Genomic DNA, 56425 nt, shown 5'->3' with positions numbered 1-56425 from the left:
GCTGGCGCAGAAGGCGGTCGGGGACGAGCCCCACCCGGACCAGCCGGTCCCACGCCTGGTCGCGGACCAGCCTGGTCCGCCGGTCGGCTGAGCCGACGGACCGCATGACTGGCCGCGCCCACGGCCTCTGGGGTCACATGCCCGGGATCTCCATGAACTTCTGCGTCGAGATCGTCCCGCCCGCCGCCGTGTGCGGGTGCCCGGCCAGGAACCCGGCCAGCTGCTCGGCCGAGTCCGCGTCGATCACGGAGTAGCCGGACACCTGCACGTCCGCCTCACCCTCGTTCTCCAGAGGCGAGCCCATGTCGACGAGGTTGCCGCCGACTCGCTCGCCCCAGGTCATCCACTCCTGCATGCCCGCGCCTGCCTGCTCCGGCGGGATCTGGCTCATCTGCTCACGCATCGCGGCGGTCGTGTTGTAAAAGACCATGTACTTGGACATGACATCTCCTCGTTCTGGGTCCGCACCGGACGGTGCGCGGCCAACTCGATGATGGTGCTGAGGTCGTGCTGACTGAAGGGAATTCCTCTGAGAGTTCCCCGGGAGATCCGAGAGATCGGCCCGAAGCGGACATCTCGCTGGTTGAGGCGCCCGAGACGGCCCCACGCCGATGGCGCTCCCTCTCATGAAGACGGTCTCGGGCCGGCTTCGTGACACGGTTCCGGGCCATCAAAATGACCACTCGACACCACTCGGACGGACGGGCCTCGGCTGGGCTGCGCCCCGCGGGCCAAGCCGGCACCCGGTCCAGGTGAATCTGTGAAGAGTCAGCGCATCCGTACCGGATTCGCGGCCGGAAACGTAGAGTCGAAAAGGTGGCACGGGTCACCGCTCCCCCCGAGGTGCACGCCGCAGCCGCCACCGGCGCCGCGGCAGCCACGTCTGCGCCCGACGACCCCGCCCCGCCCAGCCGCTCCGAGCGGCTGCGGAGCCGCCTCGCGGCCGTGCCCCGGCGAGTGTGGGTCGCCGCCGTCGTCGTCGTCCTGGTCGCCGCTGCGGCGCTGGCGTACGCCTTGACCCGGCCACCCGGCATACCCCCGATCACCCAGCGCGACGTGGACGCCAGTGTCCAGAAAGGGATCGAGAAGCGCGCCGAGGCCGAGGCCGCGGCGCCCGCCGACGCCACACGCGCGTATGCCGCCATCTCGCCGTCGCTGGTCCTCATCACCACCACGGGTGGCGTGGAAGGCGCGGACCGGCAGGGCACCGGTGCCGGCGTCGTCGTCAACGCGGACGGAACGATCCTGACGGCCCTGCACGTCGTCGACGGCGCGGGCCGGATCACCGTCAACTTCGCCGACGGCACGGTCTCGCCCGCGAAGATCGCGACCACGCGGCCGGACAGCGACATCGCCACCCTGACGCCCTCGAAGCTCCCCGAGACCGTCGTGCCAGCAGTCCTCGGTGGCGGCGTGGTCGTCGGGGCGCCCGTCTTCGCGGTCGGCCACCCGCTCGGCCTGACGAACTCCCTCAGCGCCGGCGTCGTCTCCGCTCTTGACCGGACCGTCCAGGTCGAAGGGAAGAAGCCACTGCACCACCTCATCCAGATCGACGCGGCCGTCAACCCGGGCAACTCGGGAGGGCCGCTGCTCAACAAGGCCGGCCAGGTCGTCGGGATCGTCACGGGCCTGGCCAACCCGACCGACCAGAGCCTCTTCGTCGGCATCGGCTTCGCCGTGCCGATCGCGACCGCCGGAGGTGCGGCGGGCAGCCCACCCCACTAGCGACAGGAGCCACGGATGGACCCCGACGCGACGACCCAACCCACCCCACCGACCGCACCGACCCAACCGAGCCTTCCGAGCCCACCGAGCCCACCGACGACCACCCAGCCGGGAGCGCCGGGAGGGCACGCGCTCGAGCAGGCGCTCTACGAGGTGAAGCGGACCATCGTCGGTCAGGACCAGCTGCTCGAGCGGATGATCGTGGCCCTGCTCGCGCGGGGTCACCTGCTCGTCGAGGGTGTCCCCGGGCTCGCCAAGACGATGGCCATCAAGACGCTCGCCCAGGCGATCGGCGGCGACTTCCAGCGCATCCAGTTCACTCCCGACCTCGTCCCCGCCGACCTGGTCGGGACCCGCATCTACAACCAGCGTGAGGGTGAGTTCCAGGTCTCGCTCGGCCCGGTGTTCGCCAACCTCGTGCTCGCCGACGAGGTCAACCGGGCGCCCGCGAAGGTGCAGAGCGCGCTGCTCGAGGTGATGCAGGAGCGGCAGGTGACGATCGGCCGGCAGACGTTCCCGGCGCCGGACCCCTTCCTGGTGATGGCCACGCAGAACCCGATCGAGTCGGAGGGGACCTACGCGCTGCCCGAGGCCCAGGTGGACCGCTTCATGCTCAAGGTCCTCATCGGATACCCCTCAGCTGCAGAGGAGTTCGTCGTCGTCGAGCGCCAGATCGCCGCCGCGGCCAAGACCGTGCAGGTGCTCGACCCCGAGACGCTGCGCGACTACCAACGGCAGGCCGACGCCGTCTACGTGGACCCGGCAGTCATCGAGTATGCCGTCCAGCTGGCCACCGCGACCCGCGAGCCGGCGAGCTTCGGGCTGGCCGACCTCGCGCGGCTGATCACCTACGGGGCGAGCCCTCGGGCCTCGATCAACCTGGTCCTCGCCGCCCGCGCGCTCGCCTTCCTCCGTGGTCGTGACTACGTCCTGCCCACCGACGTGCGCGACCTCACGCGGGACGTCCTGCGCCACCGCATCGTGCTGTCCTACGAGGCGCTCGCGGAGGACCTGAGCGCCGACGACCTGCTCGGTCCGATCATCGACTCGGTGCCGGTCCCGACCGCCCCGCTGCGCGACCGCGCCGCGTCGGGCGAGGCCCCGGCCTTCGGCGGTACAGCATGGACGCGACCACCACGCTGAGCGCCGAGCGCCTGCTCCGCCGGCTGGAGTGGCGGGTGGTCCGCCGTCTCGACGGGCGGCTCCAGGGCGACTACCGCAGCCTCTTCCGGGGGTCGGGGCTCGACTTCACCGACCTGCGCGAGTATGAGCCGGGCGATGACCTGCGGCACATCGAGTGGAACGTGACGGCCCGCCTCGACACCCCCTACGTCCGCGAGTACATCGAGGAGCGCGAGCTGACCGCCTGGCTCCTGCTCGACCACTCGGCCTCGATGGGCTTCGGCCCGGTCGACCGGCAGAAGGACATCGTCCTCGCCGAGGTCGCAACTGCTCTCGCGCACGTGCTGACGCGGGGTGGCAGCCGGGTCGGGGCCGTGATCCTCGACCGGACCGTGGAGAAGGTGGTCCCGCCCGCCTCGGGTCGCAGCCAGGTCCTCCGGATCGCCAAGACGCTGCTCGACCGCCGAGCCCTGGCACTTCATGACGCCTCGCTTCGCTCCGGCGCGGACCCCGCGGACCGCGCGGACCGCTCGGCCAAGCGGCGCGCGGGCGGGCGGCGGCGGTCCAAGGAAGCGGGGCCGGGCCGGGTCACCGACCTGTCCGTCATGCTCACCGCTCTGGGCGGGATGGCGCGCCGCCGGTCCTTGGTCGTCGTCATCTCCGACTTCATCAGCGCGCCCGGCTGGGAGGTCCCGCTCGGTCGGCTCGCCCGCAAGCACGAGGTCGTGGCACTGCAGATCACCGACCCACGCGAGTTCGAGCTCCCGGATGCCGGGCTGGTCTACGTCGAGGACGCCGAGACCGGCGAGCAGATCTTCGTGGACACCAGCGACCCGAAGTTCCGGACGCGCCTGCGCGCCGCCGCGGGCCAGCGCCAGGCCGAGCTCGCAGCTCTGACCCGGCGAGCCGGAGTCGACCTCTACACACTGAGCACGGACGAGGACCTCGTGCGGTCCCTCGTGCGCGTGACCGAGCTGCGGCGAAGGCGGCGCCGGTGACGCTGACCTGGCCGTGGGCGCTCGCCGGGCTCCTCGTGATCCCGGTGATCGTCGTTGCCCGCGGGCGGCTCCTCGCCCATCAGGAGCAGCGCCGAGCCGCCCTCGCGGCCGAGGGTCTCGTCCTCGCTCCGGCACGACGAGACCGGCTCCGGAACCTCGCACCCGCACTGCTCCTCGGGGCGCTGGCCGTGCTCATCATCGCGATGACCCGGCCCGTCGCCGCGGTGGCCGAGCCGCACCGGGAGGGCACCGTCGTGCTCGCCTTCGACGTGTCGAACAGCATGGCCGCCGACGACGTCAAACCGACCCGACTGGCCGCCGCCCAGGCCGCCGCCCGCGCCTTCATCGCCAAGCAGCCGGCGGGCGTGCGCATCGCCGTCGTCGCCTTCGGTGGCACGGGGGTCGTCACGCAGCGACCGACGACCGACAAGCAGGCGGTCCTGGCGGCGGTGGCCCGCCTGAAGCCACAGGGCGAGACCTCGATCAGCAACGGCATACTCGGTGGGCTGTCGGCCATCGCCGGCAAGCCGATCCGCGCACCGGGCGACTCGGAGTCGGGCAACCCGGACGAGACCCCGATCGGCTACTACGCCGGCACCGCGATCGTGCTCCTCACCGACGGAGAGAACACCAGCGGCCCCGACCCCGCCGACCTCGCCGACCTCGCGTCGGCCGCGGGGGTCAAGATCGAGCCGATCGGCCTCGGCACACCACAGGGTGCGGTGATCGAGGTCGACGGCTTCAGCATCGCGACCGCCCTCGACGAGCCGCTGCTGCAACAGATAGCGCAGACCACCGGAGGCACCTACCGACGGGCCACGGACGCCCAGTCGCTGGCCCAGGTCTACGACTCGATCCAGCTGCAGTGGACGACCCGGTCCGTCCCTCATGAGATCACCTCGATCATCGCTGCGTTCGGAGCGCTGCTCCTGCTGGCGGGCGCGGCGATCTCCGTACTGCGTCAAGGGCGGGTGGTCTGAGTGTCGTTCGAACAGCCGCTCCTGCTGGTGATCCTGCTCGCTGTCCCTGCGCTGCTCGCGGCATACGTGTGGCAGCTGCGGCGCCGCCGCCGACAGGCGGTGCGCTACTCCAACGTCGCGCTCGTCAAGGCCGCCGCCGGTCCGGTCCGCCACTGGCGCCGACACGTGCCGGTCGCGCTCGTGCTTGCCAGCCTCGCCCTTCTCGGGCTCGCGAGCGCCAGACCGACCGTCCGGGCCGACGTCCCCGTGTCGAGCTCGACGATCATCCTCGCGCTCGACGTCTCCGGCTCGATGTGTGCCACGGACGTGGTCCCGAACCGCCTTGCAGCAGCACAGGCCGCGGTGCGCGAGTTCGTCGAGAACCAGGACGACGAGACCAAGCTCGGGCTCGTCATCTTCTCCGGCTTCGCGCAGCTGGCGGTGGCGCCGACGACCGACCGCGACGACCTGCTGTCGACGCTGGACGACGTCACGACCGGCCGTGGCACCACGATCGGCGCCGCGATCCTGCGCTCGATCGACGCGATTGCCGAGCTCGACCCCGGCGTCGCACCGAGTGACCCCGTCGCGGTGCCCAGCACTGACGGGCCTGGCATCGGTGACCCAGGGGCCGCACCGACTCCGACCGGCCCGGGCACGGGCGACGGCACCGGCCCGAACGCCGAGCGCGGCACGGCGCCCGAGATCATCGTCCTGCTCACCGACGGTGCGAACACCCGCGGCGTGACCCCCGCACAGGCCGCCCGACAAGCCGCCGCCCGAGGCGTGCGGGTCTACCCGATCGGCTTCGGCACGACCAACCCGACGCAGATGGCGTGCACCCGAGACCAGTACGGCGGGTTCGCCGCTCCGCCGATGCGCGACTTCACCGGCGGCGGCCGCGACATGGGCGGACGCAGCTTCCTCGTCGTGGACGAGGCGGCGCTGCGGGACGTCGCGGAGACGACCGGTGGGACGTACTTCGCCGCGACGGACGCCGAGGCACTGACCAAGGTGCTGCACGACCTGCCCAAGCACGTGACCGTGCAGCAGCAGGACGTCGACCTGAGCGCCGCGTTCGCCGCCTTCGCGGCGATCGTGCTGCTCACCGGGCTGGGCCTCTCGATCCGCTGGAACACCCTGACGTAGCTCCCCCAGCGCCAGGCCCCCGAACTGTCGCCGCCCACGGCTAGCCTCGCCTGGGTGACCGTGCACCGGCTCGACCGAGACGAAGCTCGCAGGATCGCGATCCATGCCCAGCTTCTCGATGCCCCACGCCCGACCGACCTGCTCGAGGTCGTCGAACGGCTGACGTTCCTGCAGATCGACCCGACCGCCGCGGTCGCGCCGAGCGCGGACCTCGTGCTGTGGAGCCGGCTCGGCTCGTCGTACGACCCCGGCGACCTGACCGTGGCCGTCGAGCACGACCGCGCGCTGCACGAGACGGTCGCCTACATCCGGCCCGCGGCCGACGTGCCCTCGGTCATCGCCGAGTGGGTCGGCCGCGAGTTCCATCCCACGATCGTCGAGTGGCTCGCGACCAACGAGGGCTTCCGCCGCGATATTCTCGTCCGGCTCGAGGCCGAGGGTCCGCTGCTCTCGCGCGACATCCCCGACACGAGCGCCGCGCCCTGGCCGTCCTCGGGCTGGACCAACAACCGCAACGTCACCAAGATGCTGGAGTCGATGGCCCGCCGCGGGCAGATCGCGATCTCGGGTCGAAAGGGACGGCAACGCTACTGGGACCTCGCCGAGCGTGTGTACGGCCAGGCTCCGGCATCCATGGCGCCGGATGACGCCGTCCGAGTCCGCAACGAGCGACGCCTCGCCGCTCTCGGGATCGCCCGCGCCTCAGGGCCTGAGCTTCCCGGTGAGCAGGCCTACGTCGGCGACGCCGGTCAGGAGGCCGTCGTCGACGGCACCGACGGCACCTGGCGGGTCCACCCGGCATACGTCGGTCTGGCCTTCTCGGGGCGCACGGCCCTGCTGTCGCCGTTCGACCAGCTCATCCACAACCGGGTCCGCGCCGAGCAGCTGTTCGGCTTCGAGTACTACCTGGAGATGTACAAGCCGAAGGACCAGCGACGCTGGGGGTACTTCGCCCTCCCGGTCCTCCACGACGACCGCCTCGTCGGCAAGCTCGATGCGACCGCGGACCGAAAGGCCGGCGTGCTCACCGTCAACGCCCTGCACGAGGACGTGCGCTTCACGAGGCCGATGGCCGGGGCCGTGCGCAACGAGGTCGACGACCTCGCCGCCTGGCTCGGTCTCAGTGTCTCGTGGACCTGAGCATGCCGTTATTGCGGTAGGCGCGCACCGCCCGTCGCGACTGGGCCGAGAGCACCGAGATGTCGCTCTGGTGCGACAGCAGCGAGGCCCGGGACATGTTGGACAGCAGCGAGAACATGCTCATCGACGAGCCGACCGAGAAGAACGACGCGAACGACCCGATGCTGCCGATGGACAGCACGGACCCGACGCTCCCGATCGACAGCACCGAGCCGGTGGACCCGATCGACAGGATGGAGTCGCGTGAGGCGATCGACCACCTGCCGCGCCGGGCGGGCACGCCGCCGTCGGAGTCGGTGGTGGTGGGGGCCGGCGCCGCAGGTGTTGTGCTCGACATGACCAAAGCCTAGGCACGCGTGACTGTTTCGCGCGCGGTCGTCGCGGCGACAGCACCGGACAGGCATCACCGGCACCCTCGGATCGAGGCGCTCAGTCGTCGAGGTCGAGCACGCAGGCTGTCCCGAGGTCGACGAAGCCGACCCGGCGATAGATCTCGGCGGCAGCGTCGGACCCGGCAGTGAGGAAGACAAGGCCGACCCCGGCCTCGCGACAGGCGGCGACGAGCGAGCGGGTGATCGCGGTGCCATGCCCGCGGTGACGATGACCAGGTGGGACCGCGATGCCCATCAGCTCGGCGACCTCACCGCGAGGGGCGGCCGACCCGGCTCCGCAGAGCCTGTCGTTCTCGTACGACGCGACGACGACAAGGTCGCCGCGCTCGATGAGCTGCGGACGCTTGCCGGTCTCGATCGGCTCGACGACGTCGCGATCGTGGAAGCCGGCCGACACCGCCCCCACGGCGAGGGCAAGGTGCGGCTCAGCCGGTCGCAGGGGCCGGGCGCGCGGGTCCGCCTCCACGACGGCGTCGTCCGGGAGCACGAGCAGCGGGTAGCGGTGGGGCTCGTGCCCGAGCCCGCGCACGGCGGGAAGCAGGGTGCGGGTGACGTCGTCGACCCACTCGATGGCGCGCGGCACCCCGAGCTCCTCCTGACGGTCCAGGACGCGCGTCACATCGGCCTCGGTGATGACCCCAGTGCTCCCCAGGCGGGGTCGCGCGTAGAACTGCCACCCCGTCCCTTCCTCTGCCACGAAGAGGGTGAAGGGCCCGATCTCCTCGGTCGTCGCCACGGCCCGGGGCACGCGGTCGTAGTACGCCTCGATCCGGTCGAGCCGCGGGTCACGAAGGGTCCTCATGCGGTCACCATGACAGTGCGCGACGGTTCAGTTCCATCGAGATTCTCAGCGCCGGCCCCGGCGTGACCTGAGGTAGTCGGCGACGACGTACTCCCCCAGCCGCGAGATGTCCGGGGTGAAGACCCGTCCCCCGGCACGTCGGGCCACGGCGTCGACGAAGCGAGCCAGGCCAGGGTCGTCGCCGAGCATGAACACGTGCAGCGTCGCGCCGGACCGCCTCAGCTCGTCGACCTGCCGGACGCTCGCGCGCACCGTCTCCTGGGTCGTGGGCCAGTGGAAGACCGGCAAACCGTCGGCGCCGACGTGCGCGGTCGGCTCGCCGTCGGTGACGACGAGGACGACGGGCTCCGCCTCGGGGTGCCGGCGCAGGTGCTGGCCCGCCAGCATGAGCGCGTGCTGGAGGTTCGTTCCCTGGACCCACTCGGGCTCCGCCTCGGCCAGCTCGACGGGGGTGAGCCGGCGCGCAGCGATGGTGAAGCCGATGATCTGCAGCGCGTCGTGCCGGAACCGGGTCTGGACCAGGTGCGACAGCGCAAGCGCGGTCTGCTTCATCGGCCCCCACCGCCCCTCCTGCATCATCGAGAACGACATGTCGACGCAGAGCGCGACCGCCGCGCGCGCGCGTCGCTCGGTCTCGGTGACCTCGAAGTCGTCGACGAGCAGGTCGACGGCTCCGTCGGGAGCGGGCCCTCGGGGTCCGTATGCCGTGTGGCCGGCTGTCGCAAGCGGCGTGCTGTCTCGGTGGTCGCGACGAGATGCACTGCGGCGCAAGGCATTCGAGACGGTGCGGACGGTGTCTATGGGCAGCTCGTCCCCGAACCTCCATTCGCGGGTGAGGCCGGTCGGCTCGTCCGCCTGGCCGGCAGCCCGGTCGTCGTGGTCACCCCGCCCGGACGCCTCGACCTGCTCGAAGACCTTCCGCAGCGCGGTCTCGCCGAGGCGGCGGACGGCACGGGGAGTGAGCCGCAGTCCGTCGTCCCCGCGCGCGACGAACCCCTGCCGCTCCAGCTCGCGCTCGAGCTGTCGCAGCGCTCGCAGGTCGCGTGCGGCGTCGGCACCGAGGTACTGCTCGACGCGCTCGACGTCGACGTCGTCGAGAGTGGCGCCGAAGTAGCTCTGGCTCAGCTGCTCGTCCAGCTGCTCGAGGTCGGCGAGCTCGGCCACCGCCTCGACGGCCTGGCCCCATCCCAGGGACTCGGCTCCCTCGCCCGGCTGCCCGAACCGGACCGGTGTCCCGCGGTCGAGGCCCGGCCGCAGCGCTCGCAGGTTGTCGGACAGCTGGGCCATCTGCGAAGCCAGGTCGGGGTCGCCGAGCGCGTCCGCCATCAGCTGGCGCAGCTGCTCGCGCTGGTCGGGGCTGAGCGATGCCAGGAGCCGCTCGGCGGCCGCCTGACGCCGCGCGAGTGCGTCGATCAGCTCGTCGACGTTCTCCGGGTTCTCCGGGAAGAGGTCACCGTGCTTGTCCATGAAGTCACGGAACTGGTCCTCGGTGTCCTCGCCTCTCGCATGCGCCGCGAGCAGGTTGTTCAGGTCGGCGAGCATGTCCTTGACGCGCTGCATCGCCTCCGGGTCGTTGCCCGACAGGGCCTGTCGCAGTCCCTCGAACTGCGCGCCGACGACCTCGCGCTGGAGCATCTGGGCGATCTGCTCGTAGGTCGCGCGGGCCTCGTCGGAGTGCCACTCATAGCTCGCCAGGGCTCGCACGGCCCCGGCCACGTCGTCGGGGATCGTCGCCAGGTCCATCTCGGCGAGCCGCGCCTCGGCAGTGTCCTCGCCCGCCAGGGTGTCGCGCTCGGTGGCCAGCGCCTGGTCGAGCATCGCTCGCACCTGGTCGAGCGTGCCGCCCAGGTCGCCGCGCCGTCGGGCTGCCTCTCGAAGCCGGCGGACCCGGTCGGCCAGGTCGTCGAGGCCACGGCGCCCGTCGAGGCCGCGTCGCATGAGCTCCCGCAGGGACTCGCGGAGGCTGCCGCCGGCAAGGACGTCGTTGCCGACCTCGTCGAGCGCTGCCCGCACGTCGAACGGCGGTGCGAGCGGGTCGGGACCACCGGTCCACGGGGAGTACCGGAACCGGCCGTGCACCTCGCCCGGATCACGCGGCGTCACGACGTCCCCTCCATCCCGCGAGCCCCGCCAGCCCCGCCAGCCCCGCAACACACCCGGAAGTCGCATGCTCCGCATAGTTGTAGCTAGCAGGTGTTTGCGGTTTCCGGGTGTGTTGCGGAATGCGGCGCGGGGTGAGGGGTTGGGGTGTGGCCGGCAGGGGCAGGGTGGTCGACATGGGCTAGGCCCCGTAGATGGTTCGGCCGGCGACGGTGTCCTTGTCGATCCGGCGGGTCAGGTGAAGTCCTTCGAGGACGAACTCGATGGCGGCGGCGACCTGGCCCGGCGTCGCGTCGTCGCCGTGACCGAGCCGGTCGAGGACCTTGGAGAGACCCGACACGGGGCCGACCTGGGCGAGCAGGTCTGCGCCGGGGACGAGGTCGCCGGTCTCGACCACGGCACCGTCGGCGAACAGGTTGGTGAACCCGGTGAGGTCGAGGCCGGCGAGCCGCGAGCGGTACGTCTCCGCCACCGCGAGCCGCAGCAGGTGCGTCAGCACGTCGCGCTCTCGGCCCTCCTCCCCCATCTCGAACTCGACCTTGCCGAGCAGCGTGGGCACGACGGTCGGCACGTCGCACACCCGCGCCACGGCATACGGCTCGCCCACGCGTGCCGCCCGGCGCAGGGCTGAGCCTGACACGCCCTCGGCCCCGGCGATCGCGAAGCGCGCCGAGACGCCCGAGCGCTGGTCGACCGACGCCGACTCGCGCAGGCCTCGGGTGAACCGCGCGAGCACCTCGATCAGGTGCTCCGGGACGTCGGCGACCAGCCGCGCTTCCTGGCTGATGAGGGCGACCTCGTCGCTGACCTCGCTGGGGTAGTGGGTGCGGATCTCGGCTCCGAACCGGTCCTTGAGCGGGGTGATGATGCGGCCGCGGTTGGTGTAGTCCTCGGGGTTGGCGGTCGCGACGAGCAGCAGGTCGAGGGGCAGGCGCAGCGAGTAGCCGCGGATCTGGATGTCGCGCTCCTCCAGGACGTTGAAGAGCGCCACCTGGATCCGCTCAGCGAGGTCGGGCAGCTCGTTGAGGCCGAAGATGCCCCGGTTCGACCGCGGCACCAGACCGTAGTGGACCGTCTCCGGGTCGCCGAGCGTCCGGCCCTGTGCGACCTTGACCGGGTCGACGTCACCGACGAGGTCCCCGACGCTCGTGTCCGGAGTCGCCAGCTTCTCCGTGTAGCGCTCGCTGCGGTGCCGCCACGCGATGGGTAGGTCGTCGCCGAGCTCGGCCGCGAGCCGCCGACACCGGGTGCACGAGGGCCGGTGTGGGTCGTCGCCGATCTCGCAGCCCTCGACGACCGGGCTCCACTCGTCGAGCAGACCCGCGATGGTGCGCATCAGCCGCGTCTTGCCCTGGCCGCGTTCCCCGAGCAGCACGAGGTCGTGACCGGCGAGCAGCGCGGTCTCGAGCTCGGGCAGCACGGTCTCCTCGAAGCCGACCATGCCTGGGAAAGCGTCCTCCCCGGCGCGGAGGCGGTCGAGGAGGTTGTCGCGGATCTCGGTCTTGACGCTGCGGTGGACATGCCCGGTGGCGCGCAGCTCGCCGAGGGTCCGCGGTCGGGTGCCGGCGTCCGGGGTGTGGTTCACGGGGTGGCTCACCTTTTCACGCTACGTCTGGTGTCCCGCAAGTGTCGAAGGGGATGTCACGAGCCGACACCTGGTGATGACGACCCGGCCGAGCGGCATACCTCGACGTACCTCGACGCGGGAGGCTGGGATGACCTCGACGCTAGGCGTTCGAGCGCGCTCCAAGGCAAGGGCCGTGCGCCGACGAGCGCGGACGCGGGCGCGTGTCGAGCTGAGCCGAAACGTGGATTTCACACGAGTCTCACCTCGGCGAAACCGAGGCGCGGCATGGTTGCTCCAACGGCTCTCCGGCTCAACTCGAGACGCGACCGGCGGGCCGTGCAGAAGTGCTTTCCCTCCAACCACCGCTGGGTAGGGCGTGCCGCCGGGAGATCCTCGGCGGCACGTCTGCGTGGTCGGTCGTCCGGTCGCGCCCAAGGGGGCCGATGCCTGTCAGAGCCGCTCTGCTCGACGACGAAGGTGGTCCTGCTCGGGGATGCTCGTCGTCAGCCGGGACGCGAGCAGGTAGCTCTCCCGGGCTCCCTCGGTGTCGCCGGTCATCTCGAGCAGGTGGGCGCGCACGGCGTGGAGCCGGTGGTGCCGGGCGAGCCGCCGGTCCTGCTCGAGATCGGAGAGGACCGCGAGCGCTGAGTCCGGGCCGTCGACCATCGCGAGGGCGACGGCCCTGTTCAGCGAGACGACGGGGCCGGGCGCGAGCTGCTCGAGAATGCCGTAGAGGGCAAGGATCTGCGGCCAGTCCGTCTCGGCGGCCGTCGCCGCCTCGTCGTGGACGGCCGCGATCGCCGCCTGCACCTGATAGGGACCGAGCTGCGTCCGCGAGAGCGCGTCGGTCACCAGGGCCACGCCCTCGCCGATGTATGCCGCATTCCAGAGCGAGCGGTCCTGCTCGGCGAGCGGCACGAGGTCGCCGGAGTCCGTGGTGCGGGCGGCGCGGCGAGCCTCGGTCAGGAGCATCAATGCGAGCAGGCCGGACACCTCGCCGTCGTCGGGAAGCAGCGCGTGCACCTGACGGGTCAGACGGATCGCCTCCTCGGTGAGATCTATCCGGTGGAGACGGTCACCGCTCGTCGTCGTGTGCCCCTCGGTGAACACGAGGTAGAGGACATGCAGAAGGTCGCGAAGCCGGTCAGCGACCTCCGCGGCGGGCGGCAGCTGGAACCGGGCTCCGGACTCGCGGATGCGCTGCTTGGCGCGGACGATCCGCTGCGCCATGGTCGCTTCGGGGACGAGGAAGGCGTGAGCGATCTGGTCGGTAGAGAGACCGCCGACCGCCCTGAGTGTCAAGGCGATTCGCGCTGGTGGCGTCAGCGTCGGGTGGCAGCACAGCAGGAGGAGCGTCAGGGTGTCGTCGGCGTCCGATGCTGCCTCGACGTCCGCCGGCGGCGCGAACAGGATGTCGGCCGACGCGGAGGTCGCGTCCTGCCGCTCGCGGCGGGCCCGGGCCTCGTCGCTCCGGAACCTGTCGATGAGCCGGCGCGAGGCGACCCGGATCAGCCACGCCTTGGGATCGTCGGGCACGCCCTGCTCGGGCCACTGCTGTGCAGCGGCGGCCAGCGCTTCCTGCGCGGCGTCCTCGGCGCGGTCGAAGTCGCCGTACCGCCGCACCAGGGCGCCGATGACCTGTGGCGTCACCTGACGCCACAGGTCATCGGTCACGATCGGCTGGGACATCGCTGACGTCACAGGTCCTCGGCCGTGCCGTCCATGAGGGGTCGCACCTCGACCCCGGCGAAGCGCGCGTCGGGGAAGCGCGACGCGATCTGCTCGGCCCGCTCGGGTGTTGCACAGTCGACGATGAAGTAGCCGGCCATGTGCTCCTTCGCCTCCACGAACGGCCCGTCCGTGACGAGCATGCCCCCGTCCCGGACGCGGACGCTTCTCGAGGTGATCGGGTCGGCCAGGGCCTGCGCCCCGACGAGCTCGCCCGACTCGCTGATCTCGGTGAGCAGCGTCTCGAACTCCCGCGTCAGGCCGGCTCGCTCGTCGTCGGTCAGCTCCAGGAACTCGGCGGTGCGCAGGAAGGTCGGATGTCCCCACGATGCCGGGTTGCTGTAGATCATGAGCAGGTACTTCATGTGTGACTCCTCGGTCGGGCGCCCTGCGGCGCGTCGTCTGTGCCGGAGACGTCGGAGCCGACGGGTCCCATTCGACACCCGGTTCCGAGAATTCCACATCGCCGGGCGGAAGCGCCGGACCACCAGACCACCAAACCCCCGTCGAGTGGCCGCTTCGTCACTCGTGCCATGTGAGCCCCGGGACGACGGGGCCACTCGACGAGAAGCGGGCGGGACGACGGGGCCACTCGAGGAGAGGCCGGCGGAAGCGCCGGACCACCAGACCACCAAACCCCGTCGAGTGGCCGCTTCGTCACTCGTGCCACGTGACCCCGGGGACAACGGGGCCACTCGAGGAGAGGCGGGCGGGACGACGGGGCCACTCGATGGGGGGACGGATCGGCGGCGGGTAGCGTCGCAGCGTGTCCGTCGACCCTGGTTCGCTCCGCCTCGACGTCCGCGCGGCTGCCGCGGAGCGCTCGGTGACGACACTCTTCGGCTCGTCTCTGCTCCGTATGCCGTTCACCCACCTCGGGCGCATCGCCTCCCCCGCGCCACGGTCCTTCGGCGGGACCTACGGCCCGTGGAACTACTGGTGGCAGGCGCACTACCTCGACGTGATCGTCGACGCCGGCCTGCGCGCGTTGCGTCACGGTGACGAGCCCGGAGCCGCGCGCCGCGTCCGTTCTGGTGACCGGCTGACCCGGACAGTCCGGCTGCGCAACGGTCTCCGGTGGACCAACGCCTTCTACGACGACATGGCGTGGATGGTGCTCGCTACCGGTCGGCTCGCGCAGCTGCACGCAACGCTCGATGTCGCGTCGGGTGGGGGGCAGCGACCTCGGCGGCTCGTGACCGCCGAGCGGGACCTCACGAGGGCGCTCCGCTCGGCGATCACGGACGACCTCGCAGGTGGCCTCTTCTGGAGCACTGACCGCGACTTCAAGAACGTGCCCGCCACCGGGCCCACCGCGCTGCACCTGGCGAGGATGGGCGAGACCGCCCTCGCACGAGAGCTCGTGGACTGGATCTACGCCCGGCTCTGGAGTGCCGACAGCGGGTTGTTCCTCGACGGCATCCGGATCGTCGGGTCGACCGAGCAGGTCGTGCCGGACGTCTGGACCTATAACCAGGGGACCGTGCTCGGAGCCCTCGTCACTCTCGGCGACCCAGAAAGCCTCGGTCGTGCATCGGATCTCGTTGCAGCAGTGGACGATCGGCTCACGACTCAGGTCGACGGCATACGCCTCCTCCGGACGCACGGCGGCGGTGACGGGGGCCTCTTCACCGGGATCCTCGCGCGCTACCTCGCCCTGGCCGCTTCGGTGTCGTCGCTCGATGCCACAGCGCGGGACACCGCGGCACGGCTCGTCCGCGACACGGCCGATGCGTTCTGGCAGGGCCGGGAGGAGCGGGACAGCCCGTCGGGCCGGCAGGGCACTCTGGCGGTGTTCTCGACCGACCCGGCGCGCCCCGCCCGGGAAATCGCGCGGCCCGGGGAGCCGGTCGAGCTGTCGACCCAGCTCCAGGCCTGGACGACCCTCGAGGCCGCCGCCTCGCTCGGGTAGCTGGGTTTCCGGGCGGCAGCCCCCACCAGCGGCACCACGTCGACCGAGCGCCCCGTCCCACCAGCCCCACGTCGACTGGGCGCTTGGCCCCACACGCCCCACCAGCCCCGCTATCCCCACGTCGACTGAGCGCTCGGCCCCACACGCCCCACCAGCCCCACGGGCCGGTGTGACCAGAGTGACGGGGCGCTCACTTGACCAGAGCCGCCGCTTGACACCTGGCGCGACTATACGTATACATATGCGTATGGACACACGAGCGGTTAGGATGAACCCGTGCCGAACAAGACGATCTACGTTTCCGAGGCCGACCTGCCGCTGTTCGAGCGGGCGCAGGAGCTCGTCGGAGGCAATCTCTCCCAAGCGATCACCAAGGGCCTGCGCCGACTCGTCGAGCTCGAGGAGGGCAAGCTCCAGGGCTTCGAAGAGATCACCGTCCAGGTGGGCACCGGCAAGGGACGCCGCCAGCGGTTCCTCGGGATCCTGCTCGTCGAGTGGGGCCGCACCCGCAAGGGCGGCGTCTACGAGCAGTTCCGGGTCTACCGGACGCGCACGGGCAAGATCGCGCTGCACCACCAGAAGTCCGAGGAGTTCATCCACCAAGGCGGTGCGGACGGCCAGGCCACGGGGTGGCGCAAGCACTTCAGCTCTGACCAGGTGTGGGGGACGACCCCCGCCACCGCGACCCTCGAAGTCTTCGACACGATCGCCCAGCTCAAGGGTGAGATCCCGACCGAGCTGTTCGACCTCGTCGCAGCCGCCGCCGAGCAGCCGCTCGTCGAGGACCTCGATATCTGACCTGTTCCACCCGCCCGCGGCCCGCTGACCGGACCGCCGGCCGGCCGGGTCTGCTCCTAACTCACCAGGCAACGCCAGCCGTAGGCGTGAGCCTGCCCAGAAACGCTCTCCCAGAAGGGAACTCCCATGTCTGTTCAGCACCAAGCAGCCATCGAGGTCATCGGGCTGCAGAAGTCCTACGGTGACCACGTCGTTCTCGACCGCATCGATCTCACCGTCCCGCAGGGCGCGATCCTGGCCTTGCTCGGCCCCAACGGCGCCGGCAAGACGACGACGGTCAACATCCTGTCGACCCTGATCGCCGCCGACGGCGGCACCGCCCGCGTCTGCGGGTCCGACGTCGCGACGGAGGGGGCCGCGGTCCGTTCGGTCATCGGCGTCACCGGCCAGTTCTCTGCGGTCGACAGCCTGCTCACCGGGCACGAGAACCTGCTGCTCATGGGCGATCTGCACCACCTCGTCCGCTCCGAGAGCGCGCGCCGCGCCGCCGACCTGCTCGAGCGGTTCGACCTCGCCGAGGTCGCTCGTAAGCCGGTCGCCACCTACTCGGGCGGCATGCGGCGCAAGCTCGACCTCGCCATGACCCTCGTCGGGGACCCCCGAGTCGTGTTCCTCGACGAGCCGACCACCGGCCTCGACCCGCGCAGCCGGCGCGGCCTGTGGGACCTCGTGCGCGGCCTTGTCGCCGACGGCGTGACCATCCTGCTCACCACGCAGTACCTCGACGAGGCGGACCAGCTCGCGGACCGGATCGCCCTTCTCGACGGCGGCCGGATCGTCGCCGAGGGCACCCCGGCCGAGCTCAAGCGACAGGTGCCCGGTGGCGCGATCCGCTTCCAGGTGCCGGATCTTGCCGCGCTGGCCGCCGCCGCGGCGCTGTTCCCGGACGGCACCCGCCACGACGAGACGCTCAGCTTGAGCGTCCCCGGCTCGGACGGCATACCCGGGCTCCGCTCGGTCCTCGACCGGCTCGAGCACTCCGGCATCGAGGCCGAGCACCTCGAGGTGACGGCGCCCGACCTCGACGACGTCTTCCTCTCCCTCACCACGGACTCACGAAAGGTCGCACGATGAGCACGGTCACCTTGGCCTTCAAGGACCACCGCACGATGCTCCGCCGGCAGCTGCTGCACATGCTGCGCTACCCGAGCATGACGTTCCTGCTGATCGGCATGCCGATCCTCTTCCTGCTGCTGTTCGTCTACGTCTTCGGCGGCACGCTCGGCGCGGGCCTGCCGGGCGGCCAGCCCGGGCTGTCGGGCGCAGACGGCCGTTCGGCATACCTCGCCTATGTCACCCCGGCGATCGTCGTCATGGCCGCGGCAGCAGCAGCCCAGGGCACGGCGATCAGCGTCGCCATGGACATGACCGAGGGGATCGTCGCCCGCTTCCGCACCATGGCGATCTCGCCGAGCTCCGTGCTCACCGGTCACGTGCTCGGCAGCATCATCCAGTCGATGATCGCCATGGGCGTCCTGCTGCTCGTGTCGCTCGGCCTCGGGTTCCGGCCCACGGCCCGGCCGTCGGACTGGCTGCTGCTGGTCGGCATGCTCGTCTTCACCGCTTTCGCGCTGACCTGGCTCTGCATCGCCCTTGGCCTGGTGAGCAAGAGCGTCGAGACTGCGAGCAACCTGCCGATGTTCCTCGTGTTCCTGCCGTTCCTCGGCAGCGGCTTCGTGCCCGTCGACTCGATGCCGGCTGGGCTGGCGTGGTTCGCCGAGCACCAGCCGTTCACGCCGATCATCGAGACGGTGCGCGGGCTGCTCAACGGCGGCACCGCCCCGGTCGACGGCGGCACCGCACTGGTGGCGCTCGCATGGTGCGCCGGCATCTCGCTCGTCGGCTACCTCTGGTCGATGCGCCTCTACCGGTCCCGCGTCGTCACCACCGGCGTCAGCTGAGCTGAGCGCCCTTCACCCCAAAAGAGTGGTCGTCTCGATACGCCTTGGATCGAGACGACCACTCGGCTTTGGACTGTGGCCGGGACCTGGCCAGGGACAGGCACCCGCCCTGGTGAGTACGTCGCAGGTTGCAGTCTGGTCACGGCGCTAGGTGTCACCTGCCCGCGGGGTGAGACTCGATGGGTGAACGACTGTCGCCGGGCCGTTCGACCGCTCGTGGCCACCCTGGCCGCGCTGGCGGTGCTGTTGCCCGCGACCGCGTGCACCCCGAGCCGCCAGGCCCCGCCGCCAACGTCGTCGGCTGGGTCTGGTGACACTGACGGCAGCCCGGGCGACGGGCCGGCGTCGTCCGCCCCCGGCACACCCGTCCCGACCGCCCCCGGCACACCCGTCCCGACCGCACCGGCGCCACGTGGGCCCACGACAAGGTCGACCAACGAACGCCCGCCCGACCCCGCGAGCATCGCCGCGCTGATCGGCTCGCCGTACTCCGGCGGCGACCTGAAGCTGGGGCGCGAGGGTGGCAGCACAAGTGCCTACCGCCAGTACTTCGCGACATACCGCAGCAACGGCCTGACGATCTCCGGACGGATCAACATCCCACGTGGCGCGGGGCCGTTCCCCGCCGTCGTCCTCGCGCACGGCTACGTGGACCCCGCGGAGTACACGAACGGCGAGACGATGCTGCGGGAGCGCGACTACCTGGGTCGGCACGGGTACGTGACGCTGCACATCGACTACCGGAACCACGCGCAGTCGAGCAAGGACCCCAGCAACGACGCCAACCTGCGCAACGGCTACACGGTCGACGCCATCAACGCCGGCCTCGCGCTCAAGAAGGCGCAGGTCGTCGACCCCGAGCGGGTCGGCATCATCGGGCGGTCGATGGGTGGCGGGGTCGTCTTCAACGCGCTCGTCGCGCGTCCGGGCCTCTTCCGCGCGGCCGTCGCCTACTCGCCGGTGAGCTCCGACACCGTCGACAACTTCAACCGCTGGGTGCGTCGCGACCCGTCGCGCTCCGGAGCGGCGAGTCAGGTGATCGCCCGGCTGGGCACCCCCGAGGCGCAGCCGTCGAGCTGGCGGGAGACCAGCCCGAGGTCATACTTCGACCGCATCACCGAACCGCTGCTCATCCATCACGGCACCCTCGACGAGGACTGTCCGATCGCGTGGTCGCGCGAGACCGTGGCCGCGCTCGAGGACGAAGGCAAGGACGTCGAGTTCTACGTCTACCCCGGCCAGCGGCATACCTTCACGTCGCAGTGGCCGTTGTCGATACGCCGCACGTTGGCGTTCCTCGACGAGCACATGGCGTGACCCAGCAGTATGCCGTCAGTCCCCCACCCGGCATACCGCGGGGTTGCGCTCGGGAGGCGTCTCAGGCGAGCCCGAGCAGGCGGGCTCCGTTGTGCCACAGGACGGCCCGCATCCAGTCGTCACCGAGGCCGAGACGTGCGAGCGCTTCGAGCTGGTGGGCATAGGGGTAGGGGATGCTCGGGAAGTCGGAGCCCAGCACGACCCTGTCGGCGAGCGCCCCCAGGCGCCGGACGTAGTCGCTTGGCAGCGGCGCGAACCGGTCTGTGAAGTCCGTTGCGCTCATGGTCGTGTCGAGATGGACACCCTCGTAGGTCTCGACGAGGTCGGCGAACTCGTGGTACTCCGGCATCCCGAGGTGCGCGACGACCAGAACGAGGCCAGGGTGCCGGGAGAGAACCGTCGCGACGGCCCGTGGCCCGGTGTGCGTGCCCCGCAGCGGCGCCGAGCCCGCATGGATGACGACCGGGACCTGCGCCTCCTCGAGGGTCGCCCAGACCCCGTCGAGGGCCACCTCGTCCGGCGCGAACTCACCGACCTGGACATGCAGCTTGAACAGGCGCGCGCCGGCGCCCAGCGCGTCGTCGACATAGGCCTCGACACCAGGCTCCGGGTAGAACGTCGCACAGTGCACGGCGTCCGGCACGCGGGCGGCGAAGTCGGCCGCCCACGCGTTGAGCCACTGCGCCATCCCGGGTTTGTGTGCGTAGCTCAGGGCCGGAATCGCCTTGAGCCCCAGGCGCCGCACGGTCGCGAGGCGCTGCTCCTCGGAGTCGCGGTAGGCGATCGGCCACGAGGTGCCGTAGTTCTCGTCGGCGCCGTCGAAGAAGGACCACACCTTCTGCTGCATCTCTTCCGGCATGAAGTGCACATGGATGTCGGCGAGGCCCGGCAGCCCCAGCGCCTCGACGTAGCCGGGCACCTCCGCATCGCTCACCGGCCCTGCGGTCGTCCGACCTTCCTGCGTCTCCCACGTCCCGCTCACCCTAGGCAGGTTAAGCCACAGCCGGCGTAGGCCTCCGGGCGCTCAGGAGGCGATGGTGAGGACCACCTTGCCGCGAGTGCGGCCGTCGACCAGGTGCTGCATCGCCGCCGCGACGTCGTCGATCGGGTAGGCGTGGTCGACTGCGGGCACGACCCGCCCGCTGTCGATGAGATCACGAAGGATGTCCAGGTCAGCGGCGTTCTCGGAAGCGATGAAGCTGCCGAGGGTCTGCCCCACGAACGGCGACAGGAGACTCGCCCGGAACTGGCGGTCGATGCCGCCGAGCCACGGCCCGCCGCCTTCCCCGCCGACGATGACGAGGCGACCACACGGCGTCAGCAGCCGTCGGAGCACCGACAGCGGCCGGTTGCCACCGATGTCGAGGATGGCGTCGAACGAGCCACGGCCATCGAGGTCGCTGGTCGCGTAGTCGATCACGTCGTCGGCGCCCAGGCCGCGGACGAAGTCGACCTTGGCACCGCTGCACAGGGCGGTGACCTCGGCACCGTGCGCCTTGGCGATCTGGACCGCAAAGCTCCCCACTCCGCCCGAGGCGCCGAGGACGAGGACCCGCTGACCGGCGGTGACCTTCGCGCGGTCGCGGACCGCCTGCAGCGCGGTCGGCCCGGAGATGGTCGTCGCGGCCGCGGCCTCCATCGACACCGACGTCGGCCGAAGGGCCACGCGGCGCGAGCGGGCGGTGACGAGCTCGCCGAAGGCGCCCCCTGTAGTCCCGTAGACCTCGTCACCGAGGCGCAGGCCGCTGACGTTCGCCCCCAGCTGCTCGACCGTGCCGGCGAAGGCTCGACCCGGGTTGAGTGTCCTCGGGCGGAGCAGGCCGAGGGCGAGCCGGGCGACCAACGGCAGCCCTGCCATGACGTGCCACGTCCCGCGGTCGAGGCTCGCGGCGTGGACCCGGACCAACACGTCGTCGTCACCCGGACGTGGCGCAGGGACGCGGTCGAGCCGCAGCACCGCCGCCGCGTCGGTCCCGTACTCCCGCTGCACGACCGCCCGCATGGTGGCATCGGCTCGGGCCGATGCGGTGCTGGACGGAGCTGACTCGATCGGCGCTGACATGATGGGTCCTCTCAACTTAGACTTACGATGTAAGTCATCCTGCATCCACGGTAGGCTTACGCCGTATGTGTCGTCAACCCCCGGAAGGGAGCCCATGCCGGCCCGGCAAGGCACGTCCACATCGAGCCGTATGCCGCTCACCCGGGAGCGCGTCCTGCGCGCCGCGGTCGAGCTCGCCGATCGCGATGGGATCGAGGGGCTCACCATGCGACGGCTGGGCCAGTCCCTCGGGGTCGAGGCGATGTCGCTCTACAACCACATCGCCAACAAGGACGCGCTCGTCGACGGCATGGTGGACGCTGTCTTCGCCGAGATCGACCTGCCTGTCGTGGGCGGGCCGTGGAGGTCCGAGCTCCAGCGGCGCTGCCGGTCGCAGCGGGCGGCGCTGCGGCGGCATACGTGGGCAGCACCGCTCATGGAGTCGCGGACCTCACCAGGCCCGGCGACTCTCCGACACCACAACGCCGTCGTGGGCTGCCTTCGTGTGCAAGGGTTTTCGGTGGCGATGGCAGCCCATGCCTTCTCCCTGATCGACGCGTACGTGTACGGGTTCGTGCTGCAGGAGACGACGTTGCCGTTCGAGACGGCCGACGAGGCCGTCGAGGTGGCAGCGGCGATGATGCCCGCCATCTCGCCGGACGACTACCCCTACCTCGTCGAGCTCGCGACCGAGCACGTGCTCCAGCCGGGGTATGACTACGGCGACGAGTTCGAGTTCGGCCTCGGCCTGGTCCTCGACGGCCTCGAGCGTGCCGTCGCGACCCCGGCCTCCTGACACAAGGTCCCGAAGGACATACGAAGTCCCCGCGGCTCAGGGCGGGCACGCTCAGCTGCAGGCCGGCACGCCAGCTTGCTGTGTCGCTGAGATCAGTCGTTGAGATCAGTCGCTGAGATCATCTGTTGGGAGCGGCGCGCTCGGCGGTCAGGTCCGGCACTGTCCGCCGCCGCGGCTAGGCTTCGATCCGGACGAGTCGCTTCCGGATCTGGGGTGATGTGATGATTCCCGACGCCAGCCCCACGGCGCGTGCCCTGCTCGCGCTCGAGCTGATCCAAGGCTCCCCCGGGATCAGCGCGGAGCGGCTCTCCGACAAGCTCGGTGTCTCCGAGCGGGCGGCGCGGCGCTACGTGGCGATCCTGCGCGAGGCCGGCATACCCATCGAGTCCGTCCGGGGCCCCTACGGCGGGTACCACGTGGGTCGCGGGCTGCGACTCCCGCCGCTGATGTTCAACCCCGCCGAGGCGCTGGGACTGGTCATGGCCGTGCTCGACGGCCACCACGAGGCCGGCGACCCGGCCGACCCCGTCGGCAGCGCTCTCGGCAAGATCGTCCGCGTCCTTCCCGAAGCGGTCGCAGCCCAGGCCGAGGCCGTCCGCCGCACGACCGCACCCGCCCCCGACCGCGCTGCTGCCCGGCCCGATCCAGAGACGACCACCCAGCTGGTGCAGGCGTGCGCCAGCCGGCTCCAGGCGCGCCTCGGCTACCGCTCCGAGGCGGGCACCGAGTGGGAGATGCGCGTCGAGCCCTGGGCGGTCGTCGTCCGCCACGGGCGGTGGTACCTCCTGTGCCGGGTCGTGCCCTCCGGCGCGACAAGGGCTTTCCGCATCGACCGGGTGCGCCACGTCGAGGTGCTCGACGACACGTTCGAGCCTCCTGCCGACCTCGACCCCGTCGCCTTCCTCGAGGACCACCTCGCGCTCGGCTGGGAGTACGACGTCGAGCTCGTCATCGACGCGCCGGTCGACGCCGTCGGCCGCTGCATCTCGCGGGCCATGGGACGGCTCGAGGCCGTCGAGTCGTCCGACGGCCGGACGACGACACGGTTGGTGGGCAGCACGAGCAACCCGCGCTGGTATGCCGAACAGCTCACCCGGCTGCCCGCGGCGTACCGGGTCGTCCAGTGCCCTGAGCTGCGCGACGCCGTCCGTGAGCTCGGACAACGGGCGCTCGCGGCGGCGGCCGACGGGTAGCGCGGCCAGGGCCTACTTCCCGCGAAACCTGGTTCGGCCCTCCGGCAGGGTGGACCATGGGAGGGCGACGCACGCGCCAGGACCTGTCGAGGGGGCGACATGAGACTCAAGCCGGCCGGTCTCAATACCGCCGTCGCGTGGCTGTTCATGATCGGTTCGGCCTGCTTCGTGCTGGGCTCGGTCCCGGCATACATCGACGCCGTCGGTGGCACAGCGGACTCCGTCACCTACTTCATCGGTTCGATCTTCTTCACCTCCGCGTCGTTCGGCCAGCTGCTCCAGGCGCAGTCGCCGGCCATGACGGATGTCGACGAGCGGCGACAGCGCGTCAGGGAGCCGGTGCGCCTCCGGGCATGGCTGCCCCACGACCGCAACTGGCTGGCCGCGGCGACCCAGTTCCCCGGGACGTTGTGCTTCAACGTCAGCACGTTCGCCGCGCTCTTGCACAATGCGACCGTCGCGCAGCAGGACCGCCGCGTCTGGCGACCCGACTTCGTCGGCTCGACGCTCTTTCTCATCGCGAGCGCGTTCGCCATCCTCGCGCTCGGCCGCTTCCTCACCTACCGGCCGCGCTCGCTGCCGTGGTGGATCGCATGGGTGAACATGGTCGGCTCCATCCTGTTCATGGCGTCCGCGATCGCCAGCTTCGTCCTGCCCAGCACCGGCCAGATGGTCGACGTGCCATGGTCCCTGGCCGGCACGCTGCTCGGCGCCGTGTGCTTCCTCGTCGGGGCCGCGCTGATGCTGCCCGCCTGGGCGCACGACGTGGCGGCGCGACGAGACGTCCCGAGACCCGTGACCTCCACAGAACCGTGACCTCCGATCCGTAGGCCCTCACCGAACGAAGGAGAACCATGCCCCACCAGCCCGACACGTCCGACCCGACAGCCGACGCAGCCCTGTTCGGGAACCGCTTCATCACGCAGGAGGTGCCGAGCCGCGAGTTCCCCACCGGTGGGATGTCGCCCACCGACGCGATGCGTCTCGTTGCGGAAGACCTTGCGCTTGAAGGCGATCCGGGCCGCAACCTCGCAACGTTCGTCACGACGTGGATGGAGCCCGAGGCACAGCGCCTCATCGCCGAGAACCTGCACCGCAACTTCATCGACCACGCGGAGTACCCCCGCACAGCCGAGATCGAGCAGCGGTGCATCCGCATGCTCGCCGACCTCTTCCACGCCCCGGGGCCGACGACAGGCACGAGCACCGTCGGATCCTCCGAGGCGATCATGCTCGGCGCACTGTCCCTGAAATGGAAGTGGCGCGAACGTCGCGCGGCCGAGGGCGGGTCCACCGAGTCGCCCAACCTCGTCTTCGGCGGGGACGTCCATGTCGTGTGGGAGAAGTTCTGCAAGTACTTCGATGTCGAGCCGCGGATCGTGCCGCTCCAGCCGGGCAAGTACACGATCGGTCCCGAGGACGTCGCGCCGCTCGTCGACGAGAACACCATCGGCGTCGCAGCGGTCCTCGGCACGACCTTCACCGGGCACCGGGACGACATCGTCGGGATCAACAAGCTGCTGCTCGACATCAAGTCCACGCGCGGGATCGACGTCCCACTGCACGTCGACGGCGCGAGCGGGGGGTTCGTCTGGCCGTTCCTCTATCCGGACTCCGAATGGGACTTCCGGCTGGAGCAGGTGCGCTCTATCAACGTCTCGGGCCACAAGTTCGGCCTCGTCTACCCGGGCATCGGCTGGCTGGTCTTCCGAAGTGAGGCGGACCTCGCGAAGCCCCTCGTGTTCGAGGAGAACTACCTCGGCAAGACCGATGCGACGTTCACGCTGAACTTCTCGACCGGGTCGGCGATGGTTCTCGCGCAGTACTACAACTTCGTGCGATACGGCCGTGCCGGCTACGCCTACATCATGCGGAACATGCAGGAGAACGCCCGAACCCTCGGCGAGAAGCTCGAAGCGATGGGCCGCTTCGAGCTGATCGGTCGCGACCAGGAGCAGCTCCCGCTCGTGGCGTTCCGGCTGTCCTCGGACCCGGGCTACGACGAGTTCGACATCGCGTGGCAGCTGTCCGCCGAGCGTGGCTGGATGGTGCCGGCATACACCCTGCCTCCGAACGCCCAGGACGTCACGATCATGCGTGCGCTGGTCAAGGAGACCCTGAGCCGCGAGCACGTCGACACGCTCGCGCGCGACATCGAGGCCGCCTGCGAGACCCTCGCGAAGAAGGGCGGAGCCCACGAGTCGGAGCGTCGCCAGATGATCACCGGACCGGGGCACTAGCACGGTTCCCGGGCCCGCCCTTTCTGAGGCAACACACCGAGCAGTCGCCAACGTCGACGGTAATAACCAGCAGAGTCTGCGACTGCTCGGTGTGTTTGCGGGGTCTAGCGGGCAGGGTTGAGGCGCATGACAACGCGGGGGAAACCGCCGGACACCGACGTCGTGTCGGCAGCCTTGGTGAATCCGGCCTGCTCGAACAACGAGCGGGTGCCGACGTAGGCCATAGTCAGGTCGACCTTCTCCCCGTGGTTGTCGACCGGGTACCCCTCGACCACGGGCGCACCCTTGGAGACGGCATACTCGACCGCTCCCGCCAGGAGCGAGTGGGCGATTCCTCGTCCTCGGAAGCCGGGCCGGACGCGGATGCACCAGATCGACCAGACCGGCAGGTCGTCGACGTGCGGGATCTTCGTCGAGCGTTCGAACGGCAGCTCCGAACGCGGTGCGACGGCGGCCCATCCGGCGACCACTCCATCGTCATATGCGAGAACCCCCGGGGCGACTCGGCGACCGGCCAGGCGTCGGACGTACTCGCCCCGGGCCGGTCCGACCAGACCGGCGTTCGTCTTCGAGTCCAGCCGATGGCTGAGGCACCAGCAGACCGAAGACGTCGGGTTCCTCGGTCCCAGCATCGTGGCCAGGTCGTCGAACCGCGCTCGGGTCGCCGGCTTGATCTCGATGGTCATCGGGCCACGCTCACCCTCGGACGACTGTCGACAGGCGTGGGCTCACCCGGCACCGTCGGTGACGGCGATCTCCACGACGAGCTCGGTCGCGATGCGCTCGAGGTCGGCGCGGACCGCTGCCGGGTCGGCCGAGCGGGGAACTGCGACGACGATGTGTGCCTCGAACAGGCGACCGCCGGCCATCGGCGCGTCCCGGGTCGCGGTGTCGATCTTCTCGATGGACAGGTGGTGCCTGGCCAGCGCGCGCGAGACGTCGTGGACGATGCCTGGATGGTCGTTGCCGATGAGGTCGATCGCGAGCCGGTGGTCGCGGTCCGGCATACCCGCGTCGGCGTCGGTGCCGTGCTGCGCCGACACCTCGAGGAGTCCGTCGAGCTCGCGTAGCGATGCGGTCAGGGCCTCGATCCGGTCAGCGGGCGCCGCGACGACCACGATGCCGGCGAACTTGCCCGCGAGCTCTGCGAGCTGGCTGTGCTCCCAGTTGCCGCCGTGCGCCGACACGACGTCGGACAGCGCCTCGACGAGGCCGGCGCGGTCGTCGCCGATGACGGTGAGCACGAGTCTGGGCACGGATGCATCGTATCGAGGGTCCGCTCTGTCCGCCCGCGTGAACGCCGGCGGGCGCCGGTCCGGTGGCGCCGGCCACGGGCGCGGGTCACGGGCGCCCGTCAGGCGACGAAGATGCAGAAGGGGTGACCGGACGGGTCCGCGAGGACATAGAGGGGCTCGGCCTCCTCGTCGGTGCGGTCGAGCAGGAGCCGCGCCCCCAAGGACAGCGCGCGGTCACGGTGTCGGGTCAGTTCGGCGACACTGCTGACGGTGTAGTCGACGTGCAGCTGCATCGGCACGTCGTGCTCGGGCCAGGTCGTCCGTTCCAGCCGGTCGACGAGCTGGAAGGCCAGCTTGCGCACGCCGTCGAAGTCGACGAGCACGAGCCAGTCCGCATCGTCGGCGCTGTGGTCTGCCGGGGGCTCGTCGCCCGGGCGATACTGCAGCCCGAGGAGCTCGCGGTAGAACTCCGCCAGCCCTCGGACGTCGGTCGTATCGAGAACCGTGTGCAGCAGCCGTGGATAGTCAGCCATCTCGGTCTCCCTCGCTAGGCGAATCGGCAGCAGGACCTTCCGTTGTCAGACCCTCGGTCCATGCTGGCGGTGAAGGTCGATGAAAGGGGCGTTGTGATGACACCACGCCAGCACTTCGAGCGCCTCGCGGACGACTACCTTGCGCTGCCCGACGTGAGCGCGGGGACCGGCTTCGGCGGCACGGCCGGGCTTCGGGTCGACGGCCGAATCTTCGTGATGCTCATGGACGCTGGGCTCGTGCTCAAGCTGCCGGCGGCGCGGTGTGCCGATCTGGTCGCGGCTGGTCGCGGCACACCGTTCACGGCGGGCAAGGGCCGACCGATGCGCGAGTGGGTGGTGCTCGGCACAGCCGAGGGCAGTGCGTCCTGTGAAGCCTGGGAGGCCGACTGGGACGTGATGGTCGAGGAGGCGTACGAGTTCGTCGGACACCGCGCCCACCCGCCGGGCTGAGCTCGCGGGGGTCCACGCGGCGTCTCAAACTAAGACTTGATTGATTCAAGATCATCGGCAAGACTCGGCCACATGCCCACCCCGTCGGAGGTCGAGGAGCTGCTGCGGCAGTCGTCGCTGAGGGTCACCAGACCCCGCCTGGCCGTCCTGTCCGTCCTGCACGCGCACCCGCACGCCGACACCGACACGATCATCCGCCGCGTCCGCGACGAGCTGGGTGACGTGTCGCACCAGGCCGTCTACGACGTCCTGCGCGCCCTGACCACCGCCGGCCTCGCTCGCCGCATCCAGCCCGCCGGGTCGGTCGCGCGCTACGAGACGCGGGTCGGCGACAACCACCACCACGTCGTATGCCGTTCGTGCGGGGTCATCGCCGACGTCGACTGTGCGGTCGACGAGACCCCATGCCTTACGGCATCCGACGACCACGGATTCGTGATCGAACAGGCCGAGGTGACGTACTGGGGCCTGTGCCCTTCGTGCGCGCCCGAGGTCGCCTCAGCAAGTGCCCACTGATGAAAGAAGGACGTTCCCGTGTCTGAGCTTCACACGCCCAACGCCGAGGTCGGCGAGATGAACGAGCCGGAGGCCGCCACGTGCCCCTTCGGTGGGGACCGGGCCACCCGCCCGGCCGGGACGGGCAACCAGGAGTGGTGGCCCAACCGTCTCAACCTGCGGATCCTCGCGAAGAACCCGGTCGAGGGGAACCCCAACGGCGCCGACTTCGACTACGCGGCCGCTTTCAACAGCCTCGACCTTGCGGCCGTCAAGGCCGACATCGCCGCCGTGCTCACCGACTCGCAGGAGTTCTGGCCTGCTGACTTCGGCAACTATGGCCCCCTGATGATCCGGATGGCGTGGCACAGCGCCGGGACGTACCGCGTCCACGACGGCCGCGGCGGCGCCGGCGCCGGGCAGCAGCGCTTCGCGCCGATCAACAGCTGGCCCGACAACGGCAACCTCGACAAGGCGCGTCGCCTGCTGTGGCCGGTCAAGAAGAAGTACGGCCAGAGCATCTCCTGGGCCGACCTCATGGTCCTGACCGGAAACGTCGCCCTGGAGACCATGGGCTTCCCGACGTTCGGCTTCGGCGGCGGGCGCGAGGACGTCTGGGAGCCGGACGACGACGTGTACTGGGGTGCGGAGACCGAGTGGCTCGGAGACGCGCGCTACACCGGGGACCGTCAGCTCGAGAACCCGCTCGCCGCGGTGCAGATGGGCCTCATCTACGTCAACCCCGAGGGCCCGAACGGCACGCCCGACCCGATCGCGGCCGCGCGCGACATCCGCGAGACCTTCTCCAGGATGGCGATGAACGACGAGGAGACGGTCGCTCTCATCGCCGGTGGCCACACCTTCGGTAAGACCCACGGTGCGGCCGACCCGTTGAAGTACGTCGGCAAGGAACCAGAAGGTGCCCCGCTGGAGGAGCAGGGCCTCGGCTGGAAGAACTCCTTCGGCACGGGCAAGGGAATCGACGCCATCACCTCCGGCATCGAGGTCACCTGGACCTACCACCCCACCCGCTGGGACAACGAGTTCTTCCACATCCTCTTCGCCTACGAGTGGGAGCTGACCTCGAGCCCTGCCGGGGCCAACCAGTGGCGCCCGAAGAACGGCGCCGGGAGCGACATGGTGCCGGAGTCCTTCGGTGACGGCCGGCGTGAGCCCCGGATGCTGACCACCGATCTGGCGCTGCGCCTCGACCCGGCCTACGAGAAGATCTCGCGGCGGTTCTACGACCACCCCGAGGAGTTCGCGGACGCGTTCGCGCGTGCGTGGTTCAAGCTGACGCACCGCGACATGGGCCCGGTCGCGCGCTACCTCGGGCCCGAGGTGCCGCAGGAGGAGCTGCTCTGGCAGGACCCGCTGCCTGCGGCTGACGGTGCGCCACTCACCGATGCCGACATCGCCACGCTCAAGCAGAAGATCGCCGAGTCGGGCCTGACCGTGTCGCAGCTGGTCAAAACCGCCTGGGCCTCGGCCTCGACGTTCCGCAGCAGCGACAAGCGCGGCGGTGCCAACGGCGCCCGGGTCCGCCTCGAGCCCCAGAGCGGCTGGGACGTCAACGACCCCGCCGACCTCGCCACGGCGCTACGCGCGCTCGAGGGCATCCAGGCCGGCTTCAACGACGGCTCCGAGCGCACCGTCTCGCTCGCCGACCTCGTCGTCCTCGGCGGCGCCGTCGGTGTCGAGCAGGCCGCTGCGGCGGGCGGCGTCACTGTTTCGGTGCCGTTCCTGCCGGGGCGCGTCGATGCGTCGCAGGAGCAGACCGACATCGACTCGTTCGGCTACCTGGAGCCCCGTGCCGACGGCTTCCGCAACTACCTCGGCAAGGGCGGCAACCTGCCGGCGGAGTACCTCCTCATCGACAAGGCGAACCTGCTCGGCCTGTCTGCCCCGCAGATGACGGCCCTCGTCGGTGGCCTGCGCGTCCTCGGAGCGAACTCCGGAGGCTCGACCGTCGGCGTCCTCACCGACCGGCCGGGCACGCTGACGAACGACTTCTTCGTCAACCTCCTCGAGCTCGGCTCGACGTGGAAGCCGACCACGGAGGCCGCTGACGAGTTCACGGCGACGAACGCCGCCGGTGAGCAGACGTGGACCGGCAGCCGGGTCGACCTCGTGTTCGGCTCCAACTCCGAGCTCCGGGCGCTCGCCGAGGTCTATGCCAGCGACGACGCGAAGGAGAAGTTCGTCCGTGACTTCGTCGCCGCGTGGGCGCAGGTCATGAACGCGGACCGCTTCGACGTCAAGAAGTGACCCATGGCGAGGGCCCGGGTCGGCGTGCGGCGCCGACCCGGGCCTTCGCTGGCGATCTCGTTCGTCTTGCCGCCCCGCCCCGGTCGAGTGGGCGCCCCGTCTCACCCACCCCCGGTCGAGTGGGCGCCCCGTCTCACCCACCCCCGGTCGAGTGGGCGCCCCGTCTCACCCACCCCCGGTCGATTGGGCGCCCCGTCTCACCCGCCCTAGGCTGGACGGGTGCCCGGAGGCGGTGGCACGCCGACGTCGGCCCAGACCTCGGTCATCTCGGCAATGAGCCCATCGCGCAGCGTGATGAAAGTCGCCACCTCATAGTGCTCCAGCTGCTCGCCGACGTAGCCGGTGACATGCGAGCGCCCGGCGGCCCTGTCGCCCGAGCCGACGCAGTCCTCGAGGACGAGATGCTCGAAGCCGGGATACTCCGCATTGAGCCGCACCCAGCCGGGTCTGTCGAAGGTCTCTCCGGTGTGTACGAAGCGACAGGTGAACTCGTCGTGCAGCAAGGCTGGCAGCTGGTCCCACTCGTGCGCGTCGATGACACCTGCGAGCCTGACCATCATCGTGGGCGCGTCCATCCTCCGACGCTTCCACAACCCACCGACAACGCTCTCAGGGACCGAGCCCGGCCGACTCAGCTCACCGGGGAGGAGACGTCCTACGAGATCCAGCACGGGCGTGATCGCGTAGACCACCGGGCTCGATGTGCCCACCAAACCCACCCGCGGCTGGATCGTGTAGGCATGCCTTCTTGCTCAGCCGCGAGAGAGATCAGAAGTTGGTGGCCATGTTGGTGAACCGGCTGAAGTGACCCTGGAAGGCGACGACGATCGTGTCGGTGGGCCCGTTACGGTGCTTGGCCACGATGAGATCAGCCTCCCCCTCTCGGGGAGAGTCCTTCTCGTATGCGGCTTCCCGGTGCAGCAGGATGACCATGTCCGCGTCCTGCTCGATCGACCCACTTTCACGCAGGTCGCTCATCTGAGGCTTCTTGTCGGTGCGCTGCTCGGGACCACGGTTCAGCTGCGAGATCGCGATGACCGGCACCTCGAGCTCCTTGGCGAGCAGCTTGAGCGCGCGCGAGAACTCCGAGACCTCCTGCTGACGTGACTCGACCCGCTTGCCCGACGACATGAGCTGGAGGTAGTCGATGACCACCAGCTTGAGGTTGTTGCGCTGCTTGAGCCGACGGCACTTGGCACGGATCTCCATCAGCGACATGTTCGGCGAGTCGTCAATGAACAGAGGCGCATCCGAGATGCGGCCCATCGTCGACGCGAGGCGGGTCCAGTCCTCCTCGCGCATGGTGCCCTTGCGCATGTGCTGGAGCTGGATACCGGCCTCGGCGGACAGCATGCGCATGGTGATCTCGGTGCGGCTCATCTCCAGGCTGAACACCACGGCGGCCATCTTGTGCTTGATGGCTGCCGACCGGCAGATGTCGAGGCCGATGGTGGAGTTGTGAGTGGGGATCATCGCGTCGCCCGCCAGGTACAGATGATCCGCTGCCTGGACTTCGATGCACCTCACTGGCACCGACGTCACTGGCTCGACGCGGCTGAACTTCCACTCCGCTGCACCACGTCGCGTCACGCCTTGCCCAGGCGCTCGCTCCACCGTGACAACGTGACCCACCTCGGCGGCATATCGCACCTGCGCAGTGGTGAGCACGCGGGCTGCTGACCTGTCGAGGACGACGGACCACTGGTGTTGTTCGTCGGCGACGATAACGGAGCCATCGGAGAACTCCACTTCATAGCACGGCCGGTCCGACATCACCTCGGTCGCGGCCACGACCCGCGTGGGCCGGCCATCGGCACCGAGCACGAAGTCACCGACGGCGACCTCGCCCATAGTCGTCCAGCCATCGGGAGTCGGCAGAGGTGTATCTAGTGCAAGCGCCTTGCCCATGGCCGGGCGGGCGGCGATGACGATCATCTGACCGGGGTGCAGCCCATTGGTCAGCGCATCGAAGTCGGTGAATCCCGTTGGCACACCGGTCATCTCGCCGGAGCGGCCCGAGGCGACCTCGATCTCGTCGACCGTGGCTTCGATGATGTCGCCGATGACGTGGTAGTCCTCGCCGCCACGCTTGTCAGCGACGGCGTAGACCTCGGCCTGGGCGGCATTGACGATGTCCTCCACGTCACCGCCGCCCTGGGCGTACCCGAGCTGGACGATCCGCGTGCCCGCCTCCACGAGACGCCGCAGCACGGCGCGCTCGGCGACGATCTGCGCGTAGTACCCGGCATTCGCCGCCGTCGGCACCGATGCGATGAGCTGGTGAAGATATGCCTGCCCACCCACGCGCGGGAGCTCGCCGCGCTTGGTCAGCTCGTCGGCGACCGTTATCGCATCGGCGGGCTCGCCGCGCCCGTAGAGGTCGAGGATCGCGTCGTAGATGAGCTCGTGCGCGGGACGGTAGAAGTCGGTGCCCTTGAGCTGCTCGACGCAGTCGGCGATCGCGTCCTTCGACAGGAGCATGCCCCCCAGCACCGACTGCTCCGCTCCCACGTCCTGAGGAGGCAGCCGGTCGTCCGGCGGCCCTCCCTCACGCGACGTGGTCGCGAACGCGCTGGTGCTCAGCTCGTCGAGCGACACGTGCTCCCCTTCCCCTGACATTGCGAATAGCGCTGGTGCAACTCAGTAGAACGCCGACCACCGACATCGATGTCGCGGGGCCCTCCAGCCCGCCCGACGCTGCCTTCCCCGAAGGAGCACCGTGCAACCGTAGGGCGGGCCGGTCGAGCCCTACAACCAGATCGGCAAGACCCGGCGTGTTGCCTGTGGACAACCCGTGGACGCCGGTCGGCGACACGCCGTCAACAGGTGTGGAGAACGTGTGTGCACAACTGTGATCAGTCGTCGACCCCGTCGACGAGTCATGCACGGCGACCTGCGTAGACGCCCGTCCACGGGATGTGGAGAACATGTTCCAGACCCCTGTGCGTCTGTCCACAGGCACAATCGGGAGCGAATCGCCCACTGACCGCTCCGCCAGGGGCCCGACGACTGAGCCTCCCGGACCCGCCGGTCGCCTCCGGCCCGCCCCCAGCCCTGCCGCACGCCTGCCGACGACCGCGCAATCCGGTGACCCCGGCCTCGCGAGCCCTCCAAGGCCCCCCACGCCGCCTCAGAGCCCGGCGGCAGACGCGTCGTAGTAGTCGCGGTTCCGCAGCTTCGCGGCGGCCGTCTCGTCCAGGACCACCGTCGCATCCGCGTGCCACTGGATCACCGAGCCGGGACAGGACGCCGACAAGGGTCCCTCGACCGCCGCCGCGATCGCATCGGTCTTCCGGGGTCCAGTTGCTATGAGTACCAAGCTTTTTGCGTCAAGAACCGTGCCCAGTCCTTGCGTCACGCAGTGGGTCGGCACGGCGTCGGCGCTGTCGAAGAACCGCGCGTTGTCCGCACGGGTCCGGTCCGACAGCCGCTTCACCCTCGTGCGTGACGACAGCGAGGAGCCCGGCTCGTTGAAGCCGAGATGGCCGTTGGCCCCGATCCCGAGGATCTGCACGTCGACGCCGCCCGCCTTGCGGATGAGCCGCTCATAGCTCAGGGCGCCGGCCGCGAGCGCCGCTTCGTCGACCCCCGAACCGTCAGGCACATGCAGCCTGTCGGGCGGGAGCCCGAGCCGGGCACAGACCTCGCGGAGCAGCACCTCACGGTACGACTGTGGGTGTCCTACCGGGAGCCCGACGTACTCGTCGAGCGCGAATCCCCTTGCGCGAGAAAGGTCCAGGCGCCCCTCTGACACGGCATGGGCTAGCTCTGCGTAGAGCCCGAGCGGTGACGACCCGGTCGCCAAGCCCAGCGTCGGCTCGTCGCGCCCAGCCGCCTGCAGGCCCTCGAGCACGACCTCGGCCGCTCGTCGGGCCGCATCGGCCGGGGTGGGCTGGACGAGGACCTCCATCAGCCCACTCTCTCATCGCGGGCGAGGCCCGGGCTACCGCTCCGCCCGTTGCGCGGCGCGTCGTCCGCGACACCGGCGCGTATGCCGTTCTCGCCGTTCTCGGCAGGTCCGTCCGCTACCGCCTGGTGGCGGGCAGGCGCGTCCACAGCGCCCACAGCCCCCGCAGCGCCCACAGCCCCCGCAGCCTCCTCAGCCACGGGGCACCCCAGCCACGCGGCACCGAGGGCGGCGACCGGCATACCTGCGTCGATCAGCTCGAACCGGTCCGGGAGGTCCAGGGCCTCGACCATCTGCGAGGTCCTCGCGCGTCGCGCGAGATCGGCCCGAATGCCTTCTCGGAGAGGCTCGCCCAACGCCGACAGGCCGCCGCCGATGACGACGTGCTCCGCACCAGACGCGAGCGCCAGCAGCTGGATGGCGAGCCCCACACCTGTGCACAGCACGTCGACGGCGGCAGCAGCGACGACGTCCCCAGCGCCTGCCGCGACGAACGGGTTGCGAACCGAGCGCCGCGACTCCGGCCAGAGGCGGGACAGGGCCGAGCCGGACGCGACGGTCTCCAGGCACCCGACCTGGCCGCAGGTGCACGGGGCGTCGCCGCCGATCGGCAGGTGGCCGATCTCTCCGGCGGCTCCGTCGATGCCGCGGACGACAACACCGTCGCGGACGACGGCGGAGGCGAGACCCGTGCCGAGGTTCAGGTAGGCCAGAACCTCGCCGGGCGCCGCCCTCCCGGAGTCAGCCCGAAGACGCCAGGCCCCCAACGCAGCCGCCTTGACGTCGTTCTCCACCGCAACCGCAACACCCAGCGCGCTCCCGAGCTCGCCTGCGAGATCGAGGGACTCGACTCCGAGGTTCACTGCATGGCGGACTCGTCCCGTCGACGGGTCGACGAGCCCGGGCATGCACGCCCCGACCGCGACGGGCCGAGGCGATGCTCCACCGACACCCGCGATGTCTCTGCCGGCGCTGCGGTCCCCAGCCTCGTCGAGCAGCTCGCGCGCCAGTCGCACGGCGACCTCCACGACCTCCGCGCGCCCGCGTCCCGACGGGGCTGAGCGGGACGCCAGGACGGTGCCGTCGCTGTCCACGAGGGCTGCTGCCGTCTTCGTGCCGCCGATGTCGATCCCGAGCCTGACTCCACCACTCACGGGGCAGCGACCCCGAGGTAGCGGCCCAGTGCGCGAGCCACCACCACGGAACCCCCGTAGACGACGAGGTCGGCACCGCCACGGGGCCAGCCACAGTCGACGACGATCGTCGGATGTCCTTGAGCGCGAAGCCGATCGGCCACCGCCCAGATCGGGTGCGTGCTCGACAGCCCACGTCCGACAACCGCCACCTTGGCGGCGGGCGGCACGTCCTCCTCGGCCACCGTCAGCCCGGCAGCGTTCGGGCCCCAGGCGACCGGCCCGACGGCGAGGTTCGGCTGCGAGGCGACCTGGACGAGGTAGGCGTCGCCCGGGGTGTCGAGCCACGGCTGCACGGTCGGCTCGATGTCGAAGCCGGCGACGAGCGTGTCGGTCGACCAAGCCGACTCGCCGGAGTGTCGAACCTCGCTGGGTGGCAGCGCGGGGTGACTCTCCGACGAGTCGGGGTAACCCGAGTCACCTGTGGAGGGAGTGGGACTCGGGTCGCTGACGTCGCCGTGCGGCGGACGCCAGCCATGTGAAGGGTACTTCTCCGCGAGGGCCTGGACGCGGCTTGCGGCCTGCCCAATTCGCGTAGTTTCGAGCCGGCCCTGCTCGATCGCCTCGAGGACCGCATCGACCACGTCGACGAACTCCTCCTCGGTCGTCTCCGAGCCGATGCAGAGAAGGTCACAGCCGGCCACGAGGGCGCGGACCGCGGCCTCGGGGATGCCGGTCTCGGCGCTGGCGCCGGCCATGTCGAGGGCATCGGACACGATGACGCCCTCGAAGGCGAGCCGCTCCCGCAGCACTCCCTGCAGCAGCGTGGGTGAGAACGTCGCGGGCCGTTGTGGGTCGATGGCGGTGACGATGACGTGGGACGTCATGATGCTGGCCACCCCGGCCGCGACCGCGGCCCGGAACGGCTCGAGCTCCCGTGCGTCGATCACGTGGGCCTCGGCGTCCACCCGAGGCAGGTCGAGGTGCGAGTCCGTCACCGTGTCACCGTGGCCCGGGAAGTGCTTGGCGCACGCGGCAACCCCGACGGACTGCATCCCCTCGATGTACGCCGCCGAGTGTCGCGCGACGAGGGTCGCCTCCGCCCCGAAGCTGCGGACCCCGATGACCGGGTTCTCGTCGGCCGAGTTGACGTCGACGACCGGGGCGAGGTCGAGGTTGATCCCGTATGCCGTCAGCTCGCGGCCGATGGTCGCCGCCGACTCACGCGTCAGCGCGGTATCGTCGAGCCTGCCGAGCAGGGCGTTGCCGGGCTGGGTCGAGCCGGTCGGGTAGTGCAGGCGCGTGACGTCGCCGCCCTCCTCGTCGACGGCCACGAGCAGGTCGGGAGCGACCTCCCGCAGCTCGGCGCACAGAAGGGCGAGCTGGGCGGGGTCGACCACGTTCGCTCCGTAGAGGCAGACGGCACCCAGGCCGGCGGCATACTCCCGCTGAACCCACTCGTGGACGCTGGTGCCCACGAAACCGGGCATGAGCGTGCTGAGGACGAGGCGCCGCAGCGCCTCCGTGTGCGTGTTCATGTCAGCCCTTCACTGCCCCGCCGACGAGGCCGCTGCTCATCCGTCCCTGGACGACGATGAAGAAGATGATCACAGGGATCGCCACGACCGTCGAGGCCGCCATCACCTGGCCCCAGTCCGTCTCGCGAGTCGCGCTCGCCTGGATGAAGCCACGCAGCCACAACGGCAGCGTCCGCGTCTGGTCCTCGGTCATGACGACCAGGGCCACGGTGAACTCGTTCCACGCCTGCAGGAACGCGTAGACGGCCGACGCGATGAGCCCGGGTGCCAAGAGGGGGAAGGTGATTCGCAGGAAGGCCTGGGTGCGGGACAGGCCGTCGACCATCGCGGCCTCCTCGAGCTCGATGGGCACGCCGGCCACGAACCCGCGCAGCATCCAGATCGTGAAGGGCACCACTGCGGCCGTGTAGAGCAGCGACAGCCCGATCACGTTGTTGAGCAGACCCACGGTGCTCATCATCTTGTACTGCGCGATGAAGAGGCCCTCTGCGGGCAGCATCTGGATGAGCAGCAGCGCGAGGATGAACGAGATGCGACCGCGGAAGCGGAACCGGCTCACGGCGAGCGCGCCCAGGAAGGCCACCACGATCGCGGCCGCGACGGTGATCAGCGTCACCGTCAGCGAGATGCCCAGCGCCCCAATGAATCCCGAGTCGTCGAAGATGGCCTTGAAGTTGTCCAGCGACCCACCGAAGGGCAGGAAGGTCGGCGTGGTCTGCTGGAGCGTGAACTTGTCGAGGAACGCCGAGTTGACCATCCAGTACACCGGGAACACCCATACCAGGGCGAGCACGACGGCCAGGACTGACAGCAGCACGCGGCGCGTCGAGCGTGGAGACCGTCCGGGACGGGTCGATCCGGTCGAGGACGTCGAGGGGGCGGCGGATTCCGTCGAGGGGGTCGACGCGATGGTCTGGGCGCTCATCGGGTCTCCTCCTTCATGAGAGAGCGGACGTAGTACCAGCTCACCGCGACGGTGATAGCCAGCATGAGGATGGAGACGGCACTCGACATCCCGAACTCCCCTGTGCCCGTGCCGAGCTGGTAGATGTACGTGCCGAGCAGATGGGTGTCGTTGGCGACGCCGCCGGCGTCCTGGAGCAGCTTGATCTGGGTGAACACCCGCAGGTCCCAGATGAGCTGGAGCAGCAGCACGATCGAGATCACGGGCGCGATGAGCGGCATGATGATGTAGCGCAGTCGCTGCCAGCCACCGGCGCCGTCGATCTCGGCCGCCTCGAGCACGTCGGGCGGGACCTGGGTCAGCCCGGCATACACGGACAGCGCGACGAACGGCACACTCATCCACACGACGATGACCGCCGCGATGACGAAGAAGGACAGCGGCGACGCCAGCCAGTTGTGGCCCTGAGCGTCGATGCCGACCTGTTGGAGGAGCCAGTTGAGCACCCCCCGGCGCCAGTCCACGAGCCAGACCCAGACGGTCATCGTGGCGACGACCGGCATGGCCCAGGCGAACAGCAGCGCGATCTGGAGGATGAGCCGTGCGGCGGTCGTCACGGCCCGCATGAGCAGGGCGAGACCGAGGCCGACCGCCACCGTGAGGACGGCGCAGACGATGCAGAAGGCGATCGAGCGGCCGACGATGACCCAGAGGGTCGAGTCCGTGAGCAGGGCCTTGTAGTTGTCGAACCCGACCCACTCCGGGGGCTGGCCGAACTGCTGGAGCATCCCGAAGTGCTGGAAGCTCGTCACGATCTGCCAGCCGACCGGGTAGCCGAGCGCGGCAAGGAGCAGGATCACCGTCGGGACGACGAACAGCAGGGGCAGACGGCTGCGCCTCGTGCGCGGCCGGGTCGGAGTGGTGGCGGAGACGAGTCCGCTCGTGGCCGAGGGTGGCGTCGGCGTGGGCGTGGTGGTCGTCGAGGTCATGGGCTTGCCTTTCGAGCCTGGTGCCCGGCGGCCGGTCCGTCGTGGAGGTGCGGGCCGGCCGCCGAGCGTGCTGTCACCTGGCTGTCAGGGCGATCACTGAAGGTTGAGCAGCGGGGTGATCTTGGCGTCGTACTCCGTCGCCAGAGCGGTCAGGTCCGACGCATCACGGATCTTGGAGAAGAACTCCTCCATGATCGACTTCCCCTCGACGGCCGCCCAGCCGGGCGCGGCCGGCGTGAGCTTCGAGTTCGCTGCGGACTCGATGAGCGCCTTGGCGAACTGGTCGTCGCCGAGCGAGCTGACGTAGTCCGAGTTGGCCGGGCCGAGGCCAGCCTTGCCGAGCATCTGCTGGTACTCGGGCGAGAAGATGATCCGGAGCAGGTCACGCGAGAGCGCCTGGTTCTGGCTCGCCTTGGAGATCGCGATGTTGGAGCCACCGGCGAAGACCGGAGCCGGCTTGCCGTCGTTGCCCGGCAGCACGAACGTGCCGAACTTCGCGTCGTTCCACTCGCGGGTCTTCTTGCCGTCCTTCTCCTTGAGGTCACCGATCGACCAGTGCGCCCAGCCGGGGGCCATGATCGTCGCGGCCGACAGGGACGTCTTGCCCGTGACCTTCTGGTTCTCGTCGAGGATCTCGTCCGTGTCGTTGATGTAGATCCACGGCGTCTGGTCCTTGGCGTCGGCCGGAGCCTTCGTGGCCGAGCGGTAGATCTCCTGCAGCTGCTGAAGACCCTTGATGCTGTTCGGGTCGGCCAGCGTCGAGACCCACTTGCCGTTCTCCTTCTTGGCCAGGTCGCCGCCGTTGGCGAAGATCCAGGAGATGCCGTTGCGCCAGTCCTGACCGCCGACGAAGAAGCCGGAGAAGTCCTTGATCTTGCGCGGGTTCTTCTCGGCGATCGTCTTCACGGCCGCGTTGAACTGGTCGAGGGTGGTCGGCGTGTTGACGCCGGCCTCCTTCCAGACGTCCTTGCGGTAGAACGCGTAGCGCGAGCCGAAGTAGTACGGCAGAGCGAACCTCTTGCCGTCGACCGAGCCCACGTCGACGAAGGACTGGAGCAGCTTGGACCCGCCGAGCTCGTCGTACATGTCGGAGACGTCGCTGAACGCGCCGACGTTGGTGAACGTCGGGGCCTGCGTGTTGCCCAGCTCGGTGACGTCCGGGGTGTTCTTCGCGTCGGGGAGCGCGGTCGTCAGCTTCGTGACCAGGTCGGGCCAGGCCTGCTCCTGGATCTTCAGCGTCGCGCCGGTCTTCTTCTTGAACGTGTCCTGCAGGTAGGTGCGCAGCTCCTGAGGCGTGTCGGTCCCGACCAGCCACAGGGTGATCGTCTTGCCCGCGTTGGCGGCGGTGCCGCTCGCGGCCGGGGTCGTCGCCGAACCGGCCGAACCCGAGCCACAGGCGGTCAGCGCCAGTGCTGCCACCGTGGTCGTGGCCACGGCCAGACCGAGGGTCTTCTTCATTCCTTGGTTTCCTTTCGAGGGTGGCCGCGCTTCTCGGGCCGGTTGTTCGCTGTTGCGAGTGGAGGGGATAGGTATGCCGTCAGGCGGGTCAGTCGACCCCGAGCTGGTCCCAGAGGACGAGCACGGCGGCGCCGCGCAGGACGATGTCGTCGGACTGATGGGCTAGTCGCACCGTCAGGTGCGTGGTGGGGCGAGCAAGGAGCCGCTCGCGCAAGGTGCGTTCGACGGAGTCGAGCAGGACTCCGTCGAGCAGGTGCTCGGGGCCGCTGAGCACGACCTCGGCCAGGTCGAGCGCCGCCACGACGGGAGCCAGGGCGATGCCGAGGCGTTCGCCGGCCTCGCGCAGGGGCGAGTCGTCGCCGGTCGCGGCGAGGGCACGCTCCAGGTTCGGGGCCGAGACCCAGGTCTCGAGGCAGCCGACCTTGCCGCACCGGCAGGTCGCGCCGCCGTCGGTGCCGACCGTGACGTGCCCGATCTCGCCAGAGGCGAAGTGGGCGCCGCGGACCCGCTGTCCCCCGACGATCAGCCCGCCGCCGACACCGCGCCCGATCTTGACGAGGATGATGTCGTCACCGCCCTCGCCGAGGGTGTGGTCTGCGTGCACCGCGGCGTCGGCGTCGTTGACGACGAACACGGGCAGCCCGGTGACGTCCGTGATGAGGTCGCGCAGCGGGACGTTGCTCCAACCGAGGTTGGGCGCGGTGTCGACGACCCCGCCAGGGCCGACGATGCCGGGGGTGCCGACGCCGATCCCGAGCAACGGCGCCGTCGCTGCGGCGACGACCTCCTGGACGAGGTCGAGGACGATGTCGACGACGGCCTGCCCGGAGGCGTCGCCGATGGCGCGCTCGGCGCGCACGAGGATGTTGCCGTCGAGGTCGAGCACGGCGCCGCGGAGCGTCTCGTGCTCGGCAAGGTCCAGGCCGATGGTCTGCAGGCCGGTGCGGTTGACGTCGACGAGGGTGGCCGGCTTGCCCGGGCGCACCTCGTCGGAGGGGCCGAGCTCGACGGCGTGACCGCTCTCGATGAGCTCGCCGACCAGGTCCGACACCGTCACCTTGCTCATGCCGAGCCGACGGGCGAGGTCCGCCCTGCTCATCGCGCCCGCGGAGTAGAGCAGCTGCAGCACGAGCGAGAGGTTGTGGCGCCGCCCGTGTGCCGGCAGAACGGCAGTACGGGGAGAAACGCGCCGGGCTCGCGGCAGTGCGGTGGTCACGGGAGTTAGTAAAGTTTACTAACTCCTAATCCGCAACCTCTGGACCACGAAGAGTTCGGTCACGGTTCAGACACGAGCCCGGTGAGGTGGGCGTGACGGGAGTGACAGAAGGGCCACTCGACCGGGAAACGAGGCCCCCATCCCAACTCGAGTGGCCGCCCCACCCCACCCCCTTCTCCCTCGAGTGGCCGCCCTACCCCAAGCCCCTTCTCCCTCGAGTGGCCGCCCCACCCCACTGGGCCCGTTTCCGTCGACTCGTCTCGTCCGCAGCCTCCTCTCCTGTGCCGAAGTGGCCACTCGACTCGGCTTGGGCCGGGACGTCGGTGGAACGGCATACGGTGGGGTCATGTGCCGCAACATCCGTCAGCTCCACAACTTCGAGCCGCCAGCCACCTCGGACGAGGTGCGGGCCGCCGCGCTGCAGTACGTCCGCAAGGTCAGCGGCAGCACGAAGCCGAGCCACGCCAACCAGCACGCCTTCGACGAGGCAGTCGAGGCGGTCGCTGCCGCGACGCAACACCTGCTCGACCACCTCACGACGAGCGCCCCGCCCAAGGACCGCGACGAAGAGCGGGCCAAGGCCCGCGCCCGCAATGTGGCCCGCTTCGGCACCCCGGCCTGAGCGCACCCGGCCACCATGGGCTTCTGGGCGACGCAGGTCACGCCGCGCCTCGTGGACGCCGGCGGCGAGGACGAGAAGATGATGGCGCTGCGCGCCGACGTGTGCCGCGGGCTGCGTGGTGAGATCGTCGAGCTCGGCTTCGGCAGCGGGCTGAACATCGCGGTCTACCCAGCCGAGGTGACGAGCGTTGTCGCCATCGAGCCCTCCGACGTGGCCTGGCAGCTGTCGGCCGGCCGCCGGTCTCGCAGCCGTGTGCCGATCACCCGCGGCGACCTCGACGGGCAGTGGCTGACCCTGCCCGACGAGAGCGTCGACTCGGTCCTGTCGACCTTCACGCTGTGCACCATCCCGGACGTCCGGCGGGCGCTGGCCGAGGTGCGCCGCGTGCTCCGGCCGGGTGGTCGCCTCCACTTCTTCGAGCACGGCGTCGCTCCCGACGCCACGGTGAACGCCTGGCAGCGCCGGCTCGAGCCCCTCCAGAAGAAGGTCTTCGACGGGTGCCACCTGACGCGCCCGATCGACCGGATCGTCGAGGCGTCAGGACTCGTCGTGGAGCGTCTCGACTCGGCGTACGGCCCCTTCCCGAAGGCCATGCGACCGTGGACGTTCGGGTATGCCGGGGTGGCCCGCAAGTCCTGACGGTGCCACTTCCAGGGCGGCAGGTTGCCGTGGACCCCTCCGCCTCCCGTCGGACCAAGCGGCTACGTTGGCCGCATGTCCGACATGGGGGTGCACACCGAGCTCGTCGCGGCCGTGACCGCCGCGCTGGAGCAGGCGGCGAACCCGGAGCGCGCCGCCGGACAGCAGCGCTACATGAAGTCGGCCATGCCGTACTTCGGCCTCACCTCGCCCGAGCTCAAGGCCACGCTCACCCCGATCCTGCGCGACCCGGCATACCTCATGGCGGACCGTCCGCAGTGGGAGGGCACGGTGGGCGCCCTCTGGCACGGCGCGACGCACCGGGAGCAGTGGTATGCCGCCATCGCCCTCGCGCGCCTGCGCGCCTACCGGGCGTGGGTCGACAGCGACGCAATGCCTTTGTGGGAGAGCCTGATCCGTGCCGGCGCCTGGTGGGACGTCGTCGACGATATCGCCACCCATCTCGTGCGCGACACGCTCCTGGCGGCCCCGACCATCGAGGGCCTGAGGATGCGCGAGTGGTCGGGCTCGGACTCGCTCTGGGTCCGGCGCTCGTCGATCATCAGCCAGGTCGGCACGCGGGAGCGGCTCGACCAGCAGCTGCTCAACGATGTCATCGAGCCGAACGTCGACGACCCCGACTTCTTCATCCGCAAGGCCATCGGCTGGGCACTGCGCGACCACGCGCGGGAGGACCCGGAGTGGGTCAGGGCCTTCGTGGCCGACCATCCGAGCCTGTCCGGTCTGAGCCGCCGCGAAGCCCTCAAGCACCTCGGGTCCGTGCTATGAGCTCTCCCAACGAGCGGGGCACGCCAACGGACACGACTGCGCCCCAAAGTGGTTCGCACCGTCGGGAGATCCTGCGTCTCGCGGTCCCGGCATTCCTCGCGCTCATCGCCGAGCCGCTCTTCCTGCTCGCAGACTCGGCCATCATCGGACACCTCGGCACTGCAGAGCTCGCCGGGCTCGGCGTGGCCAGTGCCGCCCTCATCACCGCCGCCGGAATCTTCGTCTTCCTCGCGTATGGCACGACGAGCATCGTGGCGCGCCACCTCGGGGCCGGCGACCAGCGGGCCGCGATCGGGGCCGGCATCGACGGCCTGTGGCTCTCCGTCGGCATCGGCGCCGTCACAGCAGTCCTCGTGGCGGTGTTCGCCCGGCCGATCTGCGCGCTCTTCGGGGCCTCTCCCGAGGCGCTCGACCAGGCGACGACCTACCTTCGGATCTCCGCCCTCGGCATCCCTGCGATGCTCGTGATCCTCGCGGTCACCGGCGTCCTGCGCGGGCTCCAGGACACCACGACACCCCTCGTCGCGTCCGTCGCCGGCTTCAGCGTGAACATCGCCCTCAACGTGCTGTTCGTCTACGGGCTCCATTGGGGCATAGCCGGATCCGCTTGGGGCACGGTCATCGCCCAGACCGGCATGGCCCTCTCGCTCGTTGGCGTGCTGCTCGTCAAGGCCCGTCGCACACAGGCCCGCCTCCGGCCACACCCGGCGCGCGTGCTCGTCGCTGCCCGCACGGGCACCCCGCTGCTGGTCCGGACCCTCGCGCTGCGCGCCACGCTCGTGCTCACCACCTGGGTCGCCGCGTCGATGGGGGACGTCACGCTCGCCGCCCACCAGGTGGCGATGACGGTCTGGTCGTTCCTCGCCTTTGCGCTCGACGCCCTCGCGATCGCCGCCCAGGCCATCACCGGTCGCGCGCTCGGCGCCGGCGACCGCGTCGCGGTCCGCACCGCAATGGGGACGATGGTGCGGTGGGGCGTCTGGGGCGGCCTCGGGCTCGGGCTCGTCATCGTCGCCCTGCACTCCGTGATCCCCACGCTCTTCACGTCCGATCCGGCGGTGCGCGACGCCCTCGGGGCCGCTCTCGTGGTCGTCGGGCTGAGCGAGGCCGTGGCCGGATACGTCTTCGTCCTCGACGGCGTGCTCATCGGCGCCGGCGACGGCACCTGGCTCGCGTGGGGCATGGTCGTCACCCTCGCGGCATACCTCCCGTTCATCCTCGGCGTCCGCGCCATCGGCCCGAGCGGCTCGCCGGCTCACGACGTGGTCGTGCTCTGGGTGGCGTTCACGGCGTTCATGGTGATCCGCGCCGTCGTCCTCGGATGGCGCGCGCGCAGCGAGACGTGGATGGTCGTGGGCGCCCGCTGAGCCACCAGTCGACTGTCGGCGCCCCGGCATACGCTGCGATAAGTGCGCCGACGGGCGACGCACCCGCATGAGAGGAGCGACCGGTGAGCGGTCGAATCGTCCACTTCGAGGTGCCCTACGACGACCGGGAGCGCGCGGCCGCGTTCTACGGCAACGTTTTCGGCTGGGACGTGCAGCACATCCCCGACCTCGACTACACCATGGCCGGCACCGGCCCCAGCGGCGAGCAGGGGCCCACCGAGCCGGGTTACATCAACGGGGGCATGATGCAGCGCAGCGAGCCGTTCGGCGGCCCGGTCATCACTGTCGACGTCGAGAGCATCGACGATGCGCTGGGCAAGATCGAGGCGGCCGGGGGCAAGACCGTCCTGCCGAAGAACGAGGTGCCCGGGATGGGGTTCACCGCGTACTTCAGCGACCCCGAGGGCAACCTCATGGGGCTGTGGCAGTCGGCGCCGCCGCAGGAGGCGTAGGTCAGTACCGCAAGGGCGTGAAGGGTTGGGGCTGCCGATGCGACCCCAACCCTGCAGCTGGCGGCGCTTTCGCGGCTAGCCGCCGCTGCGCACCGCGCCGGCCACGAGCAGAGCGGCCGAGGCGAGCGACAGCGTCGTGCGCACATGGTTCATCGTGACCCAGCCGGGCTCGTAGTCCGACCACGCCGAGGCCGCTGCGGCCGAGGCGGCGTCGACCCGGTCGAGGGCGTTGTTGCGCGGGACGTGGTAGGCGGCCGTCACCGCGAACGCCGCGACTCCTGCTGCGGCTCCCGCGATGAGCAGCGCCCGGGTCGAGCCGTGGCTCGAGGCCAGGGCCCAGGCGCCGACGACGACCGAGCCGGCGCCCGACACGAGCAGCGGCACGCCCAACCCGCGGGGCGCGGTGAGGTTCATGGCCTGCATCGCTCGGACCGCGTCGCCCGCGGGGATGCGATTGAGCGCCGGCATCACGAACGACGAGAAACCGAAGAGCACGCCGCCCATGACCCCTGACCCGAGGGCGGTCGCGAGGGTGATGGTGCGCATAAGGGTGTTGTCCATGCCATCCATCTCAGCCTGGCCTGATGAGATGATCCATGCGGCACAGGTGCAAATACCTTCGCAATCGTCTCACGACGGCGTACCGTCAGGCGGGTGGACACCTTGAGCACGATCCTCGACAGCCACCGGGCGCGCGGCGCCTCGCTGCTGCGGTGCCACATGCGAGCGCCCTGGGCGCTACGGATCGAGGACGGTGCGGCCGTCGGCATCATCGTCATGGTCAGCGGGGCGGCCTGGCTGACACCTGGCACGGGCGGGCCGATCCGGCTCGAGGCCGGCGACGTCGCCGTGGCCAAGGGGCCCACCCCCTACCGCCTCGCCGACGCGCCCAGCACGGCTCCCACCATCGTCATCGAGCCGGGCAACGTATGCCGCTCACTGACCGGCGAGCACCTGGCCCTGTCGATGGGGCTGGGGACGCGGACCTGGGGCAACGCGGACTCGGCCCCCGACGACCTTCTGGCGCCAGGCGACGGCGGGCCGCCCAGCGACGCGGCGCCCAGCGGCCCGGTGCCCAGCGACGGCGCGGCGCCGGGCATCGGCCCGGTGACGACGTTCCTCTCGGCCACGTGGGAGCTCGCCAGTCAGGTGACCGGCCGGCTGCTCGACTCCATGCCACCGGTGGGGGTCGTTCGCGCGGGCGAGCTAGACCCTGCCCTTGCCGACCTGCTCGCACGCGAGGTGGGACGTGAGCTGCCCGGTCAGGACGTCGTCCTGGACCGGCTCGTGGACCTCGTGCTCGTCTCGGCAGTGCGCCAGTGGTTCGCCCGGCCGGGTTCGCAGGCGCCCGCCTGGTGGACGGCGCGCTCCGACCCGGTCGTCGGCAGGGCCCTGGCACTCATCCATGACGAGCCGGCGAGCGACTGGTCGCTCGAGCGGCTGGCGGGCGAGGTTCACGTCTCGCGCGCCACGCTCTCGCGCCGGTTCACTGAGCTCGTCGGCGTCTCCCCGATGGCTTACGTCTCCCAGTGGCGTCTCGCGACGGCCGCGGACCTGCTGCGGTCAGGGTCCGGCAGCGTCGAGCAGATCGCCGGGCTGGTCGGCTATGCAAGCCCGTTCGCGTTCAGCGCTGCCTTCCGGCGGGAGCACGGCCTCTCTCCTCGGGCTTACCGGGCGGCGTCCGCCCCGGGTGCCACCTCACCCGTCGACGGCGCGCCTCCCGCGAACCCGCACGGCGGTGCTGGCGGTGTCGACGGCAGTGCTGGCGTCCAAGCTGATGCTCCCGAGACGGGCCCCGGCGGCCCTCAACGAGCCGGTCTCGCACAGTCCTAGGCAACTGGTACGGCTTTCCCAGCGTTCTTTAAGGTCCGCCAGTCATAGTCGTTCTCGTGAGTTGCTCCTGTGCGACTCGGTGACCTCCTCCCCCTGTCGGGTCACCGCGTCAAGGGCACCCGCCCCCGCTGGTCGAGTTCGGCGACGTGACCAGCGGGGGCGGGTTTTTCTTTGCCCCCGACACCCCGCAACACACCCGGAAACAGACAACTCCTCCGCGTTGCAACTACCCCGCTCTGACGGTTACCGGGTGTGTTGCGGTGTTGCCGCGGGCTTGGGGTCAGAAGGCGCCGTCGGCGACCTCGACGTCGCCGAGCAGTGCCTGGACCTCGGCAGTCGTCGGCATCGCCGTCGAGCACTCGAGCCGGCCGGCGACCAGAGCGCCCGCCACGTTCGCGAAATGCAGGATCCGATCGAGGTCCCACCCGGACAGCAGTCCGTGGACGAGCGCGCCACCGAAGGCGTCTCCGGCGCCGAGCCCGTTGACCACCTCTACCGGGAACGCGCCCACCTGCACCACCTCGTCGGCGGTCATCGCGAGGACCCCGCGCGGGCCGAGCTTGACGACGGCCAGCTCGACCCCCGACGACAGGAGCGAGCGGGCCGCGGGCTCCGGCTCACTCTCCCCCGTCGCGACGCCACACTCCTCGAGGTTGCCGACCGCAACCGTCACGAGTGGGACCGCGCGTCGAACGAGCTCGCGCGCCTCGTCAGGGCTGCCCCAGAAGCTCGCGCGATAGTCGAGGTCGAGCACCGTGAACGGCCTCCGGTCACGCTCCTCCCAGGCCGCGAAGTGGGCCGACCGGCTCGGCTCCTGGCTCAGGCCGGTGACCGTGGACCAGTAGACCGACGCCTCGCGAATCGCTTGCAGCGGAAGGGTATCGGTCTCGATGAGCAGATCGGGTGCGATGGGATACCGGTAGAACCAGATCGGGAAGTGGTCGGGAGGGAAGATCTCGCAGAAGGTCACCGGCGTCGGCGGGCCGCCGGCGATCGTCTGCAGATGTGCATCGTCCACGCCGAGCTGCAGCAGCTCCCGGCGGACGAAGCGGCCGAAGGCGTCGGCACCGGTCGCGCTGATCAGCCCTGCGAGCCTGCCGTGTCTCGCCGCCGCGACCGCGACATTGGCCGCGCTGCCACCGAGGAACTTCTCGAAGGAGCGCACCTCGTCGAGCGGCAGTCCCTGCTGAAGCGGGTAGAGATCGACCCCGACCCTGCCAATCGCGAGCAGGTCGTATGCCGTCATGCCGGGCCCCTTCCCCCGCTCGCCTCCGAGCGTGTGGCCTTCCATACCACCGCGCCGGGACCCGCCCGGTCAACGGGGTGCCACCGGCTCCCGGCGCCCGGGCAGAGGGCCACCTTGAGTCGCTGCTCAGCCATCCGGCATACCGGGGCATCACGGACGCGAAGCCGCGACTGCGCCTGATCACGGATTGGACACGGCACTTGACCGCAGGTCGAGCCACCCCCCATTCTCTCCCGTGAGAGCGCTCTCACGAGCTCGATTCACGCACGGAGAGCGCTCTCACGCCCACTCAGGGGTAAAGACCGAAGGAGCTCTCCATGACACCCCGCCCCACCCGATCTGGCGCACGCATCGCGGGCCGCAAGCAGACTCGGACCGTTGCGCTCGCCACCCTCACCGTCGGACTGCTGGCGCTCTCTGCGTGCAGCTCCGCCTCGGGCGGCGACGGCCCCTCCACCCAGGCAGGTGGGACGGGCGGCAGCGGCCCGGTCACCCTGACCCTGGCCACGTTCAACCAGTTCGGCTACGAGGACCTCATCCCGGAGTTCGAGGCCACCCACCCGAACATCAAGATCACGCACAAGAAGGCGGCAACCTCCAACGAGGCCCGCGACAACTTCAACACCCGCCTCGCGGCGGGAAGCGGGATGGCCGACGTCGAGGCCGTCGAGGTCGACTGGCTCCCGGAGATCCTCCAGTACTCCGACAAGTTCGTCGACCTCAAGAACGCCGACGTCGACGGCCGCTGGCCCGACTGGAAGACCAAGGCCGCCACGGACGCCGAGGGCCACCTCGTCGGCTACGGCACCGACGCCGGTCCCGAGGCCATCTGCTACCGCGGCGACCTGCTCAAGCAGGCGGGCTTCCCGAGCGACCGTGAGTCCGTTGCCAAGTGGCTCGGCACGACGTGGGACAGCTACTTCGCCGCCGGCAAGCAGTTCGCCGCCAAGTCCAAGGTCCCGTGGTTCGACTCGATGGGCGCCACGTACCAGGGCATGATCAACCAGATCGAGCAGACCTACGAGGGCACCGACGGCTCGGTCATCGCCACCACCAACCCGAAGGTCAAGGCCACCTACGACGCCGTCGTCCAAGCCGGCATCACTGACAAGCTCTCGGCCAAGCTCCAGCAGTGGAGCAAGGACTGGACCGCCAGCTTCCAGCACAACGGCTTCGCCACGATGCTCTGCCCCGGCTGGATGGTCGGTGTCATCGAGGGCAACGCCAAGGGCGTCAAGGGCTGGGACGTCGCCAACACGTTCCCCGGTGGCGGCGGCAACTGGGGCGGTTCTTACCTCGTGGTCCCGAAGCAGAGCCAGCACCCGGCGGAGGCCCGGATCCTCGCCGCATGGCTGACCGCGCCCGAGCAGCAGATCAAGGCGTTCAAGAAGGTCGGCGCGTTCCCGAGCCAGGTCCAGGCGCAGTCGAGCGCCGACCTCGCCGCGGTCACGGTCGCCTCGTTCAACAACGCCCCGACCGGCCAGATCTTCTCCGACCGGTTCAAGTCCATCTCGGTCGCGCCCTTCAAGGGCACGAAGTACTTCGCGATCAACGACGAGATGCAGAAGGCCCTGACCCGCATCGAGGACGGCTCGTCGACGCCGGCCGCCTCGTGGGACAAGTGGGTCGCCGCTGTCGACGCACTCGGCTGACCGACTGAACCCATACGTCCGGTGGGTGCGCCCCACCAGCGCACCCACCGGGCTGGAGCCGGGGAGGTGTCACTTCCGAGCCTGCGAGGAATGGACACCTCCCCGGAATGCCGTCCCGCATGAGAGAGAGCACACCGTGACCGTCACCGCGAAGCCGCCGCTCGACTCAGGCGGACCCCCGAAACCCCCTGCACCACAGCCGAGCCCGATCCGCCGCACCGAGCGCTCGAAGACCCGCCAGCGGCTCAGCCGGCTCGATGCGAAGGTCTCTCCCTACGCGTACGTCTCGCCGTTCTTCATCCTTTTCGCCATCGTCGGGCTCTTCCCGCTCCTCTACACGCTGTGGGTCTCGCTGCATCAGTGGAACCTCATCGGCGGCCAGGGAGACTTCGTCGGGCTGAAGAACTTCCAGGACGTGCTCAAGCAGCCGTTCTTCTGGAACGCCCTGCGCAACACGATCTCGATCTTCCTGCTCTCGAGCATCCCGCAGATCGTCATCGCGCTGCTCATCGCGGCCGCCCTCGACGCCGGACTGAGAGCAAAGACCTTCTGGCGCATGGGTGTCCTGCTCCCCTACGTCATCGCGCCCGTTGCCGTGGTCCTCATCTTCAACGACCTGTTCGGCGACAAGTTCGGGCTCATCAACCAGGTGCTCGGCTGGGTCGGGGTCGAGCCGGTCCAGTGGCACAAGGACACGCTCGCCAGCCACGTCGCCATCGCCACGATGGTCAACTTCCGGTGGACGGGCTACAACGCGCTGATCCTGCTGGCCGCCATGCAGACCATCCCCCGCGACTTCTACGAGGCCGCCCTCATCGACGGCGCCGGCAAGGTCCGCACGTTCTTCTCGATCACGCTGCCGCAGCTGCGGGCGACGATCATCTTCGTCACGATCACCTCGACCATCGGCGGCCTGCAGATCTTCGACGAACCCCGGATGTTCGACCAGTACGGCCAGGGTGGCGCCGACCGCCAGTGGCAGACGCTGACGATCTACCTCTACAACATCGGCTGGACGCAGAAGAACTTCGGCCGCGCCGCCGCGATCTCCTGGCTGCTCTTCCTCATCATCGTCGTGTTCGCCGTCATCAACTTCGTCATCACGCGACGCATCGCCTCGAAGGAGTCCCGATGACCATCGCCGCACGCACCACCAAGGGCCCCGACCACGGCCCCGGCAAGGGCCCCGATCACGGCACCGGCAACGCGACAGGCCAGACCCCAGGCCAGGACGGCCGGCAGACCCGTGGCGGAGGCAGACCGTGGCGCGCGTCTCGTGCCGTGCGGAACGTCGCCCGGCAGCAACGCGCCGGCAAGACGGCATACATCGTCCTGACGATCATCCTCATCGGCAGCGTCTTCCCGCTCTGGTGGTCGTTCGTCATCGGCAGCAAGGACGCGGCCGCGATCAACAGCGGCTCCGTGTCGCTCATCCCGGGCGGCAACTTCTTCAAGAACGCGAGCACGGTCGTGGACACGCTCCCGTTCTGGAAGGCGTTGGGCAACAGCATCATCGTCTCGACGGTCGTTGCGCTCGGGGTGGTGCTGTTCTCCACGCTGGCCGGGTTCGCCTTCGCCAAGCTGCGGTTCACGGGCGCGAACGCCTTGCTGCTCTTCGTGATCGCCACCATGTGCGTGCCGATGCAGCTCGGGATCGTCCCGCTGTTCATCGTCATGAGCAAGCTCGGCTGGATCGGCAGCCTCGGCGCCGTCATCCTGCCTTCGCTCGTCAGCGCGTTCGGGGTCTTCTGGATGACGCAGTACCTCAAGGAGGCACTGCCCGACGAGCTCATCGAAGCCGCTCGCGTCGACGGCGCCTCGGTCTTCCGCACCTTCTGGAGTGTCGCGCTGCCTGCCGCGCGGCCCGGCGCGGCCATGCTCGGCCTGTTCACCTTCATCATGGCGTGGACGAACTTCTTCTGGCCGTTCATCATCCTCGATCCCGGCAACCCGACGCTGCCCGTGGCCCTGCAGCAGCTCCAGGCCGCCTACTTCGTCGACTACTCGCTCGTCCTGGCCGGCGTCGTCCTCGCCGCGATCCCGCTCATCGTCGTCTTCGTCATCGCCGGCCGCCAGCTCGTGTCCGGCATCATGCAAGGAGCAGTCAAGGGATGACCGCCAACCAGACCATCTCAACGGAGACCCAGATCCGGAGCACGAACACCCTTGCGGGGCAGGGCCGCCCGGTGCCCGCGGACTTCGTCCTCGGTGCCGCGACGGCGGCCTACCAGATCGAGGGCGCCTTCCACGACGACGGGCGCACCGACTCGATCTGGGACACCTTCTCGCACACCCCAGGTGCCGTCGTCGACGGCGACACCGGCGACGTCGCCTGCGACCACTACCACCGGTATGCCGCCGACGTGGCAGTCATGCGGTCGCTCGGCGTGCAGTCCTACCGCTTCTCGACGTCGTGGGCGCGCATCTGCCCCGACGGCGGACCCGTCAACGCCAAGGGGCTCGACTTCTACGAGCGCCTCGTCGACTCGCTGCTCGACGCCGGCATCTCGCCGTGGCTCACCCTGTACCACTGGGACCTGCCGCAGGCGCTCGAGGACCGTGGCGGCTGGACCTCGCGGGAGACCGTCGACCGGTTCGTCGCCTACTCCCTGGCCGTGCACGACCGGCTCGGCGACCGGGTGCGCACCTGGACGACCCTCAACGAGCCCTTCTGCTCGGCGTTCCTCGGCTACACGGCGGGCATGCACGCCCCAGGGCGCACCTCCCCCGCTGACGGGCTCGCCGCGGCACACCACCTCATGCTGGGACACGGTCGCGTCGTCCGCGAGCTGCGCAGCCGAGATGCCGACCTCGAGCTCGGGCTGACCCTGAACTTCACCGTGGCCGACCCTCTCGACCCGACCGACCCGCGCGACGTCGACGCGGCACGCCGGATCGACGGCCAGATGAACCGGATCTTCCTCGACCCGATCTTCCGCGGCGCCTACCCGCTGGACGTGCTCGAGGATGTCCGCGGCCTGAGACTCGAGGACCACATCATGGACGGCGACCTCGAGGTCATGTCGACGCCGATCGACGTGCTCGGCGTCAACTACTACAACGGCGAGGCGGTCGGGCACACACCGCCCGCGAGCCGCCTCTCCGACAACGAGAACGGTGGGCGCGCCACGCGCTCGCCCTTCCCCGCGGCCGACGCCGCGTTCCGCCACCCCCGTGGCCTGCCCGTCACCGCCATGGACTGGGAGATCCAGCCCGAAGGGCTGACCCGCCTGCTCGTGCGGCTCCACGAGGAGTATGCCGGCCCGGCCGGGGTCGCCCTGCACGTGACCGAGAACGGCGCTGCCTTCGAGGACACCCCCGACCAGGACGGCTTCGTCGATGACCGCGACCGGACGGCATACGTCCGCGCTCACATCGGCGCCATTCTCGACGCGGTCGACGCCGGGGTCCCCGTGCGCGGGTACTTCTACTGGTCGCTGCTCGACAACTTCGAGTGGGCCTGGGGATACGCGAAGCGCTTCGGTATCGTCCGAGTTGACTACACGACGCAGGAGCGCACCCCGAAGGCGAGCGCGCTCGACTATGCCCGGATCATCTCGACACGCCGGTTGCCGGCGCCGTTCGAGCCCGATGGGACGGGCCCGATGGCAGACGACCCGGCACGGCCGACGGACCCAGGAGACAGCAGGGAATGAAGGACGGGACGCGTGCGGCCTCCCCAGGCGGGGTGAGCCCATCCGGGCGACCCACGCTCGAGGAGGTCGCACGCGTCGCCGGTGTCTCCCGCGCAACGGTGTCCCGCGTCATCAACGGCTCGCCGCGCGTGAGCCCCGATGTCTTCGCCGTTGTCGAAAGGGCCATCGAGGAGCTCAACTATGTCCCCAACCGGGCGGCGCGCTCGCTGGTCGCCCGGGCGACGATGTCCATCGCGCTCGTCGTCCCCGAGAACGCCCACCGCTTCTTCGGGGACCCGTACTTCGCGGACGTGGTGCAAGGGATCAGCGACCGTCTCGACGAGAGCGACTACGTCCTCAACCTGCAGCTCACCCACCCGAGCTCGCCGTCCGAGAAGACCCGGCGCTACCTGCTCGGCGGCAACGTCGACGGCGCGCTCGTCGTGTCGCACCACTCGGGCGACCACTTCCTCGCCTCCCTCGGGCAGTCTCTGCCGGTCGTCTTCGGCGGCCGACCACTCGGTGAGATCGCCCACCCCGGCGACTACTACATCGATGTCGACAACCGGGCCGGCGCCCGGCGCGGGGTCGAGCACCTTGTCGCGGCCGGGCGCCGCGCCATCGCCACCATCACCGGGCCCGCCGACATGCCGGCCTCGGTCGACCGCGAGCTGGGATGGCGTGACGCGCTGGCAAGCGCCGGGCTGACCGACCACCGGCTCGCCCGGGGAGACTTCACCGAGGCCGGCGGGGTGCGTGCCACCCTCACCCTCGTCGACGAGTTCCCCGACGTCGACGCGATCTTCGTGGCCAGCGACCTGATGGCCAGCGGCGCGATGCTGGCGCTCGAAGAGCGCGGACTACGGGTGCCGCAGGACGTCGCGCTCGTCGGGTTCGACAACAGCCAGTTCGCGACCCGCGGCCGAGTGGGCCTGACCACCGTGGCGCAGCCGTCGCGGGAGATGGGTGTCGTCATGGCGGACACGCTGCTGCGGCTGCTCAGCGGAGAGCAGGTCGAGCGGGTCACGATGCTGCCCACCCACCTCGTCCTGCGCGACTCCGCCTGACCCGGCTGCCCCCCGGTCGATCGCACCGTCGCTCCCCCAGTCGAGTGGGCACCCAACCCCACCCCTCCCACACCGTCGAGTGGCCACTCAACCCCACCCGTCCCACGCCGGTCGAGTGGCCACCCAACCCCACCTGTCACACAAGACGTTGGGGCAGGTGGGACGGGTGGGACGGGGCGCCCACTCGACGGAAGAGTGCCGTGGGACGGGTGAGACCAATGGGACGGGGCGCCCACTCGACGGAAGAGTGCCGTGGGGCAGATGGGGCGGGTGGGACTCTGCGCTCACTCGAGGTGAGGGGGAACGCGAAGGGGCCGGGCCCCGCTGGTGCGGTGCCCGGCCCTGTGGCCGATCTCGAGGGTCGCTCAGGCGGAGACGACCTCGAACTTGATGGTCGCGGCGACATCGGCGTGCAGGCGAACGGTTGCCTCGTACGAGCCAACCGACTTGATGGCCTGCTTCACCTCGATCTTGCGCTTGTCGAGCTCGGGGCCACCGGCGGCCTTGACGGCCGCGGCGATGTCGCCGTTGCTGACGGCCCCGAAGAGGCGACCGGACTGGCCGGCCTTGGCGGGGACCGTGACGGACGTCGCCTCGAGCCGGCCCTTGATGCCCTTGGCCTGGTCGAGGTCGTTGATCGCGCGAGCGGCGCGGCCCTTGGTCAGTGCGTCGACCTGCTTCTGGCCACCCTTGGTCCACGGCGTGGCAAGCCCGCGAGGCAGCAGGAAGTTGCGGGCGTAGCCGTCCTTGACCTCGACGACGTCACCGGCGGCACCGAGGCCGGAGACCTCGTGCGTGAGAATGAGCTTCATTGGGGTTCTCCTTCAGTCTCGAGCGGAGGCTCAGCGAGCCGAGCTCGAGTAGGGCAGCAGGGCCATCTCACGGGCGTTCTTGACGGCCGTGGCGATGAGACGCTGCTCCTGAACGGACACACCGGTCACCCGACGAGCGCGGATCTTGCCGCGGTCGGAGATGAACTTGCGCAGCAGCGCGGTGTCCTTGTAGTCGATGTTCTCGACCTTCGCCGCCTTCAGCGGGTTGGCCTTCTTCTTGGGCTTGCGCACAACGGGCTTTGCCATCGTGGTGCTCTCCTTCA

55 protein-coding genes (1 of these 55 running past the window's edge) are annotated in these 56425 nt (G+C 70.1%); 30 read left to right on the top strand and 25 right to left on the bottom strand.

All coding sequences use genetic code 11. The annotated features are described in order from the left end of the window. Window positions 1-91, top strand: the 3' portion of a protein-coding gene (locus ACYVLP_RS14250; RefSeq protein WP_460628003.1) for a sulfatase family protein. Its footprint begins 1445 nt before the window's first position; 91 of the gene's 1536 nt are visible here — the last part of the coding sequence; its start codon lies off the left edge, out of view; the stop codon is at window positions 89-91. 42 nt (window positions 92-133) lie between these two features. On the opposite strand, the gene ACYVLP_RS14245 is transcribed toward ACYVLP_RS14250, so the two are convergent. After that, window positions 134-442: a hypothetical protein gene (locus ACYVLP_RS14245; protein WP_460628002.1), complete on the bottom strand. Its 309-nt coding sequence runs from the start codon at window positions 440-442 to the stop codon at window positions 134-136. A 374-nt stretch (window positions 443-816) separates the two neighbouring features. Here ACYVLP_RS14245 and ACYVLP_RS14240 point away from each other — a divergent pair, with 374 nt between their 5' ends. From ACYVLP_RS14240 to ACYVLP_RS14215, 6 genes are read left to right on the top strand one after another with little or no spacing between them, the layout of a single operon-like run. Beyond that, a complete protein-coding gene (locus ACYVLP_RS14240; RefSeq protein WP_460628001.1) occupies window positions 817-1725 on the top strand; it encodes a S1C family serine protease in 909 nt (302 codons plus the stop codon). 15 nt (window positions 1726-1740) lie between these two features. Continuing rightward, on the top strand, window positions 1741-2868 hold the full coding sequence (locus ACYVLP_RS14235; protein WP_460628000.1) for an AAA family ATPase: 1128 nt from the start codon (window positions 1741-1743) through the stop codon (window positions 2866-2868). Beyond that, window positions 2847-3845, top strand: coding sequence for a DUF58 domain-containing protein (locus tag ACYVLP_RS14230; RefSeq protein WP_460627999.1), 999 nt, complete (start codon window positions 2847-2849; stop codon window positions 3843-3845). The genes ACYVLP_RS14235 and ACYVLP_RS14230 overlap by 22 nt, the downstream gene beginning before the upstream one ends. Further along, entirely contained in the window at window positions 3842-4825 is a 984-nt protein-coding gene (locus tag ACYVLP_RS14225) for a VWA domain-containing protein (protein ID WP_460627998.1), read from the top strand. The genes ACYVLP_RS14230 and ACYVLP_RS14225 overlap by 4 nt, the downstream gene beginning before the upstream one ends. Further along, a complete protein-coding gene (locus ACYVLP_RS14220) occupies window positions 4826-5953 on the top strand; it encodes a VWA domain-containing protein (RefSeq protein ID WP_460627997.1) in 1128 nt (375 codons plus the stop codon). Window positions 5954-6007: 54 nt separating this feature from the next. Next, complete coding sequence (locus ACYVLP_RS14215) at window positions 6008-7093, top strand: DNA glycosylase AlkZ-like family protein (RefSeq protein ID WP_460627996.1); 1086 nt, start codon at window positions 6008-6010, stop codon at window positions 7091-7093. Here the strand turns inward: ACYVLP_RS14215 and ACYVLP_RS14210 are convergent. The 6 genes from ACYVLP_RS14210 to ACYVLP_RS14185 form a co-directional block, all read right to left on the bottom strand. Then, entirely contained in the window at window positions 7074-7430 is a 357-nt protein-coding gene (locus tag ACYVLP_RS14210; RefSeq protein WP_460627995.1) for a hypothetical protein, read from the bottom strand. The two genes, ACYVLP_RS14215 and ACYVLP_RS14210, sit on opposite strands and share 20 nt — an antisense overlap. A gap of 92 nt (window positions 7431-7522) precedes the next feature. Then, window positions 7523-8287 (bottom strand): GNAT family N-acetyltransferase, encoded by a 765-nt coding sequence (locus ACYVLP_RS14205; protein WP_460627994.1) that lies wholly within the window; start codon window positions 8285-8287, stop codon window positions 7523-7525. A gap of 45 nt (window positions 8288-8332) precedes the next feature. Beyond that, window positions 8333-10390, bottom strand: coding sequence for a hypothetical protein (locus ACYVLP_RS14200; protein ID WP_460627993.1), 2058 nt, complete (start codon window positions 10388-10390; stop codon window positions 8333-8335). A gap of 178 nt (window positions 10391-10568) precedes the next feature. Further along, window positions 10569-11984: a magnesium chelatase gene (locus ACYVLP_RS14195; protein WP_460627992.1), complete on the bottom strand. Its 1416-nt coding sequence runs from the start codon at window positions 11982-11984 to the stop codon at window positions 10569-10571. Between the two features lie 420 nt (window positions 11985-12404). Next, window positions 12405-13643, bottom strand: coding sequence for an RNA polymerase sigma factor (locus ACYVLP_RS14190; RefSeq protein ID WP_460627991.1), 1239 nt, complete (start codon window positions 13641-13643; stop codon window positions 12405-12407). An 8-nt stretch (window positions 13644-13651) separates the two neighbouring features. Beyond that, window positions 13652-14047, bottom strand: a complete 396-nt coding sequence (locus ACYVLP_RS14185; RefSeq protein ID WP_460627990.1) for a YciI family protein — start codon at window positions 14045-14047, stop codon at window positions 13652-13654. Between the two features lie 401 nt (window positions 14048-14448). Here ACYVLP_RS14185 and ACYVLP_RS14180 point away from each other — a divergent pair, with 401 nt between their 5' ends. The 5 genes from ACYVLP_RS14180 (at window position 14449) to ACYVLP_RS14160 (ending at window position 19610) form a co-directional block, all read left to right on the top strand. Continuing rightward, window positions 14449-15594 carry a glycoside hydrolase family 76 protein gene (locus ACYVLP_RS14180; protein ID WP_460627989.1) on the top strand — a complete coding sequence of 382 codons (1146 nt, stop codon included), beginning with the start codon at window positions 14449-14451 and terminating at the stop codon, window positions 15592-15594. Window positions 15595-15870: 276 nt separating this feature from the next. Next, window positions 15871-16392 (top strand): EXLDI protein, encoded by a 522-nt coding sequence (locus tag ACYVLP_RS14175; RefSeq protein ID WP_460627988.1) that lies wholly within the window; start codon window positions 15871-15873, stop codon window positions 16390-16392. Window positions 16393-16518: 126 nt separating this feature from the next. Further along, a complete protein-coding gene (locus ACYVLP_RS14170; protein ID WP_460627987.1) occupies window positions 16519-17466 on the top strand; it encodes an ABC transporter ATP-binding protein in 948 nt (315 codons plus the stop codon). Beyond that, window positions 17463-18293 carry an ABC transporter permease gene (locus tag ACYVLP_RS14165; protein WP_460627986.1) on the top strand — a complete coding sequence of 277 codons (831 nt, stop codon included), beginning with the start codon at window positions 17463-17465 and terminating at the stop codon, window positions 18291-18293. The genes ACYVLP_RS14170 and ACYVLP_RS14165 overlap by 4 nt, the downstream gene beginning before the upstream one ends. A gap of 183 nt (window positions 18294-18476) precedes the next feature. Further along, on the top strand, window positions 18477-19610 hold the full coding sequence (locus ACYVLP_RS14160; protein WP_460627985.1) for an alpha/beta hydrolase family protein: 1134 nt from the start codon (window positions 18477-18479) through the stop codon (window positions 19608-19610). Window positions 19611-19671: 61 nt separating this feature from the next. Here the strand turns inward: ACYVLP_RS14160 and ACYVLP_RS14155 are convergent, their stop codons facing one another. Both ACYVLP_RS14155 and ACYVLP_RS14150 read right to left on the bottom strand, forming a co-directional pair. Continuing rightward, window positions 19672-20592 carry an amidohydrolase family protein gene (locus tag ACYVLP_RS14155; RefSeq protein ID WP_460627984.1) on the bottom strand — a complete coding sequence of 307 codons (921 nt, stop codon included), beginning with the start codon at window positions 20590-20592 and terminating at the stop codon, window positions 19672-19674. A 42-nt stretch (window positions 20593-20634) separates the two neighbouring features. Beyond that, the gene (locus ACYVLP_RS14150) at window positions 20635-21672 is read right to left on the bottom strand and encodes an NAD(P)-dependent alcohol dehydrogenase (RefSeq protein WP_460627983.1); all 1038 of its coding nucleotides are present in this window, start codon (window positions 21670-21672) and stop codon (window positions 20635-20637) included. A 94-nt stretch (window positions 21673-21766) separates the two neighbouring features. Between ACYVLP_RS14150 and ACYVLP_RS14145 the strand changes: the two genes are divergently transcribed. From ACYVLP_RS14145 to ACYVLP_RS14130, 4 genes are all read left to right on the top strand, one after another. Further along, the gene (locus tag ACYVLP_RS14145) at window positions 21767-22447 is read left to right on the top strand and encodes a TetR/AcrR family transcriptional regulator C-terminal domain-containing protein (RefSeq protein ID WP_460627982.1); all 681 of its coding nucleotides are present in this window, start codon (window positions 21767-21769) and stop codon (window positions 22445-22447) included. 221 nt (window positions 22448-22668) lie between these two features. Then, window positions 22669-23640, top strand: a complete 972-nt coding sequence (locus tag ACYVLP_RS14140) for a helix-turn-helix transcriptional regulator (RefSeq protein ID WP_460627981.1) — start codon at window positions 22669-22671, stop codon at window positions 23638-23640. Between the two features lie 99 nt (window positions 23641-23739). Then, on the top strand, window positions 23740-24456 hold the full coding sequence (locus ACYVLP_RS14135; protein ID WP_460627980.1) for a hypothetical protein: 717 nt from the start codon (window positions 23740-23742) through the stop codon (window positions 24454-24456). Between the two features lie 38 nt (window positions 24457-24494). Further along, a complete protein-coding gene (locus tag ACYVLP_RS14130) occupies window positions 24495-25880 on the top strand; it encodes a glutamate decarboxylase (RefSeq protein WP_460627979.1) in 1386 nt (461 codons plus the stop codon). Between the two features lie 104 nt (window positions 25881-25984). On the opposite strand, the gene ACYVLP_RS14125 is transcribed toward ACYVLP_RS14130, so the two are convergent. From ACYVLP_RS14125 to ACYVLP_RS14115, 3 genes are all read right to left on the bottom strand, one after another. Then, entirely contained in the window at window positions 25985-26566 is a 582-nt protein-coding gene (locus tag ACYVLP_RS14125; RefSeq protein WP_460627978.1) for a GNAT family N-acetyltransferase, read from the bottom strand. 42 nt (window positions 26567-26608) lie between these two features. After that, window positions 26609-27136, bottom strand: a complete 528-nt coding sequence (locus ACYVLP_RS14120) for a glycine cleavage system transcriptional repressor (protein WP_460627977.1) — start codon at window positions 27134-27136, stop codon at window positions 26609-26611. A 98-nt stretch (window positions 27137-27234) separates the two neighbouring features. After that, a complete protein-coding gene (locus tag ACYVLP_RS14115; protein ID WP_460627976.1) occupies window positions 27235-27648 on the bottom strand; it encodes a VOC family protein in 414 nt (137 codons plus the stop codon). A gap of 96 nt (window positions 27649-27744) precedes the next feature. On the opposite strand from ACYVLP_RS14115, the gene ACYVLP_RS14110 reads away from it, so the two are divergent. The 3 genes from ACYVLP_RS14110 (at window position 27745) to katG (ending at window position 30861) form a co-directional block, all read left to right on the top strand. Then, the gene (locus tag ACYVLP_RS14110; RefSeq protein WP_460627975.1) at window positions 27745-28098 is read left to right on the top strand and encodes a hypothetical protein; all 354 of its coding nucleotides are present in this window, start codon (window positions 27745-27747) and stop codon (window positions 28096-28098) included. Window positions 28099-28170: 72 nt separating this feature from the next. After that, window positions 28171-28614: a Fur family transcriptional regulator gene (locus ACYVLP_RS14105; protein WP_460627974.1), complete on the top strand. Its 444-nt coding sequence runs from the start codon at window positions 28171-28173 to the stop codon at window positions 28612-28614. A gap of 57 nt (window positions 28615-28671) precedes the next feature. After that, entirely contained in the window at window positions 28672-30861 is a 2190-nt protein-coding gene (gene katG, locus ACYVLP_RS14100; protein WP_460628149.1) for a catalase/peroxidase HPI, read from the top strand. A 206-nt stretch (window positions 30862-31067) separates the two neighbouring features. Here the strand turns inward: katG and ACYVLP_RS14095 are convergent, their stop codons facing one another. The 9 genes from ACYVLP_RS14095 to ACYVLP_RS14055 all read right to left on the bottom strand — a co-directional run bounded on the left by ACYVLP_RS14095 (window position 31068) and on the right by ACYVLP_RS14055 (window position 42006). Next, window positions 31068-31436, bottom strand: a complete 369-nt coding sequence (locus tag ACYVLP_RS14095) for a nuclear transport factor 2 family protein (protein WP_460627973.1) — start codon at window positions 31434-31436, stop codon at window positions 31068-31070. A 193-nt stretch (window positions 31437-31629) separates the two neighbouring features. After that, a complete protein-coding gene (gene dnaB, locus ACYVLP_RS14090; RefSeq protein ID WP_460627972.1) occupies window positions 31630-33459 on the bottom strand; it encodes a replicative DNA helicase in 1830 nt (609 codons plus the stop codon). Between the two features lie 532 nt (window positions 33460-33991). Then, window positions 33992-34771 (bottom strand): glucosamine-6-phosphate deaminase, encoded by a 780-nt coding sequence (locus ACYVLP_RS14085; protein ID WP_460627971.1) that lies wholly within the window; start codon window positions 34769-34771, stop codon window positions 33992-33994. After that, complete coding sequence (locus tag ACYVLP_RS14080) at window positions 34771-35922, bottom strand: ROK family protein (protein WP_460627970.1); 1152 nt, start codon at window positions 35920-35922, stop codon at window positions 34771-34773. The genes ACYVLP_RS14085 and ACYVLP_RS14080 overlap by 1 nt, the downstream gene beginning before the upstream one ends. Then, on the bottom strand, window positions 35919-37439 hold the full coding sequence (nagZ, locus tag ACYVLP_RS14075; RefSeq protein WP_460627969.1) for a beta-N-acetylhexosaminidase: 1521 nt from the start codon (window positions 37437-37439) through the stop codon (window positions 35919-35921). The genes ACYVLP_RS14080 and nagZ overlap by 4 nt, the downstream gene beginning before the upstream one ends. A 1-nt stretch (window position 37440) precedes the next feature. Continuing rightward, on the bottom strand, window positions 37441-38364 hold the full coding sequence (locus tag ACYVLP_RS14070; RefSeq protein ID WP_460627968.1) for a carbohydrate ABC transporter permease: 924 nt from the start codon (window positions 38362-38364) through the stop codon (window positions 37441-37443). Then, entirely contained in the window at window positions 38361-39332 is a 972-nt protein-coding gene (locus ACYVLP_RS14065; protein ID WP_460627967.1) for a carbohydrate ABC transporter permease, read from the bottom strand. The genes ACYVLP_RS14070 and ACYVLP_RS14065 overlap by 4 nt, the downstream gene beginning before the upstream one ends. A 93-nt stretch (window positions 39333-39425) precedes the next feature. Then, window positions 39426-40790 carry an extracellular solute-binding protein gene (locus ACYVLP_RS14060; protein WP_460627966.1) on the bottom strand — a complete coding sequence of 455 codons (1365 nt, stop codon included), beginning with the start codon at window positions 40788-40790 and terminating at the stop codon, window positions 39426-39428. An 88-nt stretch (window positions 40791-40878) separates the two neighbouring features. After that, window positions 40879-42006 (bottom strand): ROK family transcriptional regulator, encoded by a 1128-nt coding sequence (locus ACYVLP_RS14055; protein ID WP_460627965.1) that lies wholly within the window; start codon window positions 42004-42006, stop codon window positions 40879-40881. A 346-nt stretch (window positions 42007-42352) separates the two neighbouring features. On the opposite strand from ACYVLP_RS14055, the gene ACYVLP_RS14050 reads away from it, so the two are divergent. From ACYVLP_RS14050 to ACYVLP_RS14030, 5 genes are all read left to right on the top strand, one after another. Further along, the gene (locus tag ACYVLP_RS14050; protein WP_460627964.1) at window positions 42353-42628 is read left to right on the top strand and encodes a DUF2277 domain-containing protein; all 276 of its coding nucleotides are present in this window, start codon (window positions 42353-42355) and stop codon (window positions 42626-42628) included. A 15-nt stretch (window positions 42629-42643) separates the two neighbouring features. Further along, window positions 42644-43267, top strand: coding sequence for a class I SAM-dependent methyltransferase (locus ACYVLP_RS14045; RefSeq protein WP_460627963.1), 624 nt, complete (start codon window positions 42644-42646; stop codon window positions 43265-43267). A 75-nt stretch (window positions 43268-43342) separates the two neighbouring features. After that, a complete protein-coding gene (locus tag ACYVLP_RS14040; RefSeq protein ID WP_460627962.1) occupies window positions 43343-44056 on the top strand; it encodes a DNA alkylation repair protein in 714 nt (237 codons plus the stop codon). Continuing rightward, the gene (locus tag ACYVLP_RS14035; protein WP_460627961.1) at window positions 44053-45423 is read left to right on the top strand and encodes an MATE family efflux transporter; all 1371 of its coding nucleotides are present in this window, start codon (window positions 44053-44055) and stop codon (window positions 45421-45423) included. Before ACYVLP_RS14040 ends, ACYVLP_RS14035 begins: the two co-directional genes overlap by 4 nt. Window positions 45424-45506: 83 nt before the next feature. Continuing rightward, the gene (locus ACYVLP_RS14030) at window positions 45507-45896 is read left to right on the top strand and encodes a VOC family protein (RefSeq protein WP_452270346.1); all 390 of its coding nucleotides are present in this window, start codon (window positions 45507-45509) and stop codon (window positions 45894-45896) included. 75 nt (window positions 45897-45971) lie between these two features. Here ACYVLP_RS14030 and ACYVLP_RS14025 read toward each other — a convergent pair whose 3' ends face one another. Continuing rightward, window positions 45972-46457, bottom strand: coding sequence for an anthrone oxygenase family protein (locus tag ACYVLP_RS14025; protein ID WP_460627960.1), 486 nt, complete (start codon window positions 46455-46457; stop codon window positions 45972-45974). Window positions 46458-46550: 93 nt separating this feature from the next. Here ACYVLP_RS14025 and ACYVLP_RS14020 point away from each other — a divergent pair, with 93 nt between their 5' ends. After that, the gene (locus ACYVLP_RS14020; protein WP_460627959.1) at window positions 46551-47729 is read left to right on the top strand and encodes an AraC family transcriptional regulator; all 1179 of its coding nucleotides are present in this window, start codon (window positions 46551-46553) and stop codon (window positions 47727-47729) included. Between the two features lie 280 nt (window positions 47730-48009). Here ACYVLP_RS14020 and iolC read toward each other — a convergent pair whose 3' ends face one another. Next, window positions 48010-48975 carry a 5-dehydro-2-deoxygluconokinase gene (gene iolC / locus ACYVLP_RS14015; protein ID WP_460627958.1) on the bottom strand — a complete coding sequence of 322 codons (966 nt, stop codon included), beginning with the start codon at window positions 48973-48975 and terminating at the stop codon, window positions 48010-48012. Between the two features lie 317 nt (window positions 48976-49292). On the opposite strand from iolC, the gene ACYVLP_RS14010 reads away from it, so the two are divergent. The 5 genes from ACYVLP_RS14010 to ACYVLP_RS13990 all read left to right on the top strand — a co-directional run bounded on the left by ACYVLP_RS14010 (window position 49293) and on the right by ACYVLP_RS13990 (window position 55329). Next, window positions 49293-50627 carry an ABC transporter substrate-binding protein gene (locus tag ACYVLP_RS14010; RefSeq protein ID WP_460627957.1) on the top strand — a complete coding sequence of 445 codons (1335 nt, stop codon included), beginning with the start codon at window positions 49293-49295 and terminating at the stop codon, window positions 50625-50627. Between the two features lie 136 nt (window positions 50628-50763). Beyond that, window positions 50764-51762 (top strand): carbohydrate ABC transporter permease, encoded by a 999-nt coding sequence (locus ACYVLP_RS14005; RefSeq protein ID WP_460627956.1) that lies wholly within the window; start codon window positions 50764-50766, stop codon window positions 51760-51762. After that, complete coding sequence (locus tag ACYVLP_RS14000) at window positions 51759-52742, top strand: carbohydrate ABC transporter permease (RefSeq protein ID WP_460627955.1); 984 nt, start codon at window positions 51759-51761, stop codon at window positions 52740-52742. Before ACYVLP_RS14005 ends, ACYVLP_RS14000 begins: the two co-directional genes overlap by 4 nt. Beyond that, a complete protein-coding gene (locus tag ACYVLP_RS13995; protein ID WP_460627954.1) occupies window positions 52739-54283 on the top strand; it encodes a GH1 family beta-glucosidase in 1545 nt (514 codons plus the stop codon). The genes ACYVLP_RS14000 and ACYVLP_RS13995 overlap by 4 nt, the downstream gene beginning before the upstream one ends. Further along, window positions 54280-55329, top strand: a complete 1050-nt coding sequence (locus ACYVLP_RS13990; RefSeq protein WP_460627953.1) for a LacI family DNA-binding transcriptional regulator — start codon at window positions 54280-54282, stop codon at window positions 55327-55329. The genes ACYVLP_RS13995 and ACYVLP_RS13990 overlap by 4 nt, the downstream gene beginning before the upstream one ends. A 365-nt stretch (window positions 55330-55694) precedes the next feature. Here ACYVLP_RS13990 and rplI read toward each other — a convergent pair whose 3' ends face one another. Then, a complete protein-coding gene (gene rplI / locus ACYVLP_RS13985) occupies window positions 55695-56141 on the bottom strand; it encodes a 50S ribosomal protein L9 (RefSeq protein ID WP_460627952.1) in 447 nt (148 codons plus the stop codon). A gap of 30 nt (window positions 56142-56171) precedes the next feature. Next, window positions 56172-56408 (bottom strand): 30S ribosomal protein S18, encoded by a 237-nt coding sequence (rpsR, locus tag ACYVLP_RS13980; protein ID WP_013494395.1) that lies wholly within the window; start codon window positions 56406-56408, stop codon window positions 56172-56174. Window positions 56409-56425: the final 17 nt, after the last annotated feature.

The organism is Intrasporangium mesophilum, assembly GCF_054783095.1.
The sequence above is the reverse complement of the archived record's forward strand: the minus strand, read 5'-3'. Positions and strand labels throughout refer to the sequence as shown.

What these genes read in the sequence shown, in the direction of transcription:
- ACYVLP_RS14045 (WP_460627963.1), top strand. Translation starts at nt 42,644, where the DNA reads ATGGGCTTCTGGGCGACGCAGGTCACGCCGCGCCTCGTGGACGCCGGC.
- ACYVLP_RS14035 (WP_460627961.1), top strand. Translation starts at nt 44,053, where the DNA reads ATGAGCTCTCCCAACGAGCGGGGCACGCCAACGGACACGACTGCGCCC.
- ACYVLP_RS14125 (WP_460627978.1), bottom strand. Translation starts at nt 26,566, where the DNA reads ATGACCATCGAGATCAAGCCGGCGACCCGAGCGCGGTTCGACGACCTG.
- ACYVLP_RS14085 (WP_460627971.1), bottom strand. Translation starts at nt 34,771, where the DNA reads ATGGAGGTCCTCGTCCAGCCCACCCCGGCCGATGCGGCCCGACGAGCG.
- katG (WP_460628149.1), top strand. Translation starts at nt 28,672, where the DNA reads ATGAACGAGCCGGAGGCCGCCACGTGCCCCTTCGGTGGGGACCGGGCC.
- ACYVLP_RS14230 (WP_460627999.1), top strand. Translation starts at nt 2,847, where the DNA reads ATGGACGCGACCACCACGCTGAGCGCCGAGCGCCTGCTCCGCCGGCTG.
- ACYVLP_RS14025 (WP_460627960.1), bottom strand. Translation starts at nt 46,457, where the DNA reads ATGGACAACACCCTTATGCGCACCATCACCCTCGCGACCGCCCTCGGG.
- ACYVLP_RS14040 (WP_460627962.1), top strand. Translation starts at nt 43,343, where the DNA reads ATGTCCGACATGGGGGTGCACACCGAGCTCGTCGCGGCCGTGACCGCC.
- ACYVLP_RS14205 (WP_460627994.1), bottom strand. Translation starts at nt 8,287, where the DNA reads ATGAGGACCCTTCGTGACCCGCGGCTCGACCGGATCGAGGCGTACTAC.
- ACYVLP_RS14165 (WP_460627986.1), top strand. Translation starts at nt 17,463, where the DNA reads ATGAGCACGGTCACCTTGGCCTTCAAGGACCACCGCACGATGCTCCGC.
- ACYVLP_RS14115 (WP_460627976.1), bottom strand. Translation starts at nt 27,648, where the DNA reads ATGGCTGACTATCCACGGCTGCTGCACACGGTTCTCGATACGACCGAC.
- ACYVLP_RS14110 (WP_460627975.1), top strand. Translation starts at nt 27,745, where the DNA reads ATGACACCACGCCAGCACTTCGAGCGCCTCGCGGACGACTACCTTGCG.
- nagZ (WP_460627969.1), bottom strand. Translation starts at nt 37,439, where the DNA reads ATGAACACGCACACGGAGGCGCTGCGGCGCCTCGTCCTCAGCACGCTC.
- ACYVLP_RS13995 (WP_460627954.1), top strand. Translation starts at nt 52,739, where the DNA reads ATGACCGCCAACCAGACCATCTCAACGGAGACCCAGATCCGGAGCACG.
- ACYVLP_RS14245 (WP_460628002.1), bottom strand. Translation starts at nt 442, where the DNA reads ATGTCCAAGTACATGGTCTTTTACAACACGACCGCCGCGATGCGTGAG.
- ACYVLP_RS14010 (WP_460627957.1), top strand. Translation starts at nt 49,293, where the DNA reads ATGACACCCCGCCCCACCCGATCTGGCGCACGCATCGCGGGCCGCAAG.
- ACYVLP_RS14170 (WP_460627987.1), top strand. Translation starts at nt 16,519, where the DNA reads ATGTCTGTTCAGCACCAAGCAGCCATCGAGGTCATCGGGCTGCAGAAG.
- ACYVLP_RS14145 (WP_460627982.1), top strand. Translation starts at nt 21,767, where the DNA reads ATGCCGGCCCGGCAAGGCACGTCCACATCGAGCCGTATGCCGCTCACC.
- iolC (WP_460627958.1), bottom strand. Translation starts at nt 48,975, where the DNA reads ATGACGGCATACGACCTGCTCGCGATTGGCAGGGTCGGGGTCGATCTC.
- ACYVLP_RS14185 (WP_460627990.1), bottom strand. Translation starts at nt 14,047, where the DNA reads ATGAAGTACCTGCTCATGATCTACAGCAACCCGGCATCGTGGGGACAT.
- ACYVLP_RS14065 (WP_460627967.1), bottom strand. Translation starts at nt 39,332, where the DNA reads ATGACCTCGACGACCACCACGCCCACGCCGACGCCACCCTCGGCCACG.
- ACYVLP_RS13990 (WP_460627953.1), top strand. Translation starts at nt 54,280, where the DNA reads ATGAAGGACGGGACGCGTGCGGCCTCCCCAGGCGGGGTGAGCCCATCC.
- ACYVLP_RS14070 (WP_460627968.1), bottom strand. Translation starts at nt 38,364, where the DNA reads ATGAGCGCCCAGACCATCGCGTCGACCCCCTCGACGGAATCCGCCGCC.
- ACYVLP_RS14150 (WP_460627983.1), bottom strand. Translation starts at nt 21,672, where the DNA reads ATGTCAGCGCCGATCGAGTCAGCTCCGTCCAGCACCGCATCGGCCCGA.
- ACYVLP_RS14135 (WP_460627980.1), top strand. Translation starts at nt 23,740, where the DNA reads ATGAGACTCAAGCCGGCCGGTCTCAATACCGCCGTCGCGTGGCTGTTC.
- ACYVLP_RS14235 (WP_460628000.1), top strand. Translation starts at nt 1,741, where the DNA reads ATGGACCCCGACGCGACGACCCAACCCACCCCACCGACCGCACCGACC.
- ACYVLP_RS14105 (WP_460627974.1), top strand. Translation starts at nt 28,171, where the DNA reads ATGCCCACCCCGTCGGAGGTCGAGGAGCTGCTGCGGCAGTCGTCGCTG.
- rplI (WP_460627952.1), bottom strand. Translation starts at nt 56,141, where the DNA reads ATGAAGCTCATTCTCACGCACGAGGTCTCCGGCCTCGGTGCCGCCGGT.
- ACYVLP_RS14095 (WP_460627973.1), bottom strand. Translation starts at nt 31,436, where the DNA reads ATGGACGCGCCCACGATGATGGTCAGGCTCGCAGGTGTCATCGACGCG.
- ACYVLP_RS14130 (WP_460627979.1), top strand. Translation starts at nt 24,495, where the DNA reads ATGCCCCACCAGCCCGACACGTCCGACCCGACAGCCGACGCAGCCCTG.
- ACYVLP_RS14000 (WP_460627955.1), top strand. Translation starts at nt 51,759, where the DNA reads ATGACCATCGCCGCACGCACCACCAAGGGCCCCGACCACGGCCCCGGC.
- ACYVLP_RS14190 (WP_460627991.1), bottom strand. Translation starts at nt 13,643, where the DNA reads ATGTCCCAGCCGATCGTGACCGATGACCTGTGGCGTCAGGTGACGCCA.
- ACYVLP_RS14140 (WP_460627981.1), top strand. Translation starts at nt 22,669, where the DNA reads ATGATTCCCGACGCCAGCCCCACGGCGCGTGCCCTGCTCGCGCTCGAG.
- ACYVLP_RS14050 (WP_460627964.1), top strand. Translation starts at nt 42,353, where the DNA reads ATGTGCCGCAACATCCGTCAGCTCCACAACTTCGAGCCGCCAGCCACC.
- rpsR (WP_013494395.1), bottom strand. Translation starts at nt 56,408, where the DNA reads ATGGCAAAGCCCGTTGTGCGCAAGCCCAAGAAGAAGGCCAACCCGCTG.
- ACYVLP_RS14060 (WP_460627966.1), bottom strand. Translation starts at nt 40,790, where the DNA reads ATGAAGAAGACCCTCGGTCTGGCCGTGGCCACGACCACGGTGGCAGCA.
- ACYVLP_RS14210 (WP_460627995.1), bottom strand. Translation starts at nt 7,430, where the DNA reads ATGTCGAGCACAACACCTGCGGCGCCGGCCCCCACCACCACCGACTCC.